The sequence below is a fragment of the Nocardia sp. NPDC004168 genome, from assembly GCF_040610355.1.
GTDB lineage: Bacteria > Actinomycetota > Actinomycetes > Mycobacteriales > Mycobacteriaceae > Nocardia > Nocardia sichangensis.
Genome location: NZ_JBEXME010000001.1, coordinates 719878 through 771885, shown reverse-complemented (window position 1 = coordinate 771885; position 52008 = coordinate 719878). Strand labels below are relative to the sequence as shown.

Here is a 52008-nt window from a genome sequence, read left to right as displayed (position 1 = left end):
TGGCGCAGCCACAAGCTCACCACACCGTCGGCCTCCTGGCCGATCCGGTCGACGACCACCTCGAATTCGTAGCCGGTGCGGCGGACCGGATCCGGGCGCGAGAGCAGTCGCGCGGCGTCGCCTTCCACGAACAGCCGCTTGTAGGCGTCGGCCGCCGAGCCGATCAGGCGCAGTGCGGGCCCTGGCTGGAACCGCTCGACGGCGGTCACCCGCGCGCCGCCCGTGCCGCGGGCGACTGCGCGAGGTAACGCAGCGCGTTGTCCATCGGGCCGAGCTGCGACGGGTGGAAGCCCGGCCGCAGGTAACGCGGAATCTCGGTGAAGAAGGTCGTGAAGCTCGGCACCACACCGCGCACCGAGGCGCTGGCCATTTGGAGTGGCCAGAATCGGCCTTTGTGCTTCGACGGGTCCTTGTGGAACAGGTAGCCCCCGGAGATGACGAACAAGACGAGCAAGCCCGCGCTGGCCAGCAGCGCCTGCCGCGCCTTGCGCGCGTATCCGCCGTCGACGTGCATGTACGCGTCGTAGACGACGCTGCGATGCTCGACCTCCTCCGCGCCGTGCCAGCGGATCAGATCCAGCATCGCCGGGTGCATGCCCTTGGCCTCGAGCTTGTCGTTGGTGAGCAGCCACTCCCCGATGACCGCGGTGTAGTGCTCCATGCCCGCGAACAACGCCAGCCGCTCGCACAACCACTCCCGCTTGGCCCGGCCGGACAGTCCGTGGTCGCCGAGTATCCGGTCGACCAGCCAGGTGACCCGGTCGACCATCGGGCCGACCTCCAGGCCGAGCCGCTCCAACTGTTCGCGCGCCTTCTCGTGCGAACTGGCATGCATGGATTCCTGGCCGATGAAGCCGCGGACTTCCTCGCGTAACCGCTCGTCGTCGATCAGCGGCAGTGCCTCGGCCAGCGCCTGCGCCATCGCGCGCTCGCCTTCGGGCAGCACCAGGTGCATCACGTTGATGATGTGGGTGGCCATCGCCTCGCCGGGGATGTAATGCATCGGCACCGTGGCGAAGTCGAACTCCACGGCCCGCGCGTTGATGGCGTGTGTCTGGTCGGTATATACGGCAGAACCCATCTCGCACCCCTCGTGATCGATCGGTGGTCTTCGCAATGTATTGGTGACATCACATGCTGTCAACATCACATGATGTCAATTCGGCCGCTATGAGAGGATGACGGCCATGGACGAAGCCGACGGGTCGATTCCTGGCATGCGCCGCTGACGTGGGCAATCGCCCGCCGATCGCGTCGCCGCGCGCCGGGAACAGCTGATCGAGGCGTGCACGGAATTGATGGCCACCGTGGGCGCGGCCGAGACGTCCATGCGAGGTGTCTGCCGGCAGGCCGGACTCACCGAGCGCTACTTCTACGAGAGCTTTCCGAACCTGGACGCGCTGCTGACCACCGTGCTGGACACCGTGGTGCTCGGCGCGCGGGACCGGTTGCTGGACGAGCTGCCCAACGCACCCGTCGAACGCGACGCGATGTTCCGCCACATGGTCGCCGTCTTCACCGACTATCTGCTGGAGGACCGCCGCCGCGGGCGGATCATGTTCGTCGAGTCGCAGGCCACGCCCGTGCTCTTGCCGCGCGCCTATGAACTCATCGGCCTTTTCACCGCGCCGATCGCGTTGGTCATCAGCGCGGGCGACTACACCGAGCCGATGCCCGACGAGCACGATCACGAACTCAACGCCAGCGCCATCTTCGGTGCGCTCGCCTATCTCTATCGCCCGTGGCTCGACGGCGAGATCCCGGTCTCCCGAGAGCGTTTCGACGCGCACACGTCCGACGTGCTCGAACGGATCGCCACAGCGCGCTCCTCGCTGAGCACCGAAGCCTAGCTCCGGACGCCGAGCGCCCGATCGGACCATGCGGCTCGATGGGCGCCACGTGAACGTGGCCGACCGGCCGCTCCGGGCCGGTGATCGATCACACGCGGCCGCCGGTCGAACGCAGCTCGACGCAGCATTCGCCCGCTGCCGGCGCGAGCATCGCCGTCACAGTGTCGGCTTCCAGGCCGTTCAGAAAGCCACGCAGGTAGGCGTGGTTGATTCCGCACACCAGGTCCGGAGCCTTGGCCGCGAGTGGATGGAACGGGCAGTTCCGCAGGCGCAGACATCCCGCGCCCTCCCGGCCGGGTTCGAACCCTTGATCGGTGAGCGTCGACTGCAGCAGGGTCAGCGCACGTTCGGCGCCGAGGCGTCCCGGCCGAAGTTGTTGCCGTAGCGCCTGTCCGTGTTCGGCGCCGCGATCGCGGGCTATCCGCATCGCGGCCTCCCGCGAGGTCTCGTCGGCCGACTCGGCGAGGACGGCGTCGGCGAGTATCTCCGCCAGCACCCGGTGGCGGCGTTCGGGAATGCTGACCTGGACCTCGGTGTCGGCGGGCTCGTAGACCTTCGGCGTGCGCCCGACCCGCCGGACGCCGCCGACCTGCTCGTAGCGGGCCCGCAGCAACCCGGCGTCGACGAGCTTGTCCAGGTGGAACGCGGCCAGCTTGCGGGATATCCCGACCTGCTCGGCGGCCTCGTCCCGGGTTACCGGGCGACGGGCGCGACGGATGAACCGATACATCCCGCGCCGCAGTTCGTCATCGAGGGCGGCCACTGCACCGATCGCCGCATCGCTGGTCACAGGATCACGATAGCACTTACCACACTAGTTGAAATACGTGTGATGCGATATATGCCCAGCTCTTGACCACCTCGGACAATTTAGCCAATAATAATTGGCGTAACCAGCCGACCGCATTCGGACCAGCCACGGCGGTGCGCCACGAGCCGCCCTCGACATGGGGAGCCAGCGTTCATGTCCCATTCCGCGTTACGAGTCGTCCACGACTCCGGCACCACCGTCGACCTGACCGCCGCCGAGCGCGCGGCCGGCGAGTTCCTCTCCGCGCTCGGCGTCGGCCTCGACGACGAACACCTGAGGGCCACCCCGGGCCGCATGGCTCGCGCCTACGCCGAACTGTTCACTCCCCGCCCGTTCGACCTGACCACTTTCCCCAACGACGAGGGCTACGACGAGCTCGTACTGGCCCGCCGCATCCCGTTGCGGTCGGTATGCGAGCACCACCTGCTGCCGTTCGTCGGAGTCGCCCACGTCGGTTACCTACCGGGCGACCGCATCCTCGGACTGTCCAAGCTCGCCCGCATAGTCGAGCACTTCTCCTGCCGCCCCCAGGTGCAGGAACGACTGACCAAACAGATAGCCGATTGGCTGGCGACGAATCTGAGCCCCAAAGGGGTCGGGGTCGTCATCGAAGCCGAACACACCTGCATGACCCTGCGCGGCGTGCAGGCGGTCGGCACGACCACGGTCACTTCCACCATGCTCGGCACACTGCGTGACGACGCCCGCTCTCGCCAGGAGTTCTTCTCCCTCACCGGGATCGCGCCCTGACCATCTCACCGTCGAGCTACAACCCCCACTGAGCAGCGACCGCCCACACTGCGGCGTCGCCCGGATCGTTCGGCACGTCCAATGGTGGGCAAACCTTCTGTGCCACAGCGATGTTCGGCACGTATCGGAGCACTGGCCGCATCACTCCGATCCCGCACCGGACGCACGGTTCGCAGTGAAGTCACTCACATCCGACGAGAGAGACGTCTCCCCGAGTCCTCACACATTGCCGCCATTCGGCAATAGCCGATCGGTTGCCATTCCGAAAGCGACGCATTCGCCCACCCGGTGCGCCGCATACGGCCCGCGACGCGAAACACCGTGACAAGCCGAAACGGCTCTTCACATCGCAATACTGCGAACGCCATAGCCAGCCGGTCACCGGTTGGTGATACCTCACGAAACACATACCTTCGCCAGTGATTTCCGTCTCAGACGGAGCGCTCGAAGGTGATATAGCCATTCGTTGTTACTGTCGGGTAGTGTTCACTGCACCGACGATCAGAGTCGATCCGGAACCGTATTTCCCCACGATTTCAGGAGCGCTCGTGTCTCCCCATTCTCGTTTCGAATCCATCGGCGCCTATCTGCCTTCCAGAGTCGTCACCACAGAAGAGCTTCTTTCCGGGCTGAAAGAACCGCCTTCGTTCGATCTTGAGAAAATAACCGGCGTCCGTGAGCGCCGGTTCCGCGATACCAGGCCGGAAAGTCACGAGGACTCGTTCACACTGGCCATGAAAGCTGTCGAAGACTGTCTTTCCAGGTCACAGTACGCACCCGAGGAGATCGACGTCATCATCTCCGCCTCGATCACGCGGAGCAAGAACGCGACCAGGGTGTACATGGAGCCGTCTTTCGCCGGTTCGATCAGCCGCCTTATCGGTGCCAAGAACGCGATCACATTCGATATCACCAATGCCTGCGCAGGAATGCTCACCGGGACGTACATCCTGGATCGGATGATCCGGTCCGGCGCCGTTCGCAACGGCCTCGTGGTCAGTGGTGAAGCCATTACCCCGATCGCCGAGACCGCAGTTGCCGAGATTTCCCAGAAATACGATCCGCAATTCGCTTCGCTGTCCGTCGGCGACTCCGGATGCGCGATCGTGCTGGATCGCGCGGTCGATGAAAACGACATGATCCACTACATCGAAATGATGACCGCCGCGGAATACGCGCAGTTGTGTCTGGGCATGCCGAGCGGCAAGACGCAAGGCATCGCGATGTACACCGACAACCGCAGGATGCACAACGAGGATCGCTTCCTGCTCGGCACCAATACCCAGCGGAAATTCCTCGAGGCGCAGGGCAAGACCTTCGCCGACGAGAAGTTCGACTACGTCATCCACCATCAGTTCGGCGCCACCGCCATTCCGTGGATGAACGCGATCGCCGAGCGCGAGTTCGGCAGTCCGATGCCGCCGGACCTGCGGGTCATCGAGAAGTACGGAAATACTTCCACCACTTCGCATTTCATCGTCCTGCACGATCAGCTCAGCGAGCAGAGCATCCCCGCGGGCTCGAAGTTGCTGCTGGTGCCCGCGGCTTCCGGCATCGTCACCGGGTTCCTGTCCACCACCATCTCGTCGCTGAAGGTCTGAGGCCGGTCATGAGTGTGCGTATCAAGTCCAGCGCGATCAGCCGCGGCGGCGACACCAACAGCATCGTGGAGCACAACGGGCGCGCGGCCAAGCGGTGCCTCGAGCGTGCCGGCATTCGTCCCGACCAGGTCGGCCTCCTGATCAACGCCGGCATCTTCCGGGATTCCAACACCGTCGAGCCCGCGGTGTCGGCGCTGATCCAGAAAGCGGCCGGAATCGGCCTGGAATACGCCAAGGACGACCCGAGGACGTTCTCGTTCGATCTGATGAACGGCGCGATCGGCGTGCTCAACGCGGTGCAGGTGGCCACGTCGGTCCTGGAGACCGGCAGCGCCGAGCACGTGCTCGTCGTCTCCGGCGACACCCATCCGTCCCTGCTGCGTTCCGTCGGCGACGACCGGTTCCCGTACGCCACCTGCGGCGCGGCGCTGCTGCTCGAACACACCGACGAGCCGACCGGCTTCGGCAGGGTGCACACCGTCGCCGGCGAGGGCACGCCCGCGATCGAGGCCTACGTCGACGTGACGACCATGGGCAACACCGGCCGCGGCGCCATGACGGTGGAACGCGAGCCCGGCTTCGAGGACCGCCTGCTGGAGGTGGCCGTCGACGCCGCGCGCCTGGCGCTCGCCGAATCCGACCACGCCTCGCTCGACGAGATCGCGCTGATCGCCTCGACGCCGAGCCCGGAGTTCCCGAAGAAGCTGGCCGCCGCGCTCGGCATCGACGAAAGCTCGGTCCGCACACCGGATCTGCGCGACGGCGACCCGCACACGGCCGCGCTCACCGCGGCCTACGACCAAGCGGTAGCGGACGACACCCTCGCCGCTCATCGCCAACTGCTGTTCGTCGCGGCGGGCGCGGGTCCCTCCGCGGCGGCGGCGCTCTACCGGCTGCCCGTCTTCGCCGGGGCGCCTGCGTGACAACGGGAACCTACTGGCAGGCCATCGATCGGTTTCGTGCGGTCGTCCGCACCGACCCCACCCGGGTGGCCGTGCGCTACGCGGACGGGGTCGGCCCCGATGGCCTGCCGGCCTACCGGCACCTGACCTATCGCGAGCTGGACGCGTGGTCGGACACGATCGCCCAGCGGCTCGCCGCGTCGGGTGTCGGCACCGGGACGCGCACCATCGTGCTGGTGCTGCCGAGCCCGGAGCTGTACGCGATCATGTTCGGGCTGCTCAAGATCGGCGCGGTGGCCGTGGTGATCGACCCGGGCATGGGCGTGCGAAAGATGTTGCGCTGCTTGCGCGCCGTGGACGCCGAGGCGTTCATCGGCATCCCGCAGGCGCATGCGCTGCGCGTGTTGTTCCGGCGCGGCTTCCGCACCGTCCACACGGTGGTGACGGTCGGCAGACGCTGGTTCTGGCGCGGCGAGTCGCTGCGGGACTGGGGCCGCACGCCCGCGGGCTCGATGCCGGTGGGCCGCCCGGCCACCGAGGACGATTTGCTGCTCATCGCTTTCACCACCGGCAGCACCGGCCCGGCCAAAGCCGTGCAGCTGACACACGGCAACCTGGCCGCGATGGTGGAGCAGGTGCATGTAGCACGCGGGGAGGTGGCGCCGGAAGCCTCCTTGATCACCCTTCCGCTGGTCGGCGTGCTGGATCTGCTGCTCGGCTCGCGTTGCGTGCTGCCGCCGCTCATCCCGAGCAAGGTGGGCGCGACCGATCCGGCGCATGTGGCCGACGCGATCGAGAAGTTCGGGGTGAGTACCATGTTCGCCTCCCCCGCCGTACTCATCCCGCTACTGGAATACCTGCGTGCCCACCCGACTCCGCTCGCGTCGCTGGAGAGCATCTACTCCGGTGGCGCGCCGGTGCCGGACTGGTGCATCGCCGGACTGCGCGCGGTGCTGGGCGAGGACGCGAAGGTGGTGGCGGGATACGGGTCCACCGAGGCGCTGCCGATGTCCACCATCGAGTCCAGGGAACTGCTGGACGGCTTGGTCGAACGGGCGCACCGCGGCGCGGGAACCTGTATCGGCAGGCCCTCCTACCAGGTGCAGGCGCGCGTCGTCGCCATCACCGACGACCCCATACCCACGTGGGCGCGGGCCGAAGAACTCGCGGGCGGCCTGGCGGACACTCGTGGCATCGGCGAACTGGTGGTGAGCGGGCCGAACGTCAGCACCAGGTATTACTGGCCGGAACAGGCGAACGCGTTGGGCAAGATCGTCGACGGCGATCGGGTCTGGCATCGCACCGGCGATCTCGCGTGGATCGACGAACAAGAGCGGATCTGGTTCTGCGGCCGCAAGAGTCAGCGCGTGGTCACGGCGCATGGACCGATGTTCACCGTCCAGGTGGAGCAGATCTTCAACACCGTCGCGGGTGTGTCCCGCACGGCGCTGGTCGGGATCGGTCGGCGCGGCGCGCAGCGACCGGTGCTCTGCGTCGAAGTGAAGCCGGGCGCCGACCCGGCCGTCGTCGAGCCGGCGCTGCGGGCCCACGGGGCGCAGTTCGACCTCACCAGGACGATCGCCGACTTCCTTGTCCATCCGTCGTTCCCGGTGGACATCCGGCACAACGCCAAGATCGGACGCGAAGAGCTCACAGGGTGGGCGGCCGAGCGCCTCGGAACGGATACCTGATCATGAAAACGACCGCACTGCGGGCTGTTCCCGTCCTGGGATGGCTGTATCTGGCGGGCGGCGCGCTCGCCGCGACCACCGGCCATGCCCCCGACAGCCGAATCCTGCGCACCGTCTGGTGGATCGACGCGTTCCTCAGCGTCGTCGTGCACGCGGCCCAGATCCCGGTGGCCTTGCGCGCCGCCGAGGGATCCGGCAGCGGTCGCCTCCGTACGGCGATATTGACGCAGATCTTCGGCCTGACCTGGTGGCGGACTCAGCCCGGCAAGGAGAAAAGGCAATGAGCAAAGTTCTGGTGACCGGCGCGTCCGGTTTTCTGGGCGGAGCGCTGGTGCGCAGGTTGGTGCGCGACGGCGAGCACCATGTGTCGATCCTGGTGCGCCGCACCAGCGATCTGTCCGACCTGAGCGCCGACCTCGACAAGATCCAGCTGGTCTACGGCGACCTGGCCGATCCGGCGTCGCTCGAGCGAGCGACCCGCGGCGTCGACATCGTGTTCCACAGCGCGGCACGGGTGGACGAACGCGGCACCCGGGAGCAGTTCTGGAACGAGAACGTCCGGGCCACCGAGCGGTTGCTGGAGGCGGCCCGGCGCGGCGGGGCCGCGCGGTTCGTGTTCATCTCCAGCCCGAGTGCGCTGATGGACTACTACGGCGGCGACCAGATCGACGTCGACGAGTCGGTGCCGTATCCGCGGCGCTACCTGAACCTGTACTCGGAGACCAAAGCCGCGGCCGAGCGGGCGGTGCTGGCCGCCGACACCGAGGGATTCCGCACCTGCGCGCTGCGCCCGCGCGCGATCTGGGGTGCGGGCGACCGGTCCGGTCCCATCGTGCGGATGCTCGGGCGGGCCGGCGCGGGAACGTTGCCGGATCTGTCGTTCGGCCGCACCGTGTACGCCTCGCTGTGCCACGTCGACAACATCGTCGAGGCCTGTGTTCGAGCAGCCGCCTCGGACACGGTGGGCGGCAAAGCGTATTTCATCGCCGACGCCGAGAAGACCGACGTCTGGGGTTTTCTCGGCCAGGTGGCCGCCCGGCTCGGATACCAGCCGCCGACCAGGAAACCCAACCCCAAGGTCATCGACGCGGCGGTGCGCGTCATCGAGACGATCTGGCGCATCCCCGCCGTCGCGACACGCTGGTCGCCTCCGCTCTCGCGCTACGCCGTCGCTCTGCTCACCCGCAGCGCCACCTACGACACCAGCGCCGCCGCGCGCGATTTCGGCTACCGGCCGGTCGTGGACCGCGACAGCGGGCTGACCGCCTTCCTCACCTGGCTGGAAGGCCAGGGCGGAGCGGTCGAACTCACCCGCGATCTGCGCTGAGCACTTCCCCGTTACCGGAGACCAGCATGAGCAACGCCCTCGTCTTCCGCAGGAAGATCACCCCTACCGAACGCCTCTATTTCTCCACGCGACAGGTGACTCCGCCGTTCGTGATGCACATCGCGGTCCACGGCGAGGGCAGCCTTGACCCGGCCGCCGTGCAGGCCGCCGTCGACGTGGCCTCGGCGGCCGCTCCCGGCGCGCGCCTCGTCCGCGACGGCCGCGACTGGGTGGACAGCGGTCTGGCCGCCACCGTGCGCGTAGTGCCGGGATGGTCGCTGAACTACGACGCACTGGAGCACGACGCGGTGCTCAACAGCCCGATCGGTCCCACGCCTGACCGCACCACCGAGGTGCTGCTGCTCACGGGTGCGCAGACCACCGTGCTGTTCCGCGCCTTCCACGGCGTGATGGACGGCATGGGCATGCGCATGTGGGTGGACGACGTGTTGCGCGCCCTGCGGGGGCAGCGGCCGCTCGGCGCTCCCGACCCGGTCGCGGACGCCGAACTGGTCGCGCGGGTCGGCGCTGCGGGCAGACCGACTTTGGTGCTGCCCACATTCCAGGCGCCGTCCGGACGCGGCCGCCAGGATCCGGCGGCCCCGCGCTGGCTGCTGCGCCACCGCACGATCGAGGCGACCGGCAGGGGCATCGTCGCGCGCGTGGCGGCGATCCTGGCCGAAGAGTCGGAGACGAAGTCGCGCTTCATGATTCCGGTCGATCTGCGCAGGCACGATCCCGGCTTGCGGTCCACCGCGAACCTGGCGCTGCCCCTGTTTCTCGACGTGGCGCCAGGCGAAGACTGGGAGGCGGTCAGGGAGCGGATGCGGGTCGGTCTGCGGGAGAAACGCGAACTGAACGAATTGGACAACGGCAAGCTGTCGAAGTTCCCGGACGCCGTCATTCGCACGGCGCTGCGCGGGAGCAACTGGCTGGGGGCACGGCTGAACCGGAACATGGTGTCGGCCACCGTCTCCTATATGGGCGCCTGCGATCTCGACGAGATGGCCGTGCCCGGCTGGACACCGACCTCCATGCGGTTGCTGCCGCAGCACAGCGGCGCGATGCCGCTGCTGTTCGCCATGGTCGAATCGCGCGGGAAGCTGGAGCTGACCGTCTCCTGCCGCAACGGCGCGGGCATCGAGCCCCGGCTGGAGGCGCTGCTGGACAAGATCACCGCGCGGCTCGAGGCCGAGCTCGCGCCGCACGATGCGGCCGTGGCATGACCGCCATCGCCCGGGTCGTCCTCGCCCGGCCACGGATGGTGCTCGCCGTCGTGACCGGGGTGATGCTGCTGTCCGGCCTCCTGGGCATCGGAGCGTCGGACAAGGTCACCGCTGCCGGGTTCATCGATCCCGGCAGCGAGTCCGCGCACGTGGATCAACTCGTGAGCGAGCACTTCGGACCGCAGAATCCCGACGTGGTCGTGCGCTACACCGCTCCGGAGGGACAGACGCTCGACGACATCGGCCCCTTGGTGCAGGAGGCGCTGGCGCGGATCGATCCGGCGATGCTGCAACGGCCGATCGAAACCTATTGGAACGCTGGGTTCGCGCGAAAGCAGTTCCTGCGCGCGGCGGACGGACGGCACGCGCTCGCCGTGGTCTATCTCGCCGGTGACGCCAACCAGCGTGTCGCCGTGTATCCCGACATCGAACCGCTGCTTCGCGTTCCGGGTGTTCCGGCCGATCTGTCCGGCTACAGCGCGGTCTCCACGGAGATCAACGCGCAGTCCCAGCACGATCTGGTCCGGGCGGAAGCGCTCTCGCTTCCGCTGACGCTGCTCATCCTGGTGCTGGTGTTCGGCGGTCTGGTCGCCGCGTCCTTCCCGGTCGTGGTCGGCGGCCTGACCGTGCTCGGCGCGCTGGGCGCCATCCGCGTGCTCGCCGAACTCACCGAGGTGAGCACGTTCGCGGTGAACATCGCCTCCCTGCTCGGCCTCGGGATGGCCATCGACTACGGGCTGTTCCTGGTCACCCGATTCCGCGAGGAGGTCGCCGAGGGGCACGACGTGCGCGCCGCGATCACCCGCACCTACTCGACCGCGGGACGCACCATCGCGTTCTCGGCACTGCTGCTGGTTTGCGCGTTCGCGGGTACGTTCGTCTTCCCGCAGGCGGTGCTGCGCTCGCTCGGCATCGGCGCGATCACCGCGGTCGCCCTGGCCGCCGGACTCTCGCTCACCGTGCTGCCCGCCCTGCTCGCCCTGTTCGGCGCGCGCATCGGCACCGCGCGCGCGATCGATCGCACCGACCGGTTCTGGGGCGGCCTGGTCGACCGCGTGCTGCGGCGGCCGGGGCTGGTGACCGTGGTCGTCGGCGCCGTCCTGCTGGTCTTCGCGGCGCCGTTGGCCGGGCTGCGGCTGGGCGACATCGACCACCACGCGTTGCCCCCGGACAACGCCATGCGCGTCACCATCGAAGAGCTCACCGCGCAGTTTCCCGCGGCGGGCAGCGGAGCCACCGCCGTGCTGCACGGCACGAACGGGCCGCCGCAGGCGGCCGCGGTTGATGCCGTCGCCGCGGCACTGGGCAAGGTCGACGGTGTGCGGCAGGTCGTCCAGGTGGGTCGCGCCGAGGATTTCGTCGTCTTCCACGCGTTCCTGCGCGATACCGACCGCACCGAAGCGGCGAGCGCCTCGGTGCGCGGCATCCGTGCCCTGACGCCGCCGGACGGCACCGCGCTGTGGGTCGGCGGCGACACCGCGGCCACCGTGGACAGCGTGCGGTCCATCGTCGCCGGGATGCCGTGGATGATCCTAGTAATGGTCGGCGCGACGTTGGTGCTGCTGTCGACCGCGTTCCGCTCGGTCGTCCTGCCGCTCAAAGCCGTCGCCCTCGCCTTCCTGAGCCTCGCCGCGACCTTCGGCGTGCTCACCTGGATCTTTTGCGGCGGGCATCTGTCCGGCGTACTCGGCGTGAGCACCGGCCCGATCACCGCGGGCATGCTCGTGCTGATCATCGCGGTCGTCTTCGGCCTGTCCACCGACTACGAGGTGTTCCTGCTCTCCCGCATGGTCGAAGCGCACGACGCGGGCGCCGACACCGCGGCGTCGGTGCGCGCGGGCACCATCAAGACCGCGCGCGTGATCACCGCCGCGGCGACCTTGCTGGTGATCGTCACCGGGGCGTTCACCCTCTCCCCGCTGACCCCGATGCGCTTCCTCGGTCTGGGCATGATCATCGCACTCGTCGTGGACGCCACCCTCGTGCGCATGCTCTTGGTGCCCGCGCTGGTCCAGCTGATGGGCCCGGCCAACTGGTGGTCACCGCGCCGCCGCATCATCCCGGCCACCGTCGCCCGCATCCGGGAACGCACGTCCGCGGCCTGACGGAATCCAGCGGCGCTAAGCGACCAGTTCGAGCAGGCCGCGTGGATCCCACGGCATCGGCCCGGTCGGGAAACTCATCCGGACCAGTCGGTGCGGGGCGACCGCGTCGAAGTGGGCCACCGCGGGTGGCAGGAACCCGCCGATCACCTTTTCCACCATCGTGTTCAGCCCCGTGAGCCGCGGCCGCAGCCGTACCTGCCAGCTGGTGATGCGACCGGCGGGTACGTCGACGACCGTGCGCTGCTCCACTTTCGCACCGAGCGGGACGTGCACCGAGAAGGCGAGCCACAGGTCGACGCACTCTTCGGCGCCCTCGGCGAAGTCCAGGCCGCGCAGCAGCGTCAGGCCGCCGGCGAGCGGCATCACATTGGCCGGAAACGGCGCGATCCCGCCGCCGAACTGAAGATGGGTGGTGCCGACGAAGTTGGCCTCCTCGCGGCTGACGACCGTGGTGCCCGAACGTGTCTCGGCGCGATAGCGCTCGGCCGACAACCGATCTCCGGAGCGCTGGAATCGCTGCTCGATGGTCATCGCGAAATTCGCGGGTCCGAGGCCGACCTCGAGCATCGAGCGGTAACCGTCGCCGTCGTGCGATACCACGCTGATCAGATCGAGCTTCGGCGGCCGATCGGTCACGCTGACGGTGTAGACGGACTTCTCTCCGTCGGGTATCCCCGGGTCACGAAAAGCGGTGCGCACATGTCCTCCTCACACTGTGTCCTCGGCCGCCGCCGCGAACACCGCTTCGAGGGTGGCCACGTAGCGCTCGACGGAACCGTGCGCCACCGGCGTGTCCGGGTAGATGACGCTCAGCGTGGTCTCCGACGCGAGCCGGTTGATCCAGATCAGCACCTGTTCGGACGCGGCGCGGTTGGCGTACAACCCGCACGACGCCAGGTCGAACACCTCGTTGCCGAGCAGTTCTCGGGCGTCGACGTAGGAGATCATCGGCGTGGACCAGCCCGGTTCCAGGTCGAGATCGGAGTCGGCGGGCAACAGTTCCACCACGCGCTGGAACGAGGTGGGAGCCAGGCGCAGGCCGTTCTCGTAGGCGTGCTGCGCGATGGCCGCGGCCCGGGCGAAGGTGGTGGTCGGCGCGATCGGAAAGGCCACCGGCAGCAACGTCACATACCAGCCGACCGACGCGCGTTCGGCGGCGGAACCGCGGGTGCTGACCGGTGTCATGCCGAAGTAATAGTCGCTGTCGATGAGCTCGCGCTCGGCCAGCGCCGCCGCGGCGAAGATGCCGCCGACGAATTCCGCGCCGTTGTCACGGCAGACCCGCTCGAACCGTAGCGCGGTGTGCTCGTCGAACAGCGTGACCGTGCGGTGCGCACTGCGGTTGTACACATCGGTCCGCCTGCCCAGATCCAATGGGAAGGAAGGCAGTTCGCCGTCGTTCCCGCGAATGAGCTCCAGCCACTTCTGGACGCCGGGCGAGGCGAGCGTCATCCGGCCGGTGTACTCCCGTTCGGCAGTGCAGTAGTCGAGATAGCTGGCCGCGGGATGCAGCATGCCGACGTCCTCCCACACCTCGCGCAGATACAGCAGCGCGAGGTCGAACCCGGACAGGTACTGGCCGAATCCGTCGGTGTGCAGATGATCGACCGCCAGGTAGACCGTCGTCGAATCCTCGCGTTCGATCGCCCCGAAGGTGAAGCAGTCCCAGTCGAAGGGCCCCGGCGTCGTCTTCTGGACGTGATCGCGGATCGCCCTTGCCTCGTCCACGTGGCCGTAGTCGACCGGCACGAAATCGACGTCCTCCGCGGGCACCAGGTGACGCTCGATCGCACCGGCGGCGTCGACCCGGAACCAGGTTCGGAAGGTGTCGTGGCGCAACAGGAACGCGTTGATCGCCCGCGTCATCGCGGCCAGGTCGAGGCCGCCGGTCGGGATCTCCGCGGTCACCAGGCACAGGCCCGAGTACCGGAAATCCGCGTCGGCGTGCCGATCGGCGAGCCGCAGATACTGCTCCTGCTGGTGCGAGGGCGGAGCCGGGTGCACCGGCGCCCGGCGGGCGCGCGCCACCGACTCCGGCGAGGCCGCCCAGCCGACCAGCCGGCCCGGCCCCGGCTCCCATTCATCGATCAGCCCGAAACGGACCACGGGGACACCTCGTTTCGACGGCGGTCGGTCACGGCCTGGCCCCAGCCGTCATCAGCGCCGGAACGCGCTCGGCCGCAGCGTCATTCGAAGCGATCGGCGCGACCGGATCCGTGACCGGCTGCGCCTGACCGGAATCGGCGGCCAGGATCAGTTCCGCCACCTTCGGTCCGGCCTGCTCCAGGCTGAACGAACGGCCCATCTGCAGTGACATCAGGTCGATACCGAGGGTCTTGGTGACCCGCGCGCCGAGTTCCACCGCCATCAGCGAATCCAGCCCGAGTTCTGGCACCGGAACGGTCATGTCGATGGACTCGACCGGCACGCCCATGACGACGGCGAGTTCCTCGGCCATCTTGCGGGCGACGAAGGCCCCGCGCTTGCCCTCTTCGATCGCGGCCACCTCCGCGCGCAGCCGAGCCAGCTCGGAGGTGTCCTTGGCGGAGGCCTGCGCGAGCGCGGTGGTGCGGCCCGTGCGGGTCAGCTGCGGGAAGGTGCCGGTCAGCTTGGCCCAGTCGGTCGGGATGATCGCCGCGCGGGCCACGCCCAAGCGCAGTGTCTGCTCGAGATAGGCGGTGGCGTCGGCCATGTCGATCGGATCGAAGCCGACCAGATCGAGGTACTTCAGGGCCGTCTCGTCGGCGGCCATGCCGCCCGTCGCGCCCGACAGGTGACCCCAGCCGACGCACAGCGCCCGCTCGCCGGCCCGGGACCATTCCTCGGCCAGCGACTCCACCGCCACATTGGCCGCGCAGTAGTTGTACTGCCCGTAGATGCCGTACATCGAGCCGCCCGAGGAGCACAGCACGAACATGTCCAACCCGATCCCGGCGTCGGCCACGGCTCGATGCAGTACCCGGGCACCGTGCACCTTCGGGCGATACACCTTGTCCAATTCCTCGAATCGCATCGCGTCCAGGCGATTGTCGGCCACCGCGCCCGCCGCGTGGAACACTCCGCGCAGCGGGTGCTCGGCACCGTGGGACCGCGCGACGATCGCGGCGACCGCCTCCGGGTCGGTGACGTCGGCCCGCTCCTCGATCACCTCGACGCCTACGGTGCGCCACGCCTCGAGCTGGCGGCGTGCCTCCTCCGTACTCGCGCCGCCGCGGCCGAGCAGTACCAGCCGCCGCGCCCCGCGCAACACCAGCCAGCGCCCGATGGCCATCCCGAACCCGCCGAATCCGCCGGTGACCAAATAGGTCGCCGCGCTGCGGATCTCGAGATCCGGTAGGTAAGGCCGCACCGCCGGGGTGGGTGAATCCAGGCGCAGCGCGATCCGGGACAGACCGGTCGAGCGGATGGTCTCCTCGAACGCCCTGGCCACCTCGTCGGTCTCGAACAGCCGGTAGGGCAACGGTTTGTAGGTGCCCGCGAGCACCTTCTCGTAGACCCGCTGCAACAAACGAGCCAGCCGCTGCGCGTCGACGGCGACCAGGCGGTCCAGATCCATCGAGAAGTACGCCAGGTTCTTGTCGAAGTTGGACATCTCCAGCAGGCCGCCGGTGTAGATGTCGGCCTTGCCGACCTCTACGATGCGCCCGAATTCCGCTACGGCGTTGAAGTTCTGGCGCAGGATCTCACCCGGCGCGCTGCTGAGCACCACCTCGACGCCCTTGCCGCCGGTCAGCTCGAGCACGTCGTCGACGAAGTTGAGCGAGCGCGAGTCGATCGCGTGATCGGCACCGAGGGCGAGCACGTGGGCGCGGCGCTCGTCGGTACCGGCGGTGCCGATGATGCGTGCCCCACGATCCTTGGCCACCTGGATCGCGGCCGTGCCGACGCCGCCCGCGGCGCCGTGGATCAGCACCGTCTCCCCCGGTTCCAGCCGGGCCAGATCCAGCAGCGCGTACTCGGCCGTGCCGAAGGCGATGGTGCTGGTGCAGTAGGCGGGATCGGCGTCGGCGGGCAGCGGGATGGTCAGTTGCCGGTCGACGACGACGTAGCGCCGCATCATGCCCTTGGCGGCGACCGCGACCAGATCGCCCACCGCGAGGTCGGTGATCTCCTCGCCGACCCGCACCACCTCGCCGACGCCCTCCATTCCGGGCACGGTGCCGAAATAGGTGGGCGCCAACTCGCGCTCACCGAGCAGACCGATGACCTTGAGCGGATCCTTGTAGTTCAGACCGATGATCTTCATCCGCACCTCGACCTGTCCCGGTCCAGGTCGGGGCCGCGGGCACTGCCGCCACGCCAACGCCGACAGCAGGCGGGTCCGGGGCAAGTCCAGCGCGAAGTTGGTTTCCGGGTCGGTCATGGGTTCGGCGGTGTCGAGGGCGTCCAGGCGCGCCTGCAGCGGCTTGGTCACCAGCGGGGCCCAGCGCGTGCCCGCGCGCAGCACCACCTCGTCGAGGTTGTCGTTCCAGAACGCGCCGGGCACGGCCAGTTCTCGGAGCAGTTCGCCGATCTCGGTGCCGGGTTCCACGTCGATCAGCCGCCAGCGCAGCGCCGATTGCTCGTTGAGCAGCACCCGGCGCGCACCGGCCAGCGCGGCATGGTTCGAGTTCGGCGGGATCGGGCTGTCGGGCAGCGCGAACGCGCCCTCGGTCACCAGCGTGGCATGGCACCACCCGTCACCGAAGACGCTCTGGGGCCCCTGTTCGGTGGCCTCCGGGTGGACGAACTCGTCGATAGCGACCGCGATCCGCTCCAGGATCCACAGATCGGCGACATCGTCCTCGACGGCACCCGCGACCACGCAGACGTGCAGCCGGTCGGCGCCCTCTGCCTTGGCGGCGGCCATTGTCGCGGCCAGATCGGCCGCGAGTTCACGGCCCGCCACGCCCGCCACGTAGAGCCGGGAGCCCGGGATCGCGGCGGCCAGCTGCCCCGCCCTGCGGCAGTCGCCGCCCAGCGCGACGATCACCGTGGACACCGAATCCCGCGGCAGCGCGGCGGGATCGAGGGCATCGCGCGGTTCGAGCGTCTCGGCGTAGTAGAAGTCGACCATCCGGTGCAGCGGATCCTGGCCCGGCGCGAGCGCACCGATCTGCAGGCCGCTCAACCGCATCACGAGGCTGCCTTCGTCGTCGAGCAGATCCACCTCGGCGCGCAGCCGGGCCCGGGGATCGCGGCGCGCGACCACGGTGATCCGCTCGGGCAGCGGCGCGACCAGCCGCACCGCCGCGACACCGACCGGCACCAGCGTGCCCTCGTCGATCCTGGCGTCGGCGAACAGCAGGGCCGCCGACTGCATCGCGGCATCGACCACCGCGGGATGGGCGAGATGTCCGGAATCCGCGGCGATGGCGCCGTCGACGGTGGCCACCACCGCGTCCGCGCCGACGCGCACGGAGGTGACGCGACGGAAGGCCGGTCCGTACTGCAGTCCTGCCGCGGCCAGACCGCTGTAGAACATCCGCGGGTCGATGTCGAGACCGACGTCCAGGGTGGGCACCGTGACCTTCGTCGGCTTGTGGCTGCCGGTCAGCGTGCGGCCGAACGCGTGCACCGTCCAGGCCGTCCCGGTCGCCGAGCGCGATCGGATCATGAACCGGCCGCTGGCCTCCTCGACAGTGAGCGCCACCAGCGGCACGTCCGGCGCGCCCATGATCAGCGGGGCCACGAACCGAACCTGTTCCAGCGCGACGCGTTCCACGCCCAGACGGGCGGCCGTCGCGCTCAGGGCGGCATCCAGGTACGCCGCGCCCGGCATGATCTTGACGCCGTTCACCACATGATCGGCCAGCCACGGCAGCAACTCGGTGCCGACCTGTAGCAGCCAGTCCGGCCTGCCCTCGACGTCGGGATCACCGAGCATGGCGTAGGCGCCGGGGGTGCCCAACCGGGCCTGCTCGAACAGCGGCAGCGCCGCGTGCAGCCGGGTCCGTTGCCACGGATAGCGCGGCAGCGGCACGTGCGGGGTGGCCTGCGCCGGGAACAGCTCGTCCAGGTCGAGCACGCCCGCGCCGTAGAGGCCGATGAGGGTGCGGCGGATGCTCACCGAATCCGGCTGCTTGCGATCCAGCGTCGGCACGGTCGTGCCGTTGACGTCCGCGCCGAGCAGCGCTTCGCGGATGTTGCCCGAGAGCACCGGGTGCGGGCCGACCTCCAGGAAGACCCGGCTGTCCGCGCCGATCAGCTTCGCGACCGCGTCCGCGAACCGGACGGGCTGCCGCACATTCGCGCACCAGTACTCCGCGTCCCAGTCGGGGCCGACAACTTGTTCGCCGGTGACCGAGGAGTACAGCGGCACGGTCGGCGTCATCGGCGTGAGCCCGGCCAGCGCCGCGCGCAGTTCATCCAGGATGGGGTCCATCAACCGGCTGTGGTACGGCACCTCGACGCGAAGTCTGCGCGCGAAAATGCCGTCTTCGGTCAGCTTTTCGGCGATCTCGTCGAGGCGGTCGACGTCACCGGACAAGGTCAGCGAACTCGCACTGTTGATCGCGGCGACATCCACCCGCTGGTCGTCGCCGACGAGTTCGCGAGCCTGCTCGGGCGACATCCCGACCGCGAGCATGCCACCCGATCCGGCGGTCGTCGCCTGCAACCGGGCCCGGTGGTAGGCCACCAGCACCGCGTCACGCAGCGACAGCATGCCGCTCACGTAGGCCGCCGACACCTCGCCCACGCTGTGCCCGACCACGGCCGCGGGCCGGATGCCGTACTCGGCCAGCTCCCGCGCCAGCGCCACCTGCACGAGGAAGTTGGCCGGCTGCGCCACCTCGGTGCTGGTGACCCTGGACTCCTGCTCGGGCCGCAGCAGCTCCTCGATGATCGACCAGCCCGCGATCGAACGGAACTCGGCGTCGACCGCCTCGGCCGTGTCGGCGAAGACACCTCGGCTGCGGAGCGATTCGCGTGCCATCCCCCACCACTGCGGACCCATGCCGGAGAACACGAACACCGGTTCGGCCGTGCGCGCCACGATCGTCCGCGCGGCGTCGCGGCCCTCGCCCGCGGCGAACGAGCGCAGATCGCGAACGAGGTCGGCGGTGTCGTCGAGGAGCACGCCCGTGCGGTACTGATGGTGCGCCATGCGCGTCCAGGCGGCCTCGGCCAATTGTTCCGGGTCGGCGCCCGCGGCGATCAGATCGCCGAATCGACCGGCCAGCGCCCGCGCCGCGCCGGTGCTGCGCGCCGAGATCGGCAGGACGCCGAAGTGCCGCGGGGGCGAGACAGGTTCAGCGGCGGTCGGCCGGAACTCCTGCAGGATGGTGTGGGCGTTGGTGCCGCCGTAGCCGAAACCGTTGACCGCGACCGTCATCGGCTCGGCGTCGGCGGGCAGCGGCTCCGCCTCGAGTTGGACGTGCAATCCCAACTCGTCGAACGGGATGTCCGGATTGGGTTGGTCCAGCCAGCCCTGCGGCGGGATGGTGCGATGCCGGATCGCCAGCGCCGCCTTGATCACGCTCGCGATACCGGCCGCGGCCTCGGTGTGCCCGAGTGTCGCCTTCACGGAGCCGACGCCCAGTGAGCCCGTGCGCCCCGCGGGCGCGCCGAACACTCGGCCGAGCGCGCGCAACTCGACCGGATCGCCGACCAGCGTGCCGGTGCCGTGCGCCTCGACGTAGGTGATCGTCTCCGGCGCGAGGCCAGCGCGGCCGCACACCGAACGCGCCAGTGCCTCTTGGGCTTCGGCGCTGGGCACCGTGATCGCGGTGGTGCGGCCGTCCTGATTCGAACCGGTCGCCTTCACCACCGCGTAGATCCGGTCGCCGTCGCGGACCGCGTCGTCGAGCTTCTTCAGCGCCACCATGCCCGCGCCCTCGCCCCGCCCGTAGCCGTCGGCCGAGGCGTCGAAGGACTTGCAGCGGCCGTCCGCGGCCAGGAAACCGCCCTTGCACATCAGCACGAAGGTCTCCGGTTGCAGCATCACGTTGACGCCGCCCGCGAGCGCCACCTCGCAGTCGCCGTTCTCCAGCGCCTGACAGGCGAGATGAAACGCGACCAGCGACGACGAGCACGCGGTATCGACCGTGAGCGCGGGTCCGACCAGGTTGAGCGCGTAGGCGATCCGGTTGGACAGCATGGTGTAGGACGCGCTGGCCGGGGTGTGCATGTCGGTGTGGAACAGAGCCGGGCCGACCACGCCGATCACCGACTGGTCCACCACGAATCCGCCGACGTAGACGCCGATCGAGCCGCCCGCCGCGCGTCGCGCGATCCCGGCGTCGTCGAGCGCCTCCCAGGTCACCTCGAGCATCAGCCGCTGTTGCGGATCGAGCACGGTCGCCTCGCGAGGGGAGATGCCGAAGAAGTCCGGGTCGAATTCCCACGGGTCGATCGTCATGAACGCCGCGCGCTTGGTGTAGCTGCGCCCCGGCGTACGCGGTTCCGGATCGTAGTAGCGGCGGTAATCCCAGCGATCGGCCGGCATTTCGACCACGCCGTCCCGTTTGTCCAGGACGAATTCCCAAAAGGTTTCGGGCGAGTCGATGCCCCCCGCAAACCTGCAGCCGATGCCGACAATTGCAATATCCGACATGCACATCCTCCGGGTCGGATCCAGTTCGATCGCCATTCTTTTTCCGGCGATTCACGAATCAGCCTGTGCACACTTGGCGTCCGGCCCAGCGTAACGGCCGCCACACCGGCCGTCGTGGGCTCAGGGAGACTTCACAATCCGCTTGCGAACCGAGTTGTGGCATCTCGAAATTCCGGATCGTCTGCCGGTGAAATGCCTTGGTATTGCTAGGTTTCAACCGATCCCGGCCTCGCCGAAATACGATGTCACCGGTTAGGAGGCGGCATTGTTCGCCGAGTTCACGCACTGGACCGATACGCTCGTCCGGCGGCGGTTCACCGTCATCGGGTTCGCCGTCGCCGCACTGCTCGCGCTCGGTGCGTACGGCCTCGGGTTGGACGAGCACCTCAGCGTCAGCGGGTGGAACGATCCGACTTCGGAATCCGCGCGGGCGGTCCGGCTCAAAGACGAGGCGTTCGGCCACGACCACATCGCCGATGTGCTCTTGTTGTATCGCGCCCCGCCAGGCAAGACGATCGATGACCCCGCTTTCGCCGCGACGGTCGTGGGTCACTTGAACAGCCTGCCGCAACGCTTTCCGGACCGGATCGGCAAGATCAACGCCACCTACTGGCCCACCGACACCGGGCTGCACCTACCGGACATCTTCGGCTCCGAAGCCCGCGACTACGCCTTCGCCTCCGTCGCCATTCGCGGCAGCGACGACACGGAGATCATGCGCAACTACCGAAAAGTCGCCGACCAGTTCCGGATACCTGGCATCGACATGGAGGTCGCGGGCGGGCAACCCGTCGCGGCCGCCCTCAACGACACCATGGCCCACGATCAGCGTCGCATGGAACTGTTCGCCGTTCCCGCCGTGGCGGTGCTGCTGTTCTTCCTGTTCGGCGGCGTCGTGGCGGCCGCGCTGCCGCTCATTGTCGGCGGACTGACCGTGCTGGGTGCGTGGGGGGTCATTCGGGCCATGACCACCGTCGTCGAGGTGAACTCCTTCGTCTCGCCGGTGGTCTCGATGGTCGGCCTCGGCTTGGCCATCGACTACGGTCTGTTCATCGTGAGCCGGTTCCGCGAAGAACTGGCCGACGGCCGCGAGGTGCCCGAGGCCGTGCGGCGAACGGTCGCGACCGCCGGACGCACCGTGGTGTTCTCCGCGACCATCGTGGTCGTCGCCGCGGGCGCCATTCTGCTGTTCCCGCAAGGCTTTCTGCGCTCGTTCGCGCTCGGTGCGATGGTGACGGTGGCGCTGGCGGCGCTGATCTCGATCACGTTGCTGCCCGCCATGCTGGCCGTGCTGGGCCGCCGCGTGGACTGGTTGGGTTTCAACCGGTTCCACGCGCGCCGCGCCGGCGATCGAGAGGCGGACAATCCGTGGGGCCGCGTCGCCGGATGGGTGATGAAACGACCTCTGGCCGTGGCGGTTCCCGTGGTGGCCGTCCTGGTGCTGCTCATCGCCCCGGTGCGCGACGTGGCCTTCGGTGGCATCTCCGAGCGCTTCCTGCCGCCCCGACATCCGGCCCGCACGGCGCAAGAGCACTTCGATCAAGTCTTTCCGCTGCGGCAGATCAATCCGGTCGATCTGGTGCTGATCACCCACAACACCGCCGATATCGACGCGGTGGTCGCGCAGGCCGGACGAGCCCCCGGACTCATCGCGCCGTTCCCGCGCGCGGTGCAGGGACCGGCGCATCCGAGCGTCTTCACCACTTCGACCGTGCTGCGGGACGCGCACGACGCGAACGCGACCATCGACTATCTGCGTTCCATGCCGGTGCCGAAGGGAACTACGGTGCTGGTCGGCGGGCAGCCCGCGGTTCAGCGCGACAGCGTCGACGCGCTGCTGCGCCGGATGCCGCAGATGATCGCGCTCGTCTTCCTGGTCACCACCGTGCTGATGGTGCTGGCCTTCGGCTCTCTGGTGCTGCCGCTCAAGGCCGCGCTGCTGAATCTGCTCGGGCTCGGCTCCACGCTCGGCATCCTGACCTGGATCTTCGTTCAGGGTCACGGCGCGCGGCTGCTGGAGTTCACCCCGCAGCCGATCATGGCGCTGGTACTGGTGCTGATCGTCGCCGTGATCTACGGGCTGTCCACGGACTACGAGGTATTCCTGCTCGCCCGCATCGTGGAGGCGCGGGCCGCGGGCGCGACGACCACCGAGGCGGTGCGCACGGGCATCGCCCGCACCGGCTGGATCGTCACCGCCGCCGCCCTGATCCTGTTGGTGGTGACGGGAGCCTTCGCGCTGTCGGATCTGGTCATGATGCAGTACATCGCCTACGGCATGGTCGCGGCGCTGTTCATCGACGCGACGATCCTGCGGATGCTGCTGGTGCCCGCGACCATGCGCCTGCTCGGCGACGCCTGCTGGTGGGCTCCGTCCTGGCTGCGGCGCGGCGGGCCGCACCGAACGTCTCCGGAACCCGAGGAGCCACACACCGAATCCGTCCACGGCGCCGAACACCCGTAGTTCTCGAACGGCCGGGGCACTCCCAGCGTGGAGCGCGGCCGACACCGGGGGCGAGCCTCGCCGAGTTGTCGCGGTCAGCCCGCGATCGACCAACTGAACGGACTCGTGGCCGCACGCGCGCGGTTCGGCAGCGCCAGCGCCAGTGCGGCCAGGCCGAGAGCCGCGACGGCGATGGCCGAGAGCATGATCATGCTGCCCGGCAGCGTGTGCGCGCGGAAGAACAGCGCGCTGAGCACCGCCAGTCCGACCGAATTGCCGATCTGCTCGATGGTGGGCAGCACGCCCGACGCCTCGCCCATGGCCTGCTCGTCCAATTCCGCCAGCATCAGCGGTTGCAGCGGCACGCCGAAGACCCCGACGCCGAGGCCCGCGAGAAACGTCGGACCCAGCACCAGCGGAAGGTTCACGGCGCCATCTCCTACGTACAGGTATCCCACTCCCACCGCGACGCAGCCGCCGAAAACGGCGATACCGCCGGCCAGCGCTCGAGTCCCCCAGCGGCGCATCAAGATCGGTGACAGCAGCGCACCCGCGCCCGCACCGAGAGCGAACGGCGTCATGGCGATCCCGGTACGCAGCGCGGAGAACCGCAGCACGTCCTGCAACAGGATCGAGACGGTGAACACGAACGCGGTGAACAGGCCGAAGAAGATCGCCACCAGTGCCGATCCGATCGCGAATCCCCGGTCGGCAAAGAGGTCCAGCCGCACCAGCGCGCGGCCGCCTCGGCGGCGCGTCGCGCGCTCGTGTGCCACGAACACCGCGCCGAGCGCCACCGCGGCCGCGATGTACACCCCGTGCAGGGCCCGCCAGCCCGCCTGTTGACTGTCCGACAGCGCGAACAGCAGCCCGAACAGCGCCGCGGTGGCCACCACGGCCCCGCGCAGATCCAATGGCTCCCGATCCCTCGCCGGGCCCGATCGCAGGTAGCCCGCGGCCAGCGCGATCGCCACCACACCCAACGGCAGATTCATCAGGAAGATCGCGTGCCAGCCGAGCCCGAACGGATCAAGGGTGATCAGCGCGCCGCCCAGGATCGGGCCGAGCATTCCCGCGAAGCCCGCTGTCGCGCCGTACGCGGCGAAGGCGTACTGATGATGCTCACGGCGGAAACTCGCGGTGATGATGGCGATGGTCTGCGCCGCCATCCCCGCGCCCGCCACGCCTTGGACGATCCGGGCGAGCACCAGTTCCATCGCGGTGGTGGACATCCCGCACCACACCGAGGCCACCGTGAAGGCCACCGCCGACCACAGGAACATCCGGCGGCGGCCGACGATCGCACCGACGCGAGCGGCGGTGAGCAGCACGCAGGCGAACGCCAGAGAGTACCCGGCCACCACCCACAACTGCTCGGACCGTGACGCCCGCAGCTCCGCGGTGACGACCGGGAGGGCGGTGTTGACGATCGTCACATCGATCATCTGCATGAAGACCGAGATCAGGCACGCCCCGAACGATCCGAGTGCCACCGCGGCCTCTTTGCGGGTCATCGGATCGCCGCTTCGATCATCGGCCACGAATTGCGCAGGTCCTGATGCCAGTAACCCCAGGAGTGGGTGCCGTTGGGCCGGAAGTCGAAGGTCGCGGCGACGCCCAGCTGACGCAACCGGTCCTGCAACTGGTGCGTGCACAGGTTCGCCACCGCCTCCAACGGTGCCCCGAATACCAGCTGGTAGAGCAGGTGCGCGAGGTCGCCGTGCGCGCCCTCGAAGTCGTCCTTCGGGCCGGGCAGCCCGGTACCGGTGGAAACGTAGATGGCGGTGCCGCGCAGCCGGTCCGCGTGCAGGTACGGATCGTTGGCGCGCCATGCGGGATCGGTCGGCGGCCCCCACATGTTGACGACGGTGCCACGCTGCTGCGTGACCACCGCCTGAACCACCGCCTGCCCCGCGGGGTCGCTGGTGCGCACGCAACCGCTGTAGGAACCGATCGCCTTGTACAAACCCGGTGCGGCCATGGCCAACTGGAACACCGACGTGCCTGCCATCGAGATGCCCGCGATGGCGTTCGTCCCGGTGCCGTGGAAGGTGGCGTCGATGAGCGGTGGCAGCTCTTCGGTGAGGAAGGTCGACCAGCGCTGCCTGCCGAGGACCGGGTCGTCGCTGCGCCAGTCGGTGAAGTAGCTTCCCGCACCGCCGAACGGGATCACGACGTTCACCTGCTTGTCGCGAAAGAAGTCGACGAGATCGGTGCCGTCGAGCCAATTCCCCTCCGAACCGCCGTTGGCGCCGTTGAGGAGATAGAAGGTCGGCGCCGGTGTGTCCGGATCGGCCGCGCGCAGCACCCGAATTCGCGTAGCGCTGTTCATCGCCGCCGAGTACACCTCGAGTTCGGATTGCCGGTCGGATTCGACCCGGGTTTCCGCTATTCGCGAGCCGTCCGCCGCGACGGGTCGCGATGGATCGGCGCGGACCACCGGCTGTGCGCCGATCATCACGCAGGTGAAAATGAGGACCGCGGCGAGTACCGCGCCTGTTCGATGCGAATATCCGGGCATGTCGACTCCTGGCCCCGGGTAGGAGGGCTCGAATTCGCAGTCAATAACATCGGGCGGCCCACCCGCCGGATTTTCGAGTGATCCTGTGTTTCCTACCAATTCGATTCGTCGACTCTTTGCCGTATTTCCCAAACCGGGCGCGCGACCATTGCGATCCCGGTGCGGCGGAACCTAGCGTCGAGCGCATGGCGTTCCCTCGACTGTGCCGCGACTCACGCGGAACAGTCCGGCGCGCAATGCTCTTCGCACTGCTGATGTTGATCTGCTCCGGAAGCCCGGCGGTCGCCGAGCCACCCGCGATGCGACCCGCACACGGGCGAGCCGTCGAGCTGACCGTCTTCTCCCCCGCGATGGGCGCATCGGTATCGGTCATCGTGCTGCCACGCCCGGACCCGTCCCGTCCGGCTCCGGTGCTGTATCTGCTCAACGGCATCGACGGCGGCACCGCGGGCGACGGCTGGACCGACCGGACCGACGTCGACCGATTCTTCGCCGACCGGCAGGTGACCGTGGTGGTGCCGGTCGGCGGCGCGGGCAGCTACTTCACCGACTGGCGCGCCGACGACCCGGTTCTCGGCCGTCCGCGCTGGACCACGTTCCTCACCCGCGAGCTTCCCCCGATCATCGACGCCACCTTCGGCGGCAGCGGCGCCAACGCCATCGCCGGAGTCTCGATGACGGGCACCTCGGTGTTCCAGTTGGCCATGGCCGCACCGGGTTTGTACAAGGCGATCGGTTCCTACAGCGGATGCGTGCGCACCAGCGACCCCGCCGGACAGGCCATGGTGGCCACGATCGTCACCGCGGAAGGCGGCACGGTGGCGAACATGTGGGGACCGCCGGGCGATCCGGCCTGGGCGGCCAACGATCCTTACGTGCACGCGGATCGGCTGCGCGGCACGACGATCTACGTGGCCGCCGGAAACGGGCAGGCGGGCCCGCTGGACCAACCGCACAGCACGGGAATCGACGGCAACCCCGCGAAGATGGCGGACCAGTTGGCCATCGGCGGCATGCTCGAAGCCATCTCCGACCGCTGCACCAGGTCACTGCGCGACCGCTTCGCAGAACTCGGCGTCCCCGCCACCTTCGATCTGCGGCCCAGCGGCACCCATTCCTGGGGCTACTGGCAGCACGACCTGCACAACAGCTGGCCCTTGTTCGAATCCGTTCTGCGCTAGCGGCTCTGGGGCGATCCGCGATCAGCGCCGTCAGGCGCACCCTTCCAGGGTCGCGTGTGCCAGTTCATCGACCACGTCGCCGATCTCATGACGCTTACGCAGCGCTTCGAGCTGGCGTCGGGCGCCGTTGCCACGCTTGCCGAGGTCGGCGATCGCTTCGGTGACGAAGGTTTGGTCACCGAAGTCCCGCAGCGCGGGCTCGATGTGCGCGACGAGTTCGTCCAGCAAATCTCGGTGTGGAACCACTCGCCCTTCGACGGGATCGAGTCCGTCGCCGTCCAGACCCGACTGCGCGGCGTTCCAGTAGGCGGCGCGAAGTACTTCGGCAGGGACGGGCGGGGCGGGTTCACCCTGTTCGATCGCCCGCACCCCCATGGTGACGGTGGCCCTGATCAAGGCGGCGAGCAGCGCGGCTTCCTCCGCGGTGGCGGGTACGTCGCTGACCCGCACTTCGACGGTAGGGAACGATTCCGAGGGCCGGATGTCCCAGTACACCATCTTGTTGTCGAGAATGCTGCCGCTGGCGAGCATCGTCGCGACGATCGCGTCGTAGTCCTCGACGGAGGCGAAGTACGGTGGCGGTCCCGCGCTGGGCCAGCGCCGCCACAGAATGCTGCGCCAACTCGCGTATCCCGTCTCGCTGCCACGGTAGATCGCCGAATTGGCGGTCAACGCGAGGAATACCGGCAACCACGGACGCACGTGATTGCCGACCAGTATCGCGGTCTCGCGATCGGGCACACCGACATGCACATGGCATCCGGACAGCCCTTGTTCATGGGCGATCATGCCGAAGCTGTCGGCGATCCGCCGATATCGAGGCGTATCGGTGACCGGGAACCCTTCGGGCACGGTCGGGGGCACCGCGACAGCGAGGAGCCGAGCGTCATTGGCGGCCGCGCATTCGGCGACGGTCCTACGCAGCGTGCGCAATTCCGTGAGCAGGTCGCCGATATCGGAATGCACCCCGCTACTGGTTTCCACCTGACAGCTGGTCAGCTCCAACTGCAGATCGATGTCCGCCTTCTTCGCCGCTTCGGCAACTCGGATGTTGGCCGGTGCGGGGGCGCCGGTTTCGGGGTCGGTCAGCAGGAATTCCTCTTCGACACCGACAGTCGGTACATGGTCGTCCATGGTCGTGATCACGCCCTTCGATACTTCGGCCGGTATTCCTCGGTGGTAGCGGCCCGTCTCGCGCCGATGTGATCCGCCCAGGCCACTTGCCTACCTGTGTGTCGGCGGAGCGAGCAAATGTGTTCGGGCCGTACCCCCTTCGCACATGCCCAAACGATCGGGCACCGGCTGGTCAGCCGCCGTAGCCGGTGCGGCGGCTCGCTCGATTGAGATCGCGCCGACGGGGTAGATGCCACGTACCTGCGGTGTATCCACCCGTCTTCCGGTCACCGCGCACGACGGAGGTAGCGACATGGCCGAACATCACGACACGGCACCCGGCAGCGCGCCGGCAAACGTTCTGTCGCGCAGGGACTTCGCCGACAGGGTGTTACGTGCCGCGGCAACTCCGGAACGAATCGCCGACGTCGTCGCGCGGATCGTGGGTGAGCGCATCGAGATCGGGCCGGTGCCGGTAGCTTTGAACGGACTCGTGCGCGCCACCGCGATCGCCGAAGCCGGACCCGTACACGCCGTGCGATGCGACTGCGGACCCTGGGATATGACGATCGCGGTGCCGATCCTGCTGCGCCTGCGCGTCCGCCTGCCCGGTCGAACGCTGCGATACATCGGCGCGGCCCGCGTACTGATCCGGCTCGCGTTGATTCCCCGCGAACCCTGCGGACTCTTCCTCCGGACCGACGAGGTCCACGCCGAAGACCTCACCATCAGGATGCGCGCTCGCGACCTCACATCCCGACTCGCCGGAGGGATCGGCCGGGTCGAATCCACGGTGGCCGAGCACATCCTGCGCTACATCGACGAACTGTTCGCCGGCCCCGCGTTCGGTGGCATACGCGACATCGATATCGCCGACATCATCGACCGCGCCTGGGACGCTGGTCTCGTACTCCGCTTCCCGGATCGAGCCGCGAGCTGATCCGCATCAGGGCGGTACATCGACTCGGACCGGCGGGGCGAGGGCGACACATTCTTCGCCGGCCGTCGGCCCAGGTCCGCAAGGCAGGACCGTCGCAGCGCCGCATCACATCGTGCGTTGCGCCAGCCACGCGTTCGGCCGACATGGGGTGGACGGTGGCGGCTTCGGCTCCGGGTCCCACACGCCGGACACGCCGACGGGAATGGCGCAGAGCCGCGCCTGCGGATGTGCGGCAACGGGCGGGAACTGGCAATCTGCCGGGTTTCCCGACTGGGTACTTGCGCGGCACTCAAGTTAGTGCTATAAGAAATCTGTGTCCAATGGCACAACTTATCTGATTCGTTCTATGCAGAATAGAGTGAGTTGGAGGTGACGACCATGCTGATGCGCACTGACCCGTTCCGCGATTTGGAACGTTGGACGCAGCAGGTGTTCGGCACAGCGGCCCACCCGGCGGTCCTGCCCATGGACGCCTGGCGTGAGGGCGACCAGTTCGTCGTCGAGATCGACGCGCCCGGCATCGATCGGGATTCTCTCGACCTGAATGTCGAGCGCGACGTCGTGACCGTTCGCGCGCGCAGGCCGGAACTCGACGCCGATCGCGAGATGGTGGCCACCGAGCGGCCTCGCGGCGAGTTCAGCCGCCAACTGCTCCTCGGCGACGACCTCGACGTCGACCAGGTCCGCGCCGACTACGCCGATGGCGTGCTCCGTCTGACGATCCCGCTGGCAGACCGGCCCGAGCCGCGCAAGATCGAGGTCGCTCGCGGCAACGGGCACAAGGCGATCGACGCCTGAACCCGGGACGGGAGACGTCGTCATGCCCGATTCGGCTGTACGTCCGCGGTCACTCGACGAGTGCGACGCCTGGCTGCTGGATCCCGACCTCGAACGATTGTTCGCCGAGGTGGACGCGATCCTGTGCGAGGCAGGGGCCCGGTTACGCGGGCGGGCGCACCCGTCCATTCCGGCACCGGGACCGCGGCGCGCCTCGAGCCCCCGTCCCGGCCGGGACACGCTCGGGACGCACGGGTGGCACCCCGAAGCGGGGCCTGCCACCGAACGCGGTCCTCCGCACAACCGCCACCGCACAGTGACGGAATTCCGAAGAAGGAGGTGATGCCCGCATCCCACTGAGAAACCGGTTCCGCGGCGAGGCGGTCGCCCCCTGCACCAGGCGCCTGCGAGCACCAGCGAGCATCTGCTCCACGCGCACCGCCACACCATGTGGCACGCAGGGATGACAGCTCGCCGCAGGAACAACCTCTCGTAGTCACGTCACTCTTCTCCTGATCGGGGGAGGGACCGCAGACCCCTCCCCCGACTCCGACCGGCGGTTTGCCGGGACGCGGCCAGGGTAGGCCGGAAGAGATTCATCAGGGTGCCAAGAGGAGGCTGTGATGCGACGCGCGCTTCTGATCGTTCACGATATGCCCGCGGAATTCCCGCGGTGACCGACAACTCTCGTCACGTGGGTGGCTATGCCGCGACGATGGTTGCGTACGCGACTGTAGTGGCGGCGGTCGCACTGCTCGGAAACGCGACAGGTCGCAAGCTTCCGCGCGATATGACCATCCGTGATCTGGTGGTCACCGCGTTCGCCACGCACAAGCTGTCCCGCTTGGGGACGAAGGCCGCGGTGACGGCTCCGGTACGCGCAGCGTTCACGCGACCGGCCGCAGCTGACGGTGGGCCCGGAGAGGTGGCCGAGGAGCCGAAGGCGACCGACGGCATCGGACGCAGCATCGGTGAGTTGCTCAGCTGCCCGTTCTGTTTCGACGTATGGGCGATCACCGGTTTGACCATCGGATACGTTTTCGCGCCGCGGATGACGCGCGTGCTGACCGACGCCGCGGCCGCCTTGGCAGGCGCCGATTTCCTGCACCTCGCATATGCCACCGCTCAGCAGATCGCCGAGGGCGAACACCCGGCGCTGCCGGGCTGACGAAGCGGTGTCGCACCGATCCGGTTACACGGGCCGCCCGCACCGTCGAAATCTTCGGTGCGGGCGGGCCCGTTGCAGCCACAAGGTTTGTGGCTATCGCCCCGGCCGCAGCCGCAATCGGCATCGGCGGCTGATCGATGCGGTCGCGGCAGGTCGTGCGGCGCGGGGGTGGTGTGGGTGCGGGTGTAGGTCAGCACCTGGGCGGCTTCGGGTCCGCGGTCGGTGTCGGCGGCCGTGAACACGACCGGTTGCCCAGCAGTGAGTGTCTTGTAGCCGGGGGCGCAGATGGTGGTCATTCGTCACTCCTCCGAGGTGAATTCCGGTTTCGGGAGGTGGGCTCGGAGCACGCCGAGCTGTGATATCCGCGCAAGTCCCAACCCCCTGCCTCTTCCCCTCTCGTTCGTCGCCCGGTGCTCGACGCCTTCACCGGCTTGATACAGCGCGAAGGGGATACCCCGGCTGAGAGCCGAGCGCGCGTGGCGCAGGCGTGCGGCTGTCGAGACCGAGGGAAAGGGGCCCGCATCGTGTCGAGCACGCTCGTCGCGCTCTACCAGGCGTCGGGCGAAGGGCCGCCCGGCCTGCTGCCCGCACGCCAGCAGATGGCGTTCTCACTGGGCTGGCACATCGTGCTGGCCTGTTTCGGCGTCGCCTTTCCCGCCATGATCTACGTCGTGCATCGCCGTGGCATCGTTCACCACGACGCCGTGGCGCTGGGCTTGGCGAAGCGGTGGGCGACGGTGTCGGCGATCTTGTTCGCCATCGGCGCGGTCTCGGGAACGGTGCTCAGTTTCGAAATGGGGCTCTTGTGGCCAGGGCTGATGGGCCGCTTCGGCGACGTGCTGGGCTTGCCGTTCGCCTTCGAAGGGCTTTCGTTCTTCATCGAAGCGATCTTCCTGGGCATCTACCTCTACGGGTGGGGTCGCATGCCGCCGCGCCGCCACCTTGCCATGCTCGTGCCGATGGGGGCCGCCGGGGTGGTCGGCACCTTCTGTGTGGTCAGCGTCAACGCGTGGATGAACAACCCGACCGGATTCCGGCTCGCCGACGGTGAGGTGACCGAGGTGAATCCGTGGCGTGCGATGTTCAACGGCGGGGTGTACCTGCAGTTCGCGCACATGTGGGTCGGAGCCTTCATGGTCGTCGGATTCCTCGTGTCCGGCGTCTATGCCGCCGGTCTGCTGCGTGGACGTCGCGACCCTCATCACCGGCTCGGGTTCACGGTCCCGTTCGTCTTCGCGACCGTCGCCGCGCTCGCTCAACCACTCCTCGGGCACGTGCTGGGGATGCGGGTGCACGATACGCAACCGTCGAAGCTGGCCGCGTTCGAACTGGCCGCCACCACCGAAGGGCCGGCCCCGCTGCGATTGGGCGGCGTTCTCGTCGATGGAGAGGTGCGGGGAGCGCTCGCGATCCCCCGGCTGGGTTCCGTTATCGCCCGCAACTCGCTGACCGCCCCGGTACCCGGATTGGACTCGGTGCCGGTGGCGGATCGGCCGCCGGTCAACGTCACCCACCTCGCCTTTCAGACCATGGTCGCCATCGGCACCCTGCTCGCGCTCATGGTGATCGTGTTCTGGCTGCTGCGCTGGCGGCGCCACGACCCGTTGGCCGAACGTTGGTTCCTGGGAGCGGCGGTGGCCGCCGGACCGTTGGCGATCCTGGCGCTGGAATGCGGCTGGATCGCGACCGAAGTGGGCCGTCAGCCGTGGACGGTCTGGCGGGTCCTTCGCACCACCGACGCCGCCAGCACGAGCACCGGCTTGTGGTGGACCTATGTCAGCGTGTTGCTGGTGTATGCCGGGATGACGGTGGGCGCGATCGTCGTCCTGCGTTCCATGGCGCGGCGCTGGCGCACCGGCACCGCGACCATCACCGCCCCCTACGGACCGGGCGCGTCGCCGGTCGACCAGGCGCAGCGCGCCCGCAGCGTCGGAAAGCCGTGACCGATGGATCTCTCGGACGTCGTCGCGACCGCGATGTTCACCGGGGTGGTGCTCTACGCGCTGTTCGGCGGCGCGGATTTCGGCTCCGGATTCTGGGACCTGACCGCGGGCGGACCCCGGCGCGGCAGCCGCTTGCGAGTGCTCATCGACCACAGCATCGGACCGGTCTGGGAAGCCAACCACGTGTGGCTGATCTATATTCTGGTGTTTCTCTGGACCGCCTACCCTGCGGTGTTCGCCGCCGTCATGACCACCCTGTTCATCCCGATGAGCCTGGCGCTACTCGGAATAGTGCTGCGCGGGGCGAATTTCGCGTTCCGCAAGTACTCCGCGACGCTGCGCCAGGCGCGCTTGTTCGGCGCCTTGTTCGCGGGCGCGTCGCTCATCACGCCGTTCTTCTTCGGCACCGCGGTCGGCGCGATCGCCTCCGGCCGGGTGCCCGTCGACGGGTACGGCGACCGGTTGCGGTCGTGGCTGAATCCGACCTCGATTCTCGGCGGTGTTCTGGCGGTCGGGACGTCCGCATTCCTGGCCGGCGTCTTCCTCACCGCCGACGCCGCGCGCTCGGGCGACGACGCCCTCGCCGGATACCTGCGCCTGCGCACACTGATCGTCGGTGGCGTGACCGGGGCGGTCGCGATCGCGGCGATCGCGCCGATCCGTCACGACGCACCTACCCTCGGTGCCGGACTCCTGGGGCGCGCCCTTCCGCTCATCGCGGTCTCGGCGGCCGCGGGGGTGCTCACCCTGACCTTGGTGTACCGCCGCCGATTCGGGTGGGCGCGCGTTCCCGCGACGGTAGCCGTCGCCGCGATCGTCATCGGGTGGGCCGTCGCGCAGACGCCATGGATCCTCGTCGATCAGATGCTCATCGCGGATGCCGCCGGTGCACGAGCAACCCTGGTGGGGCTGCTCGCCGTCGTCGCCGTCGCTGCCGTCACGGTCCTGCCCGCCCTGGCCTATCTGTTCTGGCTCACCCAGACCGACGCGTGGGTCCGCGACGAGCCCGCGCGTACCGGCTCACCGGAACAGGCGTAGCTACTCCGCCCCAGCGGCACCAGATCCTGGGGTTGCCGGCGGCAGGACCCGCACAGCAGCCGGCCCCTGTTCGAATCGGCGCTGCGGGCTCTGGCGCGATCCGCGATCAGCGCGTTTTCTTCCACGCGGCGTACCGCCCGGGCACGCAGACCGCACAAGGCCGGTAGCCAGCGGAGATCGCGTCGGATTCGGTCGCGAAGAAGACGCGATGCGTGCGGTAGGCGCCCCTGGCGAGCGCACGGAGCGCCGAAGGGCAGTCCAACCGGCCGTAGATGCGGCTGCGACGGTGGCCGCCGTATCGCCCGGGGACGATGCTCCGATACGGTCGGCCGTCGCCGTCGAGCAAGGTGTACACGATGGCTATTCCGCGTCGTGCAGCACGAGACCGAGAGTGTGCCGCACACCGCTGCGCACGCGGCTGACACCGTGGCGGATCGGGGCGCGGGACCAGCCGCGACTGGCTGGCGTCGGCCGATCGCGGGTGGTGAAAACCAACGCGTGCCCCTGTTCGAGCACCGACACGATCGCTTTCGACTGAGCGCGTCGACTTCCGCGAGCAGCGTCCGCCAAGACTGGGCGTCGACGCGATCCGCCAGGGCGGCGGCTTCGGCCCGCCCCGGGACGGGAGCGGGCCCGGCACGATGCTCCGCGCGGTGACCGTCCCCAACGGTTCCGGTGCTCGGCTCGCTCATGCCGCCGCCTCCAGATCCAACAGCGCGTGCTTGGCGACGACGCCGCCGACGTACTGTCCGATGGACCCGTCCCCACGTACCACCCGGTGGCACGGGATCACCACCGGCAGCGGGTTGCGCGCGCAGGCGGAGCCGACGGCGCGCACCGCGCGCGGGTTCCCGACGGCCGCCGCCACCGCGCCGTAACTCGCGCGCTGTCCGTAGCCGATGGCGGGCAGGTGCTCGATAACCTGGCGGCGGAACCCGGCGGCCAGCCGCAGATCCAGCGGCAGGTCGAAATGCGTCCGGTGGCCCGCGAAGTATTCCTCGATCTGCCGGGCCGCCACGTCCAAGCGGGCGGGCGCGGCGAGGATCCGCGGACTGATCCGCGCGGCCAGCGTGGCGAGTACCGCGTCGTGGTCTTCGGTCGGGTAGGCGACGCGGACCAGTCCGGCGGGCGTCGCGGCCAGCAGCAACGTCCCCACCGGGGTCTCCAGCAGGCGGTAGGCGACATCGAGCAGGCCGGCGGCGTCGGCCTCGGCGGTCAGTCGCGCGTGCAGCGTGGCGAGCAGGTCGGCGTCCGGGGTCAGCGCGCGCGACAACCCGTCACCGTGATCGAGGGTGGCCATCATGATCCGTCCTTCGGGTAGAGCTTGCGCAGGGTCTTCAGGCCGTCCGCGGCGGCGCGGCGGGCGGCATCCGGAGAATTGCCGAGCAATGCGGCGATCTCCGCGTGGGGAAGCCCGGCCAGATAGTGGTAGGCGACCGCTTGGCGCTGCTTGGTCGGCAGCGCCCGCAGGGCGGCCCACAGGTCGGGGTCGTAGTCGGCGGGTCCGGGGGCGGTAGCGGGACGTTCCGGCAACGTCTCTGCCGGGACGGGAGCGCGCGTCAGCGCCCGGCCGACGTCGATCGCGCGGCGATGCGCGATGGTGACCAGCCATGCCTCGATGTTCGTGTCCGGGGAAAGGCCGGGAAACGCCCGCAACGCGGAGAGAAACGTTTCCGACCAGGCGTCGGCCGCGTCGGACGGGCCGAGCACCGCCCGGCAGACGCGCAACACCATCGGGCCGTATTCGGCCACTATTTCCTCGAACGGGGGCAGGCTCACACCAGGTAGACGCCGCGGGCGCCGCGAATGTGAGATCCCGTCATCGGGGCCCTTCCCGGCGCGACAGCCCGCTGGCGCGCAGCACCCGCCGCGCGATGCCAGCGCGGATGGACTCCTCGGTACCGATGATCCGGACGTGGCGGCGTGCCCTGGTGATCGCGGTGTACAGCAATTCCCTGGTCAGCAACGTGGATTCGGGCTCGGGCAGGACGACGGAGACGGTGTCGTACTGGCTGCCCTGGCTGCGGTGGATGGTCATGGCGAAGACGGTGACGACCGCGGGGAACTGCGTGGGATGCACCAGGTACGGTTCGCTGCCGCGTTGCAGCGCCGCGCGCAGCGAGCCGTCGGGCATCCGCACGACGACGCCGGTGTCGCCGTTGTAGATCCGCGCCTCGTGATCGTTCGCGGTGACCAGCAGCGGTTGTCCGGGATACCACGGCGCCTGCTGCGAATCGGGGCCCGCCCCCGCGGCGGCGGCCCACTCCGCGCCCATCCGGTCCCAGCGCTCCACGCCGAACGGCCCCTGCCGGTGCGCGCACAGCAGGCGATGCGTTTCCAGCGCGTGCAGCGCGCCCGTCGCGTCGCCGTCCAGGGCGGCGGCGGTGACCGTCGTCGCGGCCCGCACCACGTCGGCGCGGACCGCGGTCAGCTCGTCGGGCGCGCTGAGCGACAATTCGTCGCCGCCCGCGCGCAACAGCTCGAGCGCGGCGTCCGCGTCCCCCGCCCGCACCGCGACGGCCAGGTCGGCGATCCGTCCGCCGAACCTGCGGCCCCGGGTCAGCCGGACGATGCCGCCGCGCAGGCGGGTGCGCTCCAGCGCGGTCAGGGCCTCGGCGTGCTCGCCGGTCGCCTCCGGCCCGAGGATCTCGTCGAGCACGGGATTCGGGGTGGCCGCGACGGGTCCGGCGACCAGGTCGGCGAGCACCGCGCCCGCGTCGACCGAGGCGAGCTGGTCGGGGTCGCCCACCAGGACCAGGCGGGTGTCCGGGCGCAGCGCGGCCAGCAGCCTGCTCATCATGGTCAAGGAGACCATCGAGGTCTCGTCGACCACGATCACGTCGTAGGGCAGCCGGTTGAATTCGTGGTACTTGAACCGGGTACTGCGGCCGCGCTGCCAGCCGAGCAGCCGGTGCAAGGTGGCGGCGGTGAGTTCGGGCAATCCGAGCGAAATCGCTTGCTCGCGAGCGGCTTCCTGGAGGCGAGCCGCCGCTTTCCCGGTGGGAGCGGCCAGCGCGATGCGCAGCGCGGGCAACTTCGGCTCGGTCTCGCGGTGCGCGGACAGCAAGGCGATGATCCGCGCGATGGTGTGGGTCTTGCCGGTGCCGGGCCCGCCCGCGACCACGGTGGTCCAATGTGTCGCGGCGAGCGCGGCGGCCAGGCGCTGGCGATCCGGCGCCGTGCCCGCCGACGCGTCGAACAACCGGTCCAGTTCGCGGCGCACGATGCCGGGAGCGACCACCGGATGGTGTGCGGAACGCTCGGTGAGCACCCGCCGGATCGTCTGCTCCTGCCGGTAGTACCGATCGAGATAGAGCAGCGGACCGGAATCGCCCTGCCCCTGGGATTCGACAAGTCGCAGCGGCCGCAACGGACCCGCCGGTCCACCGCGCACCAGCGGACTCACCCGCAGCGCGGCGACCACGGCCGGGATGTCCGGCCACGGCAGCGTCGCCGGATCGATGCTTGCGTCCCAGTTCTCGTCGGCGTCGACGCCGATCTCCCGCATCCGGTGCAGTTCCAGGCACACCGAGCCGGAGCGCACCGCCCGCACGGCCAGCGCCGCGGCGAACAGCACCGGCTCCGACGATTCCCGGCCCAGCCGGCCCAACCGCAGCGCCACGTGCACGTCGGCGGCCGAGAGCACACCGGCCTCGTTGAACGTGCGCAGCAGACCGGTTCCGCGCTGCGCCACCTGGATCGAGGTCACCGCCCCGCCTCCCCTGCCAGCAGCGCCGACAGCGCCACGACCAGATCGGCGGGCGGATGCCAGTCGAAGACGCCACAGCCCGCAGGCGTCTCCGGTCCGATCATGCCGCGCACGAACAGGTATCGGACTCCGCCGAGATGCCGGGCCGGGTCGTAGCCGGGCAACCGCCAGCGCAGATAGCGATGCAGCGCGACCGAGTACAGCAGCGCTTGCAGCGGATAGTGGGAACGCAGCATCTCCGCGGCCATGCGGTCGCGGGTGTAGTGCGCGACGGTGAGATCACCCGTGCCGAGCCGGTTGGTCTTGTAGTCGACGACGACGAATCGAGGGTGCGCGTCGCCCGCGACGCGGAGCACGGCGTCGATGCTGCCGGTCAGGTAACCCCGCAGCGGTATGTCTTCGAGCGCCGCCAGCTGTTCGGCGTAGGGGAACAAGTCCTCGTCGACCGAAAGGTGCTCACGCAGCAACTCGGCGACGCGCCGCAGGGTCGCCGCGGTGGCGCCGACGCGGTCCCCGCCCGCCAGTGGCAATTCGAATTCGAGTTCGCTGAGACGGTCGCCGGGGGCGATGCCGGCCAGGCAGCCACCCTCGAGCGGAGTACGCAGCACCGCCAGCAGCGCCGTCGCAAGCACTTCGGTATCCACTTCGGCCATCAGTTCGCCCACCGCCTCGCGGCACCGATCGCGCACCTCGGCCGCCAGATCCGGATGACCGGTGTCGATCCGCTCCAGGACGCCGTGCACCAAGGTGCCGAACTCCGCGCCGTAGGGCAGCGCGTTCATCAGCGACGCCGCGCCCGACGGTTCCGGCTCCGCCGCGCCGATGAGGGAGGCGCCCGCGGGCTCGTCGCCCGGCCCCGGCGCGCCCTCCGGTTCGCTGTCGGGTTCGGGCGCCGCCGGGCCGTGCGCGGAGGCGGTCAGCGCCGAGTACGAGGTGCGCCGCCACTGCTGGTCCAGCGCCCGGTCGAAGCGGGCCGCGGCCAGTGCGCCCGGCGCGGGCCCGGTGCGCGCTCGCCGGATCGCGACGCCGTCGGTCCCGGCCACCGCCGTCACCGAGATCGCCGCGCCCGCGTCCTGCGCCCACGTCGTAAGCATTTGCGCGGCAACGGTGTCCGCGGGTACCGCGGCTCGGGCGGCGACGGCCGCGCCACGATCGGCGCGGCCGCAGACCATGCGGTGCAACGGCGACGCCGCGGTGGTGATCGCGGGCGCCCACCACGCGACGATCTGGCACATGGCGCGGGTGAGCGCGACGTACAGCAGCCGGAGTTCCTCACCCGCCTCCTCGGCTTCGCTGCGCGCCTTGCGTTCGGCGTATCCGGGAGCGTCCGCGCCGCCGACATCCAGCACGCGCGCACCGTCGTCGGCGTGGAACAGCAACGTCGCCGGATAGGGGTTCTTCGCGCTGTCCCAGGCGAACGGCAGGTACACCACCGGGAATTCGAGTCCCTTGCTCGCGTGCACGGTGGCTATCTGGACGGCGGCGGCGTCCCGGTCGAGCCTGCGGCTGCGGTCGGCGACGGCGCCGGAGGCGGGATCGCGCACGCGGTCGGCCAGCCACCGGGTCAGCGCGGTCAGCCCCAGTCCCTCGGTGAGCGCGACTTGGTCGAGCAATTGCGCGAGGTGCCGCAGGTCGGTGAGCTGCCGCTCCCCGTTCTCCACGGCGAGCAGCCGCGGCGCCAGGCGGGTTTCGGCGGCGATCTTCTCGAACACGGCCGCGAATCCCGCGCGGGTGAACAGCCGCGCCGCCTCACGCAGCTGAGCGCTCACCCGGCCGACCAGATCGGCTCCCTCGCTGTCGATCTCGGCCGCGGTCACACCGAACAGCGGTGTGCACGCGGCCAGCCGCACCCGGTCGCCGCGATGCGGCTGTTCCAGCGCCCGCAGCACCCACAGCCAGTCGGTGGCGCTGTCGGTCGCGAAGACGCTGATACCGCCCGCGAGCACGGAGGCGACGCCGACGCGGTCCAGCGCCGCACGCACCACATCGATCTGCGAGCGGGTCCGCACCAGTACCGCGATGTCGCCCGGTCCGATCGGCCTGCGCGCCGTGTCGACCGCCGCGATCGAATCGGCTTCGGACAGTATCGTTTCCGCTTTCCCATCCAGCTGTACACCGGATTCGAGCAGGCGCACGATATCGGTGGCGAGATCGTCGGCGACCTTGGCCCGCATGCGCCCGACGGCCGGGAAGCCGGATTTGTTCAGCGGTCCCGCGCCGGTGCGCGGTAGGCACCGGACCCGCAGCGGCGTGGTGAGTTCGGAAGGTCCGGACAACCGGGACCATGGTCTGGTCGGGGCGACCGGATAGACGCGGATCTCCTCGTGCCCCAGGGCCGCCGCGCCGTGCAGGTGATCCAGCGCGGCGAGCAGTCCGGCGTCGCTGCGCCAGTTCGTGGTGAGTTCTTTGCGGACGTCGGCGTGCGCCACCGCGTCCAGGTAGCTGAGCACCTCCGCGCCGCGGAAGGCGTAGATCGCCTGTTTGGGATCACCGACCAGCACCAACGTGGCATGCCCGTGGAACGATCTGCGCAAGATGTCCCATTGCAGCGGGTCGGTGTCCTGGAATTCGTCGACCAGGGCGACGCGGTAGCGCGCCCGGATGCGACGGCACGCGCGCGGGCCGTGCTCCGGGTCGGCGAGCACGTCGTGCAGCAGTACCAGCAGGTCGTCGAAGTCGCGCAGCCCGGCCAGCCGCTTGCGGCGCTCGGTCTCCGCGCGTACGGCGCGGGCGAACGCCACCCGCTCGCCGGTCTCGCCGTCGGGCTCGAGCGCCGCATGCCGGTCCCGCACGGCGGCCAGCGCGAGCGTGCGGGCCTCCTTCACCGAGAACGGCGGTTGCCCGCGCGCGTAGCGGTTGAGATACAGATCGTCGACGACGGTGCCGACGAGATCGTCGACGGTCTCCACCAGCCTGGTGCCCGGGTCGTGTTCACCCGCGAGGCCGAGTTCGTCGAGCATGCGCTGGCAGAAGCTGTGCGTGGTGGCGATGGTGCCCGCGTCGAAATCCGACAGGGCGGTCAGCAACCGTCGCCGCCGCGACCGCACCTCGTCTTCGCCGGCCTGCGCGAGGTGCCGGACCAGTTCGTCGGCGTGCGCCCTGGCCGCGACCGGGTCGGTCAATCCCGCGGCGACGGCGACGAATCGGTCGCGGGTGCGTTCCCGCAGTTCCTGGGTCGCCGCGCGGCTGAAGGTCACCAGCAGCAGCTGGGACACCTCGACACCCGCCTCGGCGACATAGCGCACGGCGAGACCGACGATGGCGTGGGTCTTGCCGGTGCCCGCGCTGGCCTCCAGCACGGTCGTGCCGGTTGGCAGCGGTCCGTACGGTTCGAACGCGGCCGCATCGAAAGCGTTTGCCGGGAACGAGGTTTCCTGCACGGTCATGCGCGCCTCCCTCTTGCGCGGCCGGTGGTCACACACTCGGCGGACGTCGCGCTCGTCCTGGTCACCGGCCACGCCACACGGACCCGAAACGACTGTCCGAGCTGATATTCTGCCGCGCCCCCGGCCGCCCACCGGCGACCGACACGCGCCGCAGCGGCGTATTCCGGTGTCACGTGCCGCGTCGGTTCGCGATCGGTCACGGCTGGCCCTGGCTTTCCGCGGCCAGCAACGGGGCCCACATCCGCCGGGCCAGCGCGCCGAAGCGGGTGCTCTCGCCGGGTTCGCCCGCCGCGGCGGGCGCGGCCATGAGGTCCTCGAGCCGGGGCGCCGGGCCCCAGACGTAGCGAAGGTGGCGGTCGGTGTGATCGCCGAAGGGCCCCGGACCGTTGGGGCCGCCGTTGAATTCGCGCTCCGCCGCCGCGATCGCGTCGTCGGTGCTCGCGCCGCGGAAACGACGTTCGGCGTATACCGCGGTGGCGGCGGGCGCGACGGGCAGCGGTTCGGTCAGGCCCTCGTCGCGCAGCGCGACGAGGCTGCGCAGGATCTCCCCGGCCGCGGGCGCGTCGGGTGCGGTGAGCTCGCAGCGCCAGGTCGGACGGCCGAATTGGCCGCGGCCGGTGCTCACCGCCCGCCAGGACCGGTCCTCGGTGACGGTCAGCGCCAGCAGCGAAACCCACGCTCCGATCCGGTGTTTGGGGGCCAGCCGGGAGAAGGTGGTGCGGACCAGGGTGTCGCCGCGCACCTCGGGCACGGTGCCGGTGAGCCGCCGCCCGTTGCCCAGGTCGACCGCGATGTCCACCGCGCGCGCCGGGCCCGCGTAGTCCGCTTGCGCGGCGCGCACCAACCGGTCCACGGTGTGCTCCACCTCGTCGAGCACGGCGGCGCCGAATCCGAACGGCGGCAGCGTGCCGCGCCGCCACTCCGCCGCCCGCAGCCCGGCCGGATCCGCGCCGGTCAGGCGGGCCGCGAGCAGGCGTTCGCCCAGCTCCCACTTGGCCAGGCCGTCCAGCTCGATGGGCAGCCGGTCGGCGATGTCCTCGTCGTGCTCGGGAACCCGCAGACCGAGCCGCTGCCACAGGAAAGCGCGCACCGGGTGCTCCACGAACGAGATCAGATCGGCCAGCGCGACATCCGCCGTTTGCGCGGCGGGCAGCGGCGCGGCCAAGAACCCCGGACGCGGCAGCGCGGGTCCATCGGCCGCGTGCGCGCCGGCCAGGGCCACCGTGTCGAAACTGAACGGCTGCTCGGCCCGGAAATTCCGGCGATCGAAGGATTGCAGCGGATGCCGCGTCACCACCGAGCGCATCGCCGCGGCGCCGACGTGGGCCCGCAGCGCGTCCAACAGCTCGGCGACCGGAACGGCGGGCGGCCGGTGCGCCCCGCTGACCGGGTCGGCGCCGGTGTGGAACACCAGCAGCGTGTCCCGCGCCGCGAGCACGGCGTCCAGCAGCAGCTGCCGGTCCTCGCTGCGCGGATCGCGTTCGCCCAGCAGTGGTTCGCGGGCCAGCACGTCGTCTCCGTCCGCGGCGCTCGCGCGCGGGAACATCTCGTCGTCCAGGCCGAGCAGCGCCACCACCCGGTGCGGCACCGACCGCATCGGCACCATCGTGCAGACGGTCAGCTCGCCGGTGCGGAAGTTGGCCCGCGTGGGGCGCGCCGCCAGCCGCGAACGCAGCAGCACACCGACGTCGGCCAGCCGCAACGACACCTCGCGCGCGTGGTCGGTGGCGGCGGCGAGTTCCTGCCTGGCCTCGGTACGCACCCAGGCCTGCGCGTCCGGCACGTCGGTCAGCAGATCCAGCGCGCGGCCGAGCGCGGCCGCCCATTCGTGCGCGGGACGGGGGCCGCGCAGGTCGCGCAGGCACACCGCGAGCCGGTCGACGAACTCCGCGAAGCGTCCGGCCAGATCGACGTCGTTGCTGTCCACGTCGTCCAAGGGCAGCGCGAGATCGAGCCAATCGTCGGAGGTCTCGCCAGCGGTGACCCCGAGCAGGATCCGGTCCACCGCGCTGTTCAGCGTGTTCTGCGCGAAATCGGCGAGCCCGAACGCTTGGCGCTGACGCTGCCCGATGCCCCACCTCGCCCCGGACTCGGCCGCCCACTCGCGCAATCGCTCGATGTCGTCGTCATCGAACCCGCAACGGCGCCTGACTGTTTCGGCGGCGGCGAGATCGAGCACCTGGGTCACCGTCACCCGGCCGTCGGCCAGCTCCAGCAGCACTGCGATGACCGCGAGCAGCGGATTGGTCACCCCGCGTCCCCGGTCGGCCAGGCGCACCCGCAAGCGGTGCGCCGGATGCTCCGAATCGCTCTGCGTCTCCGGCGATCCCGGCGCGCGCTGCCCGAATGCCGCGCGCACCAGCGGCGCGTACGCCTCCACCTCCGGGCACATGATCAGCACGTCACGCGGCTCCAGCGTCTCGTCGGCCGCGAACAGCCCGAGCAGGCTTTCCCGCAGGACCTCCACCTGCCGTGCGGGGCCGTGACAAGCGTGCACCTGCACGGTGCCGTCGGCGCCGACCTGCCCCGCCGCCGGTGGCCACTGGTCGTCCCGGATACCCCGTTGTAGCGCACGCAGCAATGTCATGGACGAATCATGCTGTGCCGCAACGTCATCGAGTTCGCTGATCGGATGATAGGTGTCGGTTCCGGTGACGGCGGACGCGGCCAACCGCTGCTGCAACTCCCGGACGTCGCGCCCCAGTCCCGCCAGCAGCGGATGGGTGACCGCCGTGGCGCTGCGGTCCTCGGCGCGCGTGCGGGCAGGGGGCAGCTCGCTCAGGGTCGACCAGAGGACCGGACTCGGATGCACGAGCCACAGGTGCACGTCGCGGCCGGCGGCCAGCGCCGACAGCACGGCCAACTGGTCGCCGGCCAACCGGGTCACGCCGAACAGCGACAATCGCGGCGGCAGCGCGACCAGATCCGGACGCGCACGCAACCGGGCACAGGCGGCGTCGAGCCGCTCGGCCGGGCTCGGCGCCCCGATCTCGGCGCGCAGCCCGCGCCAGAGCATCGGCTGCCAGAGCAGGTCGTCGGGTACCGGAGCGCCCGCGCCATCGGTGTCGAGGCCCGCCGCCCACTCGGTGATCAGCGCTGGACGCTGAGCGGCGTAACTGTCGAACAGCGCGGCGACCCGGGCCGCGGTCGCGTAACGCCGTCCGGCGCGGTGCTCGCCGCCCGTGGCGTCTCCTGCGCCGAGATGCCTGGCGGGCACCGCGCACCAGGGCTCGGACAGCGAGGCGTCGATCACCCGCAGCAGCGTCCACACCGCCCGCTCCTGCGCCCACGGATCCTCCGCCTGCGCCACCCCGCTCGCCGCGGCCAGCGCCTCCGCGACCAGCGCGGAAGGCGAGGGGAAGGCGATGTTGGCGCACACACCGTCGGCCGCTCCGCCCGCGCCGAGCACTCCCGAGAGCGTCTGCGTCAGCCAGCGCTCCACGCCTTTCGCCGGCACCGCGACCACCTCGGCCGCGAACGGGTCTTCCTGCGGCGACGCCAGCACCCCGGCGAGCGCACGGGCGAGGACGTCGGCGCGCTCGGCACGGTGGATGTGCAGCGGCATCTGCGCCCTCTCGATCGGTGGTGTCCGGCTGCCCGGCCTCGGACTTCGTGCACGTTTATACGCCCAGCGACCGACCTGCAATCGCACCGCCCCATCCGGAGTCCAGTGAAATAGACCACACCAGAACGGATTACTCCGACGTGTCACGCGGGCGCCGCCGCGGCGATGTGCGACAGTGCTGCACCGGGGAGGAGAGCTTGCACCGGGGCGGAACGAGAGAGCTGCACCGAAAGGCTGGTTCGCGTTCTATGGATGCGATGGTGATTCCCCTGCTTCCGAAAGGCGGATTCACGGTCCGCCGGATCGGTGACCGCTGGGACCTGATCAACTCGCGCCACTACGGTCGCACCGTAGTCCTGCATTCCTGGCCGAGGGACCGGCACACCGAGGCCTTCGAGCACTGCTACCGGCTCAACGGACGCACCGTCGAGGAACTGCGCGCCGCCTTCCGCTGACGTGCCCGGCCGGCGGTGACGATCGAATTCCACTGCGGCGCAAGCAGCCGGAACGGGCGCTAGCACACCCTGGATCCGAGCTCAAGACGTGCGTCCGGACCCGCGATGTGCGATCGTCATCCCTCGTGCGTTATCCGTCCCCCGCCACCCGAACCGTTCCCCGCGTGGCCGCTTCCGCCTGTGTCCTCGCCGCAGCGGCGATCATCGCTCCGAGCCTGCCCGCCGCGCTCCCGACCGCGGGCGCGGTGCCGCTCGCGCACACGCAGGGCTGCCTGCCCGGCTTCGACTGCGATCTGAGCAGCCGCATCGCGAAGGCCGACGCCTACCTCAACAACCGTCCCGGTGTCACCGGCTACGTCCTGCGCGACCGGGTGTCCGGCGGGGTCTACGCCAACGCCAACGCCGAGAACGCGGTCTGGACCGCTTCCACGATCAAGCTCGCGATCGCCGCGGACCTGCTCAACCGGGCGCGGGTCGGCGCCATCAACCTGACTCCCGAGGACCGCGGTCTGATGGAGGGCATGCTCGCGACCTCGAACGACGGCGCCGCCGACCTGCTCTGGACCAAGTACTCGGGCATCGACCGGATGGCGTTCAACAACGCCTTCCGCGCCAACGGGATGACTTCGCTGGTTCCCCAGCCGACCAATACCGCGCTGTTCCCGGACTGGTCGTTCCAGAAGTGCACCGCCGCCGACCTCGACCGCCTGATGGACAACGTCCTCAACCGCATGCACCCCGACGACCGCAACTACCTCGTCGACCGGATGCGCGCGGTGGACTCCAACCAGCACTGGGGCGTGTGGGGCGCGGGCGCGAGCATGCGTCCCGGACTGAAGAACGGCTGGTCGGCCGAACAGGGCGGCTGGGTGGTCAACTCGGTCGGCTTCGCGGGACCGGGCGAGCGCTACACCCTGGCCATCATGAGTTCGCTGGGTGACGCGGGCGGCTACACCGAAGGCGCCGAGACCGACACCAAGCTCGCGGAGATCCTGCTCGCGGGCCGCTGACCGCCCGGCCGCTCAGGCGGCCGCGCGCCTGCGCAACGTCATCGGCGCACCGTCCCTGGGGAAGGGAATCGTGGTGAATCCCCAGGGCATGCGGTATTTCTCGGGGATCCGCCACTCGTATGCACGCACCAGGGCGGCGGTCACCGTCTTCACCTCGAACGTGCCGAAGTGCATCCCGATGCACTTGTGCGCGCCCGCTCCGAACGGCATCCACGCGAGGCGGTGCGACTTGTCCTCGCGCCGCTGTTCGCCGAATCGTTCCGGATCGAAGCGTTCGGGGTGGGTCCACAGTTCGGGCAGCAAGTGATTCACCTGGTAGGCGAGGTCCACCGGGGCGCCGGCCGGAATGTAGTGGCCTGCGATCTCGGTGTCACGCACGGCGCGGCGCGACAGTCCAGGAACCGGCGGCATCAGCCGTAGGCTTTCCCGGACCACCAGATCCAGATCGTGCAGCGCCTCCAGGTCCGCGATGGCGGGCGGCCCGTCGCCGAGGCGCGCGTCCATGTCGAGCACCTCGGCGCGCACCCGCTGCTGCCACTCCGGGTGCTTGCCCAGGTAGTACGCGACGGCGGTGGCGGTTGTCGTCGTGGTGTCGTGCGCCGCCATGATCAGGAAGATCATGTGGTTCACCACGTCGGCGTCACCGAAGACGCCGCCGTCCTCGCTGCGCGCATGGCACAACCCGGAGAAGAAGTCCGCCGTCTCGACGCGGCGCTTCTCCGGCAGCATCGCGGTGAAGTAGTCCTCGAGCACTCTCCTGCCGCGCAGCCCGGCCCGCCAGTTGCCGCCCGGCACCGAATGCCGGATGATCGCCAGCCCCGCGTGCGTGCAGTCGACGAACGCGTCGATGAGCTGGCCGCGCCGCGGGCCGACATCGACTGCCATGAACGTCTCGCCGGCGATCTCGAGGGTCAGCTCCTTGATCGCCGGATACAGCCGCACCGTGCGTTCGGCGTCGCGCCCTACCGGCACCCAGCGTGCGATGTACTCCCGCGCCACCGGCGTCAGCGCCGCCAGGTGCGCTTCCAGCCGGTCCCTGGTGAACGCCTGCTGCATGATCTTGCGGTGGAATTTGTGCTCGTCGAATTCCAGCAGCAGCAAGCCACGCCGGAAGAACGGGCCGATGAAGTAGTCCCAGCCCTGGCCGAAGTCACGGCGCCGGTGGCCGAGTACTTCGTCGAGTGCGTCCGGTCCCGCGACCAGCACCCGGTCGACACCGAGCGATGTGTTCAGCGAGACGGGTCCGTACCTGCGGTAACGCTCCATCATCTCGGCCGGGCCCCAGCGCATGTAGTGCAACGCCCGGCCCAGGTAGGGCAGCCCGGCATCGCCGCGCACCGCGACGGTGTCGCTGCCCCGCGGCGGGGTGGCCAGCACTTGGCGCCGTTCCGGCAACAATCCCAGCGCCCGATCGATCAGATGGCCGTGCGGTACCTCGATCAGCGCGATGTTCTCCGAATCGGCCCGCACGCTGGGCTTCCGGCCGATCGCACGGTCACCGGCGACCATGGCAATCCTCCCTGAGCGACAGTTACCATCGTAGGCTCTCGACCTCGCCCGCTCGGCCGGTTCGGTCGCGACGATCCTCCCCGCCCCGGCCCGGCGGCAGTGAGATATCGCACCGCAACACGCCAGGAACGGACATCTCGTCGTGACGGTGCCCGACTCGACGGCTACGGTTTAGCTGTCAGGAACCCCCGCCGGGGACGACCCCCAGGTCCATCGAGGAGCAGGACGATGAGCACTCAGACTGTCGAGAACGGCCGGCACCGGGTGGTGGTGATCGGCTCGGGCTTCGGCGGCCTGTTCGGCACCAAGCACCTCAAGCGCGCCGACGTCGACATCACGCTGATCTCGAAGACCTCGACCCACCTGTTCCAGCCGCTGCTCTACCAGGTCGCCACCGGCATCCTCTCGGTCGGCGAGATCGCGCCCGCCACGCGGCTGGTGCTGCGCAAGCAGAAGAACGCGCAGGTGCTGCTCGGCGAGGTCACCGACATCGACCTGACCGCCAAGACGGTCACCTCGCGCCTGCTCGACCAGGACACCGTCACCCCCTTCGACAGCCTGATCGTCGCGACCGGCGCGCAGCAGTCCTACTTCGGCAACGACCGGTTCGCCACCTACGCGCCGGGCATGAAGACGATCGATGACGCGCTCGAGCTACGTGGCCGGATCCTCGGCGCCTTCGAGCAGGCCGAGCTCGCGACCACCCAGGAGGAGCGCGACCGGCTGCTGACCTTCGTCATCGTCGGCGCGGGCCCGACCGGCGTCGAGCTGGCCGGACAGATCGCCGAGCTGTCCGACCGCACGCTGGAGGGCACCTTCCACAACATCGATCCGCGCGACGCGCGGGTGGTGCTGATCGAGGGCGCGGGCGCGGTGCTCGGCCCGATGGGCCCGAAGCTGGGCGGCAAGGCCGAGCGGCGCCTGGAGAAGATGGGCGTGGAGATCCAGCTCAACGCCATGGTGATCGATGTCGACGCGTTCGGCGTCACGGTGAAGGACTCCGACGGCACGATCCGCCGCATCGAGTCGGCGTGCAAGGTGTGGTCGGCGGGCGTGCAGGCCAGCCCGCTGGGCAAGCTGATCGCCGACCAGTCCGACGGCACGGAGGTCGACCGCGCGGGCCGGGTCGTGGTCGAGCCGGACCTCACCGTCAAGGGCCACCCGAACGTCTTCGTGGTCGGCGATCTGATGTCGGTGCCGAACGTGCCGGGGCAGGCGCAGGGCGCGATCCAGGGCGCGACCTACGCCGCCCGGCAGATCACCGCGGGGCTGAAAGGCCAGACGCCGCAGGAGCGCAAGCCGTTCAAGTACTTCAACAAGGGCAGCATGGCCACGATCTCGCGATTCAGCGCCGTCTGCCAGGTGGGGAAGCTGGAGTTCGGCGGGTTCATCGCGTGGCTGGCCTGGCTGGCGCTGCACCTGTACTACCTGGTCGGCTACCGCAGCCGGATCATCACCGTCATCCAGTGGTTCGTCACCTTCCTCGGCCGCAGCCGCGGACAGATGGCGGCCACCGAGCAGTGGGTGTTCGCACGATTGGCCTTGGAGGCGATCAGCAACGGAGACGACGAGGACGCCGAACAACTGGCCGCCGCTCTCGGCGCTTCCACCAACAGCCGGGTCGCGGTGGACAAGGCGCATACCGACGCGAAAGCCGGCTGATCCCGCCGTAATAGCGCGTTCGACCAATCCAGGTCACCGGCAGATCCGAATGTGGGGCGTCGACGTCTCCTTCGGATGAAAGGTGATCTATGGGCACAGGCAAGCACCGAGCACCCAAACCGCACCGGGCGAAGTTGGGTCCTCTCGTCGCCGTGGGAACGGTTCCTCTCGTTCTCGCGCTGGTGGGAACCGGCACCGCGAACGCGGCACCCGATCGGGTTCCGGTGACCCGGACGGATCCCACCGATCAGCCGGCCCAGTGGCCCGCGGCCGAGGCGCCGAACGTGCGCCCGTACGAAGGTGTGCGGATTCCGGACGACACGCTGAGTTCGTTGCAGTGGGCGCGTCCGTTGCCGAATCCGAAGTATCTGGCCCCGCTGGAAGGGCTGCACGGCCCCGTTCCCGTCGCGCCGGTGCCGCCGATCGCGCCGCCGCCGCACAAGCTCCGCTTCGGAGACGTGCAGGTCGACGCACCGGATTGGCTCTACCGGGAGCAGGCGATCCAGCTCAACGACGGCGCCGCGATGGCCGAGGCGAATATCGCGACGTACCTCGACTCGATCGGGATGGAACGCACGAGGTCCGATCGGGTGGCGGGCCAGACCGTGGGCGCCGCCGCCATCGGCGCCGCGGCGGGCGCCGCGTTCGCGAGTCCGTTCGCGCTGTTCGGAGCGGCCGTCGGCGGAGGTCTCGCCCTGGCCATCGGTCTGCCGTTCGCGCCGATCGGTCTCGCCGCGGGCCCGATCGGGGCCGCTTACGGCGCGGCCCTGATGGCCGCCCCGTTGGCTGCCATCGGTGCGGGGATCGGCGCGGGACTCGGTGCGGTGCACGCGCTGAGCGCACCTCCCCGGGCGCAGGGCGCGCCGGAGGCGGTCGATCCGGCCCCGGAGAACACCGCCCCGGCTTCGGAAGCCACCGACACAGCTCCGGAGGCCGGAGACACGGCCCCGGAGACTGCCAACGGCTGATCGGATGGGGCTTCCGAGGAGCGAGCCGGAAAGGTGGGAACCCGACGACGCTGTCGGGCTCCCACCCTTTCTATCTCCAGCTCTCGGCCGGATTACACCTGTGTCGAACGAAACGATTGATCAGCGCCGCGGCTCGGCATGCTCCACCCCGGAGACGCCCAACAGCGCCCCGGTGCGGGTGAACAAACTGCCACCCGCCGCCAGCGGCAGCCGAGTCTGCGTAAAACCCGTTGTCGCCGCGGCACATTCGCCCGGATAGACGAGTTCGCTCTCCAGGGCGCGAGGCGCGGACAGCGCGTCATCGGCCGCTGTGTCCGCGCCCAGCGCCAGCCGGTGGCGCAGCAGAGGCGTGTCGTCGACATCGGCGATCAGGTCACCGCGCCATATGCCGCCGTCCTCGCCCGCGCGGCCGATCTGGACGCGTTCGCGCATTCGCAGCCGGGCGCCGGAATCCAGCCGGATCGTGGTGACGGTGTGGTGCCGCGCACCGCCCGCGACGATCATCGGCTCGGGATCGAAATCCAATACTCCCCCACTACCGACCTCGAGCTGCCAGCGTCCGCACGATTGCGGCGTCGCCGCGCCCGGCAGTGCCAGTGTCGCCGCGACCGAGCGGACCACCAGTTCGGCACCCGGCGCGACCACGATCACGATGTCGAGTTCGTCGCCGCCCAGCGGCGTGGCGGCGGTGCCGATCAGATGGACCGCACGCGGTCCGGTGCGGCGGGCCGACAACCCGCCGCTGGCATGAATCTCCGGAAGCGTCCCTGGGCGAGCGACGAGGCGTAGCTGCGTGCGCACCGGCGACACTCAGTGCGCGGCGGCGGATTCGCCGGCGCCCGCCCGGTCCTGCTCGGCGACCGCGCGCAATTGCTCGCGTACCCAGGCCAGCACCGGCGTCGCCGCGGGATCCTCGGTGAGCGAGACGAGCACTGTCGGCCGGTCCGCGCGCACCCGCGCCGCATCACGCTCCATCACACCGAGGTCCGCGCCGACCAACGGCGCCAGATCGGTCTTGTTGACCACGAGCAGATCCGAGAACGTCACGCCGGGACCGCCTTTGCGCGGCACTTTGTCGCCACCCGCCACGTCCACCACGAAGATCTGCACGTCGATCAGGCCGGAGGAGAACGTCGCGGTCAGATTGTCGCCGCCGGATTCCACCAGGATGAGGTCCAGCGGCGGATTGGCGGCGACCAGATCGTCGATCGCGTCGAGATTGGCGGTGATGTCGTCGCGAATGGCGGTGTGCGGGCAGCCGCCGGTCTGCACGGCGGTGATCCGCTCGTCCGACAGGACCGCGTGCCTGCGCAGGAAGTCGGCGTCCTCGGTGGTGTAGATGTCGTTGGTCAGTACCGCCAGCGACAGCTCGTCGCGCAACTGCCTGCACAGCGCGGCCACCAGTGCGGTCTTGCCCGAACCGACCGGGCCGCCGATGCCGATGCGCAGCGCCTCCCCGGGCGTGCGGGCCCGTTTCGGCCGCTCGTGCCCGTGGTCGTGCGGCTCACCGTCGATCAGATGCGGGGGCATGGGGCGGTCTCCTTCTTCCGGGGCGTCAACTCGCGAACAGGGGCATGTCCCGCTGCCGATGCCGCTCGGCGAGCACGTCCTGCAGCGGGTCCGACATCGCGGCGAGACCGGTCACGGCCTCGGCGGCGACGCGATCGCACAGGTCGGCCAGCCGGACCGTGCACGCGGCGATCGCGGCGGGGTCCAGAGCCAGCAGACGCTGGGCCGCGGTGGCGGCGCCGGTGAGGGTCGTGTAGACGACCACACCGGCGATCTCCCGGGGCGGCACCGCGGCGGCCGCGCCGACCATTC

At 69.6% G+C, this 52008-nt stretch carries 38 protein-coding genes and 2 pseudogenes (1 of these 40 only partly in view); 20 read left to right on the top strand and 20 right to left on the bottom strand.

What is annotated here, in order from left to right:
- Together ABZW96_RS03740 and ABZW96_RS03735 are read right to left on the bottom strand one after the other, a co-directional pair.
- Nucleotides 1-209, bottom strand: a pseudogene (locus tag ABZW96_RS03740) (oxidoreductase); the annotation flags it as partial.
- The gene (locus tag ABZW96_RS03735; RefSeq protein WP_355070971.1) at nucleotides 206-1081 is read right to left on the bottom strand and encodes a metal-dependent hydrolase; all 876 of its coding nucleotides are present in this window, start codon (nucleotides 1079-1081) and stop codon (nucleotides 206-208) included. The pseudogene ABZW96_RS03740 and the gene ABZW96_RS03735, both read right to left, overlap by 4 nt.
- Before the next feature lie 193 nt (nucleotides 1082-1274).
- Here ABZW96_RS03735 and ABZW96_RS03730 point away from each other — a divergent pair, with 193 nt between their 5' ends.
- Nucleotides 1275-1850, top strand: coding sequence for a TetR/AcrR family transcriptional regulator (locus tag ABZW96_RS03730; RefSeq protein ID WP_355071066.1), 576 nt, complete (start codon nucleotides 1275-1277; stop codon nucleotides 1848-1850).
- A gap of 88 nt (nucleotides 1851-1938) precedes the next feature.
- Here the strand turns inward: ABZW96_RS03730 and ABZW96_RS03725 are convergent, their stop codons facing one another.
- Entirely contained in the window at nucleotides 1939-2640 is a 702-nt protein-coding gene (locus tag ABZW96_RS03725; RefSeq protein ID WP_355070969.1) for a helix-turn-helix domain-containing protein, read from the bottom strand.
- 174 nt (nucleotides 2641-2814) lie between these two features.
- Between ABZW96_RS03725 and folE the strand changes: the two genes are divergently transcribed.
- The 8 genes from folE (at nucleotide 2815) to ABZW96_RS03685 (ending at nucleotide 12263) form a co-directional block, all read left to right on the top strand.
- A complete protein-coding gene (folE, locus tag ABZW96_RS03720) occupies nucleotides 2815-3411 on the top strand; it encodes a GTP cyclohydrolase I FolE (RefSeq protein WP_355070968.1) in 597 nt (198 codons plus the stop codon).
- Nucleotides 3412-3959: 548 nt separating this feature from the next.
- Nucleotides 3960-5012 carry a 3-oxoacyl-[acyl-carrier-protein] synthase III C-terminal domain-containing protein gene (locus tag ABZW96_RS03715; RefSeq protein WP_355071064.1) on the top strand — a complete coding sequence of 351 codons (1053 nt, stop codon included), beginning with the start codon at nucleotides 3960-3962 and terminating at the stop codon, nucleotides 5010-5012.
- Nucleotides 5013-5020: 8 nt separating this feature from the next.
- Nucleotides 5021-5935, top strand: coding sequence for a hypothetical protein (locus ABZW96_RS03710; protein ID WP_355070966.1), 915 nt, complete (start codon nucleotides 5021-5023; stop codon nucleotides 5933-5935).
- A complete protein-coding gene (locus tag ABZW96_RS03705) occupies nucleotides 5932-7605 on the top strand; it encodes a fatty acid CoA ligase family protein (RefSeq protein WP_355070964.1) in 1674 nt (557 codons plus the stop codon). Before ABZW96_RS03710 ends, ABZW96_RS03705 begins: the two co-directional genes overlap by 4 nt.
- Nucleotides 7606-7607: 2 nt before the next feature.
- A complete protein-coding gene (locus ABZW96_RS03700) occupies nucleotides 7608-7889 on the top strand; it encodes a hypothetical protein (RefSeq protein ID WP_355070962.1) in 282 nt (93 codons plus the stop codon).
- Nucleotides 7886-8932: an NAD-dependent epimerase/dehydratase family protein gene (locus ABZW96_RS03695; protein ID WP_355070960.1), complete on the top strand. Its 1047-nt coding sequence runs from the start codon at nucleotides 7886-7888 to the stop codon at nucleotides 8930-8932. Before ABZW96_RS03700 ends, ABZW96_RS03695 begins: the two co-directional genes overlap by 4 nt.
- 26 nt (nucleotides 8933-8958) lie before the next feature.
- Nucleotides 8959-10158: a peptide synthetase gene (locus ABZW96_RS03690; protein ID WP_355070958.1), complete on the top strand. Its 1200-nt coding sequence runs from the start codon at nucleotides 8959-8961 to the stop codon at nucleotides 10156-10158.
- Entirely contained in the window at nucleotides 10155-12263 is a 2109-nt protein-coding gene (locus tag ABZW96_RS03685; RefSeq protein ID WP_355070957.1) for an MMPL family transporter, read from the top strand. Before ABZW96_RS03690 ends, ABZW96_RS03685 begins: the two co-directional genes overlap by 4 nt.
- Nucleotides 12264-12278: 15 nt before the next feature.
- On the opposite strand, the gene ABZW96_RS03680 is transcribed toward ABZW96_RS03685, so the two are convergent.
- Genes ABZW96_RS03680 through ABZW96_RS03670 form a run of 3 tightly spaced genes read right to left on the bottom strand, consistent with a single transcriptional unit; the run spans nucleotide 12279 to nucleotide 20799 of the window.
- Entirely contained in the window at nucleotides 12279-12962 is a 684-nt protein-coding gene (locus ABZW96_RS03680) for a hypothetical protein (protein WP_355070955.1), read from the bottom strand.
- A gap of 9 nt (nucleotides 12963-12971) precedes the next feature.
- Complete coding sequence (locus tag ABZW96_RS03675) at nucleotides 12972-14369, bottom strand: condensation domain-containing protein (protein WP_355070953.1); 1398 nt, start codon at nucleotides 14367-14369, stop codon at nucleotides 12972-12974.
- Nucleotides 14370-14397: 28 nt separating this feature from the next.
- Complete coding sequence (locus tag ABZW96_RS03670) at nucleotides 14398-20799, bottom strand: SDR family NAD(P)-dependent oxidoreductase (protein WP_355070951.1); 6402 nt, start codon at nucleotides 20797-20799, stop codon at nucleotides 14398-14400.
- A 265-nt stretch (nucleotides 20800-21064) separates the two neighbouring features.
- Between ABZW96_RS03670 and ABZW96_RS03665 the strand changes: the two genes are divergently transcribed.
- Entirely contained in the window at nucleotides 21065-23263 is a 2199-nt protein-coding gene (locus ABZW96_RS03665; RefSeq protein ID WP_355070949.1) for an MMPL family transporter, read from the top strand.
- A gap of 74 nt (nucleotides 23264-23337) precedes the next feature.
- On the opposite strand, the gene ABZW96_RS03660 is transcribed toward ABZW96_RS03665, so the two are convergent.
- Nucleotides 23338-24783 carry an MFS transporter gene (locus tag ABZW96_RS03660; protein ID WP_355070947.1) on the bottom strand — a complete coding sequence of 482 codons (1446 nt, stop codon included), beginning with the start codon at nucleotides 24781-24783 and terminating at the stop codon, nucleotides 23338-23340.
- Entirely contained in the window at nucleotides 24753-25763 is a 1011-nt protein-coding gene (locus ABZW96_RS03655; RefSeq protein ID WP_355070945.1) for an alpha/beta hydrolase family protein, read from the bottom strand. The genes ABZW96_RS03660 and ABZW96_RS03655 overlap by 31 nt, the downstream gene beginning before the upstream one ends.
- Nucleotides 25764-25999: 236 nt before the next feature.
- Between ABZW96_RS03655 and ABZW96_RS03650 the strand changes: the two genes are divergently transcribed.
- Complete coding sequence (locus ABZW96_RS03650) at nucleotides 26000-26944, top strand: alpha/beta hydrolase family protein (RefSeq protein ID WP_355070943.1); 945 nt, start codon at nucleotides 26000-26002, stop codon at nucleotides 26942-26944.
- 30 nt (nucleotides 26945-26974) lie between these two features.
- Here the strand turns inward: ABZW96_RS03650 and ABZW96_RS03645 are convergent, their stop codons facing one another.
- Entirely contained in the window at nucleotides 26975-28078 is a 1104-nt protein-coding gene (locus ABZW96_RS03645) for a glutamate--cysteine ligase (RefSeq protein WP_355071062.1), read from the bottom strand.
- 292 nt (nucleotides 28079-28370) lie between these two features.
- Here ABZW96_RS03645 and ABZW96_RS03640 point away from each other — a divergent pair, with 292 nt between their 5' ends.
- From ABZW96_RS03640 to ABZW96_RS03620, 5 genes are all read left to right on the top strand, one after another.
- Nucleotides 28371-28997: a hypothetical protein gene (locus ABZW96_RS03640; protein WP_355070942.1), complete on the top strand. Its 627-nt coding sequence runs from the start codon at nucleotides 28371-28373 to the stop codon at nucleotides 28995-28997.
- Between the two features lie 378 nt (nucleotides 28998-29375).
- Nucleotides 29376-29795: an Hsp20 family protein gene (locus tag ABZW96_RS03635; RefSeq protein WP_355070941.1), complete on the top strand. Its 420-nt coding sequence runs from the start codon at nucleotides 29376-29378 to the stop codon at nucleotides 29793-29795.
- Nucleotides 29796-30447: 652 nt separating this feature from the next.
- Entirely contained in the window at nucleotides 30448-30942 is a 495-nt protein-coding gene (locus ABZW96_RS03630) for a DUF1360 domain-containing protein (RefSeq protein WP_355070940.1), read from the top strand.
- Nucleotides 30943-31466: 524 nt separating this feature from the next.
- Nucleotides 31467-32885: a cytochrome ubiquinol oxidase subunit I gene (locus ABZW96_RS03625; RefSeq protein ID WP_355070939.1), complete on the top strand. Its 1419-nt coding sequence runs from the start codon at nucleotides 31467-31469 to the stop codon at nucleotides 32883-32885.
- Between the two features lie 3 nt (nucleotides 32886-32888).
- On the top strand, nucleotides 32889-33923 hold the full coding sequence (locus ABZW96_RS03620) for a cytochrome d ubiquinol oxidase subunit II (RefSeq protein WP_355070938.1): 1035 nt from the start codon (nucleotides 32889-32891) through the stop codon (nucleotides 33921-33923).
- Between the two features lie 106 nt (nucleotides 33924-34029).
- Here the strand turns inward: ABZW96_RS03620 and ABZW96_RS03615 are convergent, their stop codons facing one another.
- The 7 genes and pseudogenes from ABZW96_RS03615 to recC all read right to left on the bottom strand — a co-directional run bounded on the left by ABZW96_RS03615 (nucleotide 34030) and on the right by recC (nucleotide 44583).
- Nucleotides 34030-34278 carry an Ada metal-binding domain-containing protein gene (locus tag ABZW96_RS03615; protein WP_355070936.1) on the bottom strand — a complete coding sequence of 83 codons (249 nt, stop codon included), beginning with the start codon at nucleotides 34276-34278 and terminating at the stop codon, nucleotides 34030-34032.
- A 5-nt stretch (nucleotides 34279-34283) separates the two neighbouring features.
- Nucleotides 34284-34466, bottom strand: a pseudogene (locus ABZW96_RS03610) (2OG-Fe(II) oxygenase); the annotation flags it as partial.
- 145 nt (nucleotides 34467-34611) lie between these two features.
- Nucleotides 34612-35223, bottom strand: a complete 612-nt coding sequence (locus tag ABZW96_RS03605) for a methylated-DNA--[protein]-cysteine S-methyltransferase (protein WP_355071061.1) — start codon at nucleotides 35221-35223, stop codon at nucleotides 34612-34614.
- The gene (locus ABZW96_RS03600; protein ID WP_355071060.1) at nucleotides 35223-35696 is read right to left on the bottom strand and encodes a sigma-70 family RNA polymerase sigma factor; all 474 of its coding nucleotides are present in this window, start codon (nucleotides 35694-35696) and stop codon (nucleotides 35223-35225) included. Before ABZW96_RS03600 ends, ABZW96_RS03605 begins: the two co-directional genes overlap by 1 nt.
- A gap of 46 nt (nucleotides 35697-35742) precedes the next feature.
- Nucleotides 35743-37632 (bottom strand): exodeoxyribonuclease V subunit alpha, encoded by a 1890-nt coding sequence (recD, locus tag ABZW96_RS03595; protein WP_355070934.1) that lies wholly within the window; start codon nucleotides 37630-37632, stop codon nucleotides 35743-35745.
- Nucleotides 37629-41018, bottom strand: coding sequence for a UvrD-helicase domain-containing protein (locus ABZW96_RS03590; RefSeq protein ID WP_355070933.1), 3390 nt, complete (start codon nucleotides 41016-41018; stop codon nucleotides 37629-37631). The genes recD and ABZW96_RS03590 overlap by 4 nt, the downstream gene beginning before the upstream one ends.
- A 196-nt stretch (nucleotides 41019-41214) precedes the next feature.
- Nucleotides 41215-44583 carry an exodeoxyribonuclease V subunit gamma gene (recC, locus tag ABZW96_RS03585; protein WP_355070931.1) on the bottom strand — a complete coding sequence of 1123 codons (3369 nt, stop codon included), beginning with the start codon at nucleotides 44581-44583 and terminating at the stop codon, nucleotides 41215-41217.
- A 257-nt stretch (nucleotides 44584-44840) separates the two neighbouring features.
- Between recC and ABZW96_RS03580 the strand changes: the two genes are divergently transcribed.
- Nucleotides 44841-45038 carry a hypothetical protein gene (locus ABZW96_RS03580; protein ID WP_355070929.1) on the top strand — a complete coding sequence of 66 codons (198 nt, stop codon included), beginning with the start codon at nucleotides 44841-44843 and terminating at the stop codon, nucleotides 45036-45038.
- Between the two features lie 164 nt (nucleotides 45039-45202).
- Entirely contained in the window at nucleotides 45203-46048 is an 846-nt protein-coding gene (locus ABZW96_RS03575; RefSeq protein ID WP_355070927.1) for a tat pathway signal sequence, read from the top strand.
- 12 nt (nucleotides 46049-46060) lie between these two features.
- Here the strand turns inward: ABZW96_RS03575 and ABZW96_RS03570 are convergent, their stop codons facing one another.
- Nucleotides 46061-47557, bottom strand: a complete 1497-nt coding sequence (locus ABZW96_RS03570; protein WP_355070926.1) for a cytochrome P450 — start codon at nucleotides 47555-47557, stop codon at nucleotides 46061-46063.
- Between the two features lie 228 nt (nucleotides 47558-47785).
- Here ABZW96_RS03570 and ABZW96_RS03565 point away from each other — a divergent pair, with 228 nt between their 5' ends.
- A complete protein-coding gene (locus tag ABZW96_RS03565) occupies nucleotides 47786-49219 on the top strand; it encodes an NAD(P)/FAD-dependent oxidoreductase (RefSeq protein WP_355070924.1) in 1434 nt (477 codons plus the stop codon).
- A gap of 152 nt (nucleotides 49220-49371) precedes the next feature.
- On the top strand, nucleotides 49372-50187 hold the full coding sequence (locus ABZW96_RS03560) for a hypothetical protein (RefSeq protein WP_355070922.1): 816 nt from the start codon (nucleotides 49372-49374) through the stop codon (nucleotides 50185-50187).
- A gap of 120 nt (nucleotides 50188-50307) precedes the next feature.
- Here the strand turns inward: ABZW96_RS03560 and ABZW96_RS03555 are convergent, their stop codons facing one another.
- The 3 genes in view from ABZW96_RS03555 to ABZW96_RS03545 are tightly spaced (at most 25 nt apart) and all read right to left on the bottom strand, a layout consistent with a single transcriptional unit that may run on beyond the window.
- Nucleotides 50308-50988: an urease accessory protein UreD gene (locus tag ABZW96_RS03555; protein WP_355070920.1), complete on the bottom strand. Its 681-nt coding sequence runs from the start codon at nucleotides 50986-50988 to the stop codon at nucleotides 50308-50310.
- 9 nt (nucleotides 50989-50997) lie between these two features.
- On the bottom strand, nucleotides 50998-51717 hold the full coding sequence (ureG, locus tag ABZW96_RS03550) for an urease accessory protein UreG (RefSeq protein ID WP_355070918.1): 720 nt from the start codon (nucleotides 51715-51717) through the stop codon (nucleotides 50998-51000).
- A 25-nt stretch (nucleotides 51718-51742) separates the two neighbouring features.
- Nucleotides 51743-52008 carry the final stretch of an urease accessory UreF family protein gene (locus ABZW96_RS03545; protein ID WP_355070916.1) on the bottom strand. It continues 400 nt past the right edge of the window, so 266 of the gene's 666 nt are visible here — the last part of the coding sequence; its start codon lies off the right edge, out of view — the gene reads right to left on this strand; its stop codon occupies nucleotides 51743-51745.

What these genes read in the sequence shown, in the direction of transcription:
- ABZW96_RS03735 (WP_355070971.1), bottom strand. Translation starts at nt 1,081, where the DNA reads ATGGGTTCTGCCGTATATACCGACCAGACACACGCCATCAACGCGCGG.
- folE (WP_355070968.1), top strand. Translation starts at nt 2,815, where the DNA reads ATGTCCCATTCCGCGTTACGAGTCGTCCACGACTCCGGCACCACCGTC.
- ABZW96_RS03710 (WP_355070966.1), top strand. Translation starts at nt 5,021, where the DNA reads ATGAGTGTGCGTATCAAGTCCAGCGCGATCAGCCGCGGCGGCGACACC.
- ABZW96_RS03700 (WP_355070962.1), top strand. Translation starts at nt 7,608, where the DNA reads ATGAAAACGACCGCACTGCGGGCTGTTCCCGTCCTGGGATGGCTGTAT.
- ABZW96_RS03695 (WP_355070960.1), top strand. Translation starts at nt 7,886, where the DNA reads ATGAGCAAAGTTCTGGTGACCGGCGCGTCCGGTTTTCTGGGCGGAGCG.
- ABZW96_RS03690 (WP_355070958.1), top strand. Translation starts at nt 8,959, where the DNA reads ATGAGCAACGCCCTCGTCTTCCGCAGGAAGATCACCCCTACCGAACGC.
- ABZW96_RS03685 (WP_355070957.1), top strand. Translation starts at nt 10,155, where the DNA reads ATGACCGCCATCGCCCGGGTCGTCCTCGCCCGGCCACGGATGGTGCTC.
- ABZW96_RS03670 (WP_355070951.1), bottom strand. Translation starts at nt 20,799, where the DNA reads ATGTCGGATATTGCAATTGTCGGCATCGGCTGCAGGTTTGCGGGGGGC.
- ABZW96_RS03655 (WP_355070945.1), bottom strand. Translation starts at nt 25,763, where the DNA reads ATGCCCGGATATTCGCATCGAACAGGCGCGGTACTCGCCGCGGTCCTC.
- ABZW96_RS03650 (WP_355070943.1), top strand. Translation starts at nt 26,000, where the DNA reads ATGCTCTTCGCACTGCTGATGTTGATCTGCTCCGGAAGCCCGGCGGTC.
- ABZW96_RS03645 (WP_355071062.1), bottom strand. Translation starts at nt 28,078, where the DNA reads ATGGACGACCATGTACCGACTGTCGGTGTCGAAGAGGAATTCCTGCTG.
- ABZW96_RS03640 (WP_355070942.1), top strand. Translation starts at nt 28,371, where the DNA reads ATGGCCGAACATCACGACACGGCACCCGGCAGCGCGCCGGCAAACGTT.
- ABZW96_RS03635 (WP_355070941.1), top strand. Translation starts at nt 29,376, where the DNA reads ATGCTGATGCGCACTGACCCGTTCCGCGATTTGGAACGTTGGACGCAG.
- ABZW96_RS03620 (WP_355070938.1), top strand. Translation starts at nt 32,889, where the DNA reads ATGGATCTCTCGGACGTCGTCGCGACCGCGATGTTCACCGGGGTGGTG.
- ABZW96_RS03605 (WP_355071061.1), bottom strand. Translation starts at nt 35,223, where the DNA reads ATGGCCACCCTCGATCACGGTGACGGGTTGTCGCGCGCGCTGACCCCG.
- ABZW96_RS03590 (WP_355070933.1), bottom strand. Translation starts at nt 41,018, where the DNA reads ATGACCGTGCAGGAAACCTCGTTCCCGGCAAACGCTTTCGATGCGGCC.
- recC (WP_355070931.1), bottom strand. Translation starts at nt 44,583, where the DNA reads ATGCCGCTGCACATCCACCGTGCCGAGCGCGCCGACGTCCTCGCCCGT.
- ABZW96_RS03580 (WP_355070929.1), top strand. Translation starts at nt 44,841, where the DNA reads ATGGTGATTCCCCTGCTTCCGAAAGGCGGATTCACGGTCCGCCGGATC.
- ABZW96_RS03570 (WP_355070926.1), bottom strand. Translation starts at nt 47,557, where the DNA reads ATGGTCGCCGGTGACCGTGCGATCGGCCGGAAGCCCAGCGTGCGGGCC.
- ABZW96_RS03565 (WP_355070924.1), top strand. Translation starts at nt 47,786, where the DNA reads ATGAGCACTCAGACTGTCGAGAACGGCCGGCACCGGGTGGTGGTGATC.
- ureG (WP_355070918.1), bottom strand. Translation starts at nt 51,717, where the DNA reads ATGCCCCCGCATCTGATCGACGGTGAGCCGCACGACCACGGGCACGAG.